This is a genomic window from Deinococcus sp. YIM 77859, assembly GCF_000745175.1.
Classification (GTDB): Bacteria; Deinococcota; Deinococci; order Deinococcales; family Deinococcaceae; genus Deinococcus.
In genome coordinates this window covers 1254839-1309259 of the sequence record NZ_JQNI01000002.1, presented here as the reverse complement: position 1 = coordinate 1309259, position 54421 = coordinate 1254839, and the positions used below count along the sequence as shown (strand labels likewise).

The window sequence follows — 54421 nt, the reverse complement described above, 5'->3', positions numbered from 1 at the left end:
AGCTCGTGATTGAGGGCAATGATGTCCTCGCGGTCAAAGGGCACGATAAACGATTCGGCGAGCATGTTGGTGATCTCGCGGCTGATGCGGTCCCCCTCGTGTTCCAGGTCGCGGATCCGCTGCACCTTGCGTTCCACGTCGGTGTAGTTTTCGAGCAGCTCCACCAAGGCCTGGGCGGTGGCGTGGGCATTCCGAGCAGCCTGAGCGAACTTCGCGCTGAACTGCGGGTTTTTGGGCATGAATCTTGACAACACCATGATAATCCCCTCCGATTCTCTGCCCTTTTGTCAGCCCGGTGTCAGGCCTCTGCCCCGTGAGCGGGCAGGGCAGCGAAAGCGAGATGCCCTCAGCCTCCCGCGTCCTGTTGAGTGTAAGCGGTTCCTTGCTGTTGGGGGGCGCTGCTCAGGACTCAGGCGGCTGGAGCGGTGTGGGCAGGAGACTCGGGGTTCGGGGTGAGGTGCACGCGGTTCCCCCCGTCCTGCTGCGCGCAGACGAGGGCATCCCGCGCGTGCTGCAGCAGCGCGTCGCCCGTCGGTTCGCCCGACCACACCGCCACCCCGACACTCACGGTGGGGAGGACGCCCCCCAGCGGCCGTGACGCCACCCGCACCCGCAGCCGCTCGCAGTTGGTCCGTGCAAACCGGGCATCGGGGACTCGCATCAGCACGGCAAACGCTCCCTGACCCAAGCATCCCAGCACGTCTTCGTCACGCAGGGCATTGTTCAGGGTACGGGCCACATGGGCGCGCAGGGCCTCGGCAAACGCCACCCCCCGTTCCTCCTGCACCTCCTGAAGGCCGTCCATCGTCAGGACCGCCACCGCCAGGCCTGCCCCCCGGTGCGGCAGCTGCGCGGCCAGCACCCGCTCCAGCGCGCGGCGCCCCGGCAGTCCGGTCAGGGGGTCACGGGCATGGTCTGGGAGGCCCCGCCCCGCACCCTGCCGCGCGACCACACGGGCCCGGCGCGCTGCCGCGTGCTGCCCCAGCAGCGCGGTTCCGCCCGCCAGCAGAAGCTGCACAAGCAGCTGTAGCAGCGCGCTTCCCATGTCCCCCCAGGCGGGCAGTGGCCCGATGACAAAGGTGATCCCCAGCAGCAGCGTCGTTCCCAGCGCCGCAGCGCTGACGATCTGGCCCCGCCGCTCGCCCAGCACCCAGGTCGGCACGAGCAGCAGCACCAGGAACCACGGAACCACCTGCGTCAGCGCCGTGACTCGCCCAGGTACGTTCGGCAAGAGCAGCAGCGCCGCCACCTGGCCCAGCATGGCGCTCCACCCTCCGGCCAGCAGCAGCAGGTCCAGAACCCATAGCGGGCAGCGGGGCACCAGTGCCAGCAGCAGCGTCAGGGCCAGCGGCACCGCCAGCCACGGAACGTGAGCAGCAAGGAACGTTCCCGGTACGGGCAGCGCCAGTGGGAGAAGCATGCCCAGCAGCGCCAGAGGGAGAAGGAGTTGGTACAGTTCCCGCCGGTCCACGTTCCGACGGAACACCCGACCGCCACGCCAAGCAGCTGACAGGGGCAGGGCCTCGGGGAACGGCTGGCAGGGCTCGCGCATATGCTGCCAGGGAACCACGCTCGGCCTCACCAGAACCTGACATCTCCCCACCGTGCTGGGGGAAAAGACCCTACCCCCAGCGGGGGACCTGCCCCAGGCTTTTTGAGAGCCGGACAACATTCAGTTGAGCCGAGGAAAGCCGTCGGGGTTGATACTCCTGGGCTGCATATTCATTTTCCCCGTATCCGGCTACATATGCCTCACCGCCGCAGCCCTTGAGGGCTTGTTCGCCCCTGACGCAAGTGGCGCCTGAGCTGTTCAGCCTCCGGCCCGAACAGGCACCGAAAAAGGCCAGCCTGGCCGTGAATACTCAGACTTTTGTCCGGCTCTTACGCCTTGGGACGTTGACACCCTGCCCCCTTCCTGGTACAGTGTCACCCGCTTGTCCGCAAGGGGGCAGGCAAAAAGAGTGCGCGGGAGTAGCTCAGCTGGTTAGAGCGCACGCCTGATAAGCGTGAGGTCGGCAGTTCAAGTCTGCCCTTCCGCACCAAGTGTCCCAGACGGTCGGCAGACTGCTGGGATTTTTTGTCCTTGGCTGGAGCTGCCAGGAGGCCGTGTCCTGCGGCCTCCTGATCACTCCTTAGTAGGCTTTTCGCGCACTGTGCTGCCGATGCGTCTCAAACCCCTCTGGAACCTGCGCGCTCTCTCGACCGGGCGCGTTCACCCCAGCCAAGAGAGTTCGTACTGGGGCACATCGCTGCGCTCCGGGTGGTGACTGCTGCCCGGCAGGTGCAGGGTGTGGCTGACCGAGACATCAGCCTCAATACGCCCAACGTGACCCCGCCAACTGTAGGTCAGGGTCACCCGTTCGCCATTGACCTCTGCCTGCCGGTGGGCGGTGAGCCAGTCCCAGCCGTAGCGGACGAGCACCTCACGGTCAAGCACCTGCGCGCGGGGCGGCAAACCAGCGTAGCCGCGCAGGTGTCCCCGGACCTCGGCGGGCGAGACTTCGCGCCGGGCCACCCGCACCGCCAGTTCGGGGCTCAGGTGGGCCCACCACAGACCGCTGGGCAGCTCGACGGCTGTGGCGGCAAAGCGGTGACCTCCAAAGTGACCGGTGCGCCAGCTGCGAAGGCCCGCCTGTTGCAGGGCGTGATGAACCGGCACGCCGTATTTACCGCAGGCGGCGTCCACACTTCCGTGGGTACAGACGTGCAGGTCAGGGCCGTCTGGCGGAGAGAGTGGCTGCCAGTGCCGCAGGTTGGCCGGTTCAAGGAGGGTATCGCGCAGGCCCCGCGCCCAGGCCTGTTGCGGCCACGTCGAAGCGTAGTCGCGCCGAACATACCCGTTTCCCGCCAAGGTGTAGTGCCGCACCCGCAGGGGCTGTTCTCGCTGCGCCGGAGCGCTCATGAGCAGACCGAAGCCCGCTCCACTGGCTTCAACCTTGTCGCGCAGCTGCGCGAACAGCGCCTGCTGTTCCGGGGTCCAGTGTTCGAAGTCGCGCAGTTGTGCCCAGGTGCGAACGTCAAGTTCCAATACCGTTACCTCGGCCCAGTGCGGAGCCGTGCCGATGGGATCCTCGGCAAGAGCCCGCGAGACGTCGGCGCAGAGGGGCAATTTGGATGATGAGGCCGTCATCGTTGGAGGGCGCCACAGGACGGGTTCACTGCACCTTCTCCAGGATGAGTCGTGTCAGCTCGTTGCTGTTGCGAATACTCACCAGGGGCCCGCTGTAGGGACTGAAGTCTTCGGGCACGTACACCACGCTCTGGGCCCGGAGGCGCTGACCGACGGGCGATTTCAGAAAGGCGTCCACGCCGTTGTACTTGCCGCCGGGAGGAAACAGCACCACCAGCGTTTGCCGGTCAAGGCCCAGCAGGGCCTCGTCACTGATGGGCGAGCCAACGCCCAAGGCGCCTTCCTTGGGCTTAAGGCCGTCCTTGAAGCCCAGGGCGCGCAGGTCGGGAATCAGGCGCACACTGGTGTAGATCCAGTTGCTGCCTCCGGCAAAGGGCGCGATCACCACGACCTTGGGGTACGTTTTGAACACACCCGCCGCGAGCAGTTTGCGCGCATTGGCGCGGTGGGTATCCGCGACCTGCTTGATGACCCGTTCTGCTTCTGCCTGCTTGCCAAAGAGCTTGGCGAGGTCGCGCAGCCCCTTTTGCCAGAAGCCCGGGCTCGCCTCCTTATACCCGATGGTGGGAGCGATTCGGCTGAGTTTGTCGTAGTTCTGGTTGCCGTCCCAGGTGAGGCGCACGATCAGGTCAGGCTTGAGCGCCGTGATGGTTTCCAGGTTGGGCGCTTGCCAACTTCCGATGTAGGCGGGCTGGAGCAGGTTGATGTGGCCATAGAAGCCCCGCTTGAGCACCTCGCTCTTGATGCGGCCCCCGCTCAGATCCGAGGGCGTGAAGTACGTGCTGCCTAGCCCCACCACTCGGTCGCTCACCCCCAGCGCTGCCAGCCAGCCCAGCGCCTCCTCATCGAGCGCCACCACACGCTGCGGATTTTTCTTCACCGTGGCGGTGCCCTCATCGTGGCGAATGGTCAGGGTCTGAGCCTGCGCCGGCAGGAGGGCCGTGCCGAGCGCCAGCGTGAGAAAGAGCAGAGGCTTGGTCATGAGCGGTAGCATGAACTAAACCTACTGAATTAGTCAAGTTTTGTTCGCTGACCCGGAGGCCCACAGGGCAGCTTGCCCTGGGATCAGCTAGATCAGGCTGAGCTGCTCGCTGCCCTCGAGGTGCGCGAGGTGTTCGGGCAGGTTGCCGGGTTTGTCCATCACGATCTGTTCGGCCTTGTAGGAGGAACGGACAAGGGGCCCGGCGACCACTTCGAGGAAGCCCATACGAAGCCCTTCTTCCCGGATCTCGTCGAACTCGGCGGGGGAGACGTAGCGCTCTACCGGGAGGTGGTGCATGGTGGGGCGCAGGTACTGGCCAAAGGTAATCACGTCGACGCCGTGGGCGCGGCAGTCCGCCATCGCCTCGCGCAGCTCCTCGCGCGTCTCGCCCAGACCCAGCATGAGAGAGGTCTTGGTGATCACGTCCGGGCGGCTCTTCTTGGCGTGCTGCAGCACGCCCAGCGTGCGCTCGTAGCCCGCGCGGATATCGCGCACCGGGTGGGTCAGGCGCCGGACCGTTTCCAGGTTCTGCGCGTACACGTCCACACCGCTTTCCAGCACCAGGTCCACGCAGTGGGGGTTGCCGCCGAAGTCAGGCGTGAGGGCTTCGACGCGCGTTTCGGGGTTCACACGCTTGATCGCCTGCACCGTCTTGGCGAAGTGGTACGCGCCCCCATCGGGGAGGTCGTCTCTGTCCACCGAGGTCAGCACGACGTACTTCAGGCCCATCAGGCGCACAGATTCAGCCACGTGGGCGGGTTCTTCGAGGTCCAACCGGCCCATGGGGTTTCCAGTATCCACCGCGCAGAAGCGGCAGGCGCGGGTGCAGATGTGACCCATCAGCATGAAGGTCGCCGTGCCCCGGCTCCAGCACTCGCCGATGTTGGGGCACATCGCCTCCTCACAGACGGTGTGCAGGCGGTGTTCCTTGACGATCTTGCGAACCTCGCCGTACACCTGCCCGGTAGGGATGGTCACCTTGAGCCACTCGGGCTTCTTGTCGCGCACGGGAACGCTGTCTTTGCGGTAGATGCCGTTCTTGACGAACTTGGGTTCCTTGGCGGGTTGGGTCATGTCTTTAGCTCCCCGCTGCGGCAGGTTGCGGCAGCGTCCAGTCGTAGTTCGCAAAGGTGGTGTGAAAGGCGCGGACCAGGGCCGCCCGGGCCTCGGCCATGCTGGCCGAACGGGCCAGGCCGCGCAGCTCGTACTCGCGCTCCAGGCTGGTCATCTGCGTGTCCGCAAGGCCGCAGGGCACAATGAGCTCGAAGTGCCCAAGGTTGGTCGTGACGTTGAGGGCCAGCCCGTGCAGGGCCACGTGTTGCTGCACCGCTACGCCAAAGGACGCGATTTTCTGCTTGTACTCGCGGCCATTGATCTCGCGCGGGTCCACGTACACGCCCGCGTAGCCGGGGTTGGGCCGTGCGTCGGGGAGGCCGAGTTCGTTGAGCGCCGCGATGGTGGCCCCTTCCAGCAGCCGCAGGAAGTCCTGCACGCGCCGACCCACCGGGAAAATCGCGTAGGCGACGAGCTGACCGGGGCCGTGGTACGTCACGTCGCCGCCGCGCTCGACCTCGAGCACCTCGATGCCCTGGCTGGCGAGGTACTCGCGCGTGACGATGATGTTGCGGCCCTCCTTCGCCTTGCGGCCCAGGGTGAGCACGGGTGGATGTTCGACCAGCAGCAGCGTGGGCCGCCCACCTGCGGCGACGCGCGCATGATGCTCGTGCTGCACGTCCCACGCCTCGCGGTAGGGCATCACGCCCAGGTCCAGCACGTCGAATGGTGCGTCCTTCACGGCCCGATTGTACGCCCCGGCTCCCCCGACCAACGTGCCGGAGGGCCAGATTCGGGGGGAATTGACCAGCTGTACTGGTTGCCGGAGCGCCGCGCAGTGGTGAGGACGGGAAAAGGGTGAGGCCGCGAGTGTCCGCCCCAGGGGGACAGCTAGGCGGAGCTCCGCCTTCTGGCCGAGGTGCCCCCGCGCCCTCGGCCCTTAGGCTGGGTCATGCCGATTCTCGTTCCCCCATCCGAGCGGTACAAGACGAGCTTCCTGGACGCCGTGCGCGAGGCACAGGCCAGCGGGAGCGGGCGGGGTGACCCTCTGAGCCGGAACATCGAGGAGGCGGGGGCCGACTTCGGGGCGTTCGTCGCCGCGTTGCGCCGCTTTGAGTCGCTCGCTGCCTGAAGTGACGTCCACGCCGAGACGCGCTGGCTGGTCGAGGGGGACACCTACCTGAGCCGGGTCAGCATCCGCCACACGCTGAATGCCCGCCTGCGCGAGTTCGGCGGTCACATCGGCTATGAAATCCGGCCGTCCGTCCAGCGGCAGGGATACGGAAAGCTGCTCCTCGCCCTCGCGCTGGACCGTGCCCGTGCACTCGGCCTGACGCGGCGTGATCGAGGCGAACGGCGGCGAGCTGGAGGGCGAGTTCAGGCTTGCTTGCTACGAGAGGCCGATTCGGCGCGACTGAATTGAACTCTGACGCCCACGGGCTCCAAAAGGTGAACCTGTAGACCTGGCCGAAGCGGTATGGGCCTGCCACGTAGTCGAGCGACCGGCGGCCCTTTCCGGATTGTGGTGGCTGGGAACGGATCCGTATCAGCCTTCGCGCAGCTCTTCGGCTTTCTGGTGTACCCGCTGCGCCAGGCTGTCGAGGGCTTCCACCTGCTCGGGGAGGGAAACGGCCGTTTCGGTGACTTTGTCGACCACCGCCTCCCCGATCTGGGTCAGGGCCTCGAGTTGCCCGCTTCCGGCCTCGTCGAGTTCGGCAATGCGCTCCACAATGTCCGTGCCCACGCCCGCCAGCGCCTGCACCTCCTCTCCGGCGCTGAGTTGCCGCAGGGCTTCCACCCGCTGCTGATGTTCGGCGCTCAGACGCTCGAGCCGTGCGATCTCTTCGAGTGTGTCCGCCTGTGCCTGCGCCGCCGCAATGATGGTGTTGAGGGCGTCCACCTGCCCCTGCACGCGGCCCTGAATCTGCCGCAGCGTCCGTTCATTGACCTCCCCGACGGGGGTGCGCATCACGTCCTCGAGGGCCTGCTGAATCAACTCGTCCAGCGCCTCGGCCGCCCTGATCTGTGCCTCGCCGCTCTGCACAACCTCTTGCAGGATCCGTGCCTGGCTCTCACGGTCCTCCGGGCGGGCTGCGAGGGGCAGGGCCCGCACCTGCTCGGTCGCGAGCCGCACCACCTGCCGCAGCGTGTCCGTTACGGCCAGACCTTCGCGGCCCGCTCGGATGATGTCTTCGAGGGCGCGGGTCTGGGCCCAGCCCGCTGCCCCCACGTGCTCCCTGGCCCGGACCTCAGCGATACGCCGACGTTGCGCATTCGTTGCCTGCCGCGCCTCGACGAGCAGAATGTCTTTTTTCTCTGCGGAGTCGTTCACCACGACATGTTGCCGTTCCCACTGTATGAGACAAAGTGAGCCACATTCCTGAAGACTGCATGAAGGCCTGAGGCTTCCCCTTGAGCTGAGCGAGCGGCCCGCGTATACTCCTTCGGTCAGCCCCGCCGCAACGCGGGTGCGTCCATCAGGCCAAGAACGTCCCTGCCTGCCCCAGGCAGGAGGTGGGGCGGTCCGCTGGCAAAGGAGAACGAGATGCAAAACGTGAAAGTGAACCGCGGCGCGATCCTGCGTTCGGTCGAGCAGCCCCACATCAAGACGGACCACCCCGAGTTTCAGCCCGGCGACACCGTGCGGGTCGAAACGAAGGTCGTCGAAGGCAACCGTACCCGCAACCAAGCGTTTGAGGGCGTGGTGATTGCCATCAACGGCACGGGCAGCCGCAAGAGCTTTACGGTTCGCAAAATCAGCTTTGGTGAGGGTGTGGAGCGCGTCTTTCCCTTCAGCAGCCCGCTCGTTGCCAAGATCACGGTGCTCGAGCGCGGCAAGGTGCGCCGTGCCAAGCTGTACTACCTGCGCGAACTGCGTGGCAAGGCTGCTCGCATCAAGAGTGACCGCAGCCGCGTGATGAAGGACGCTGCCCGCGTTCAGCAGGCCAAGGGTGCCGACCAGGGCAGCAGTCCCAGCGAGGCCCAAAGCGGCGTGGAGCCCGTTCAGACGCTGGGCGAGTAAAGCCCCGTCCCTCGGCCGCCCGCCCCGTGGTGGGCGGTTTTTCTTTTGCCGCTGGCGCTGCTAGGCTGCCGCCCGTGAGTGCTCGTCCCCCCACCGACCTGCCGCTACTGCTCGCCTTTGATCTCGACGGAACCCTGATCCCCGACCAGGGCCGCGAGGTGCCCGGTCCTACGGCGCAGGCGCTCGCCCGGCTGCGGACCCTGGGCGTGCGGCTTGCGATCATTACCGGGCGCGACACGCCGCCCCGTCCCGTGCGTGAGGCGGTGCAGCCCGACGCCGTCGCTACCAACAACGGCGGTCGCATCGAGGTGGGCGGCGAGCTGCACGCCGAAGCGCACTTCACCCCGGCTGAGCTGGAGGCGATTCTCGCCCATGAGCTCGCAGACGCCCGGGTGGTGGTCTTTACGGCAGGTGGCCTGTACGTCGACCTCCCGCCGGGCCGCGAGCCAGAACCCTGGATGCAGGCCCGGAGCTTTCGGCCTCTTGCCGAAGCGCCGCGCGAGGGCATTGTCAAGGTCGGCTTCTACCATCCCAACGTTGCGGCGTTCGCGGCCCGCCTGCGGGCGAGTCACCCGCACCTCGTTCTTACCGGCGCGCAGCCCCCCTACACCGAGTTCCTGACGGTCACACCGGTCGGGGCCCACAAGGGCGCGGCCCTCACGCTGATTGCCCAGGCGCTGGACATTCCACTGGAGCGCACCGTGGCCTTTGGCGACAGTGACAACGATCAGGCGATGCTGGAACTCGCCGGGCACGCGGTGCAGCTCGGTACCCTTCCCCTGCTCGCCCCCCACGCCCATGAACAGGTGGCCTCCCCCGAGGCGCTCGGCGCGTACCTGCATGGGCTGGCCGACCGAATCGCGGCGAGAAGCGCTGCCGCTGCGGAGACCTAGAGCGGGCCCTCCTCTGCTCTGCGCCCGCCTTCCAGCCGCAGATGGTGCGTGAGTCCCGGTGGCGCGTCCTCAGGCCGGTGTGCGATCACCAGCACGTGGGTGCCTTGCCGTACCAGTTCCGGCAGCAGGGCCAGGAAGCACAGACGGGTCTCGGCGTCCAGAAAATCTAGGCCCTCGTCCAGCAGCAGGAGGCGGGGGGTGTGGATCACCGCGCGCGCGAGCAGCAGGCGGCGAAGCTGCCCCTGCGAGAGCGTCTCGGCTGGCCGCTCCAGCAGGTCCGCCGCGTTTAGCCGCGCGGCCAGCGCCTCTACCTGCGCGGCCTGCTCCAGCGTGAGGTCAGGCGTGAAGCCCTCAGTGCCTGTCCACCCGCTCCCAATCACCTCGCGGCCCGTCCAAGCGCGGCGCTGGCGCCAGCTGATCTCCGCACCGACCAGCCCGACCGCGCGCCGCCGTTCGCTCAGCAGGTCGCGGCGCAGAAAGGGGCGTTCGATCCGGCCGCCCAGCGCGGGGTGGAGTTCCCCGGCGAGCAGCCGGGCGAGGGTACTCTTGCCGCTCCCGTTCTCGCCCGTCACCAGCCAGTGCTGCCCGGCCCGCCACGTCCAGGAGAGTGGCCCCAGCGCTCGCTGACCGTTGCGGTAGACTTCCACCTGCCGCAGCCGTACGAGATCGCCGGCACCGGGGGGCGGGGGCAGGAGGGGGCCCCGACGTGGGGCCGTAGCCAGGCGGTCTGCCGTCCTGATCCGTCCCCCCTCCACCCGCAGTGTTCGCCAGGGGAGTGCCGGGGCTTCGGCGGGGCGGTGTGTGGCGAGGACGAGGGCGACCCCCGAGGCATGAAGTTCCCGCAGGATCTCCCCCAGCGTGGCGCGTGCCGCGACGCTGAGGCCGTCGGTGAACTCGTCGAGCAGCAGCAGTTCTGGGCGGGGCATCAGCGCCCGGGCCAGCATCACCCGTCGCCGTTGCCCGTGGCTAAGGGTGCGGAAGTCGCGCTCCAGCAGGTCCGTGACCCCTGTTCGCGCCGCGACCTCGCCGAGCCGGGCGAGTGCCCTCGGTGTCGGCTCCCACAGCCGCAGCGTGTCGCCCTCGAACCCGGCAAGCAGCACGTCCCGCACGCTCTGTGCCCAGTCGCGCGTCAGATAAAAGGCCTCGGCGTCCGGTCCAGTGACCGACAGGGTACGCCGCGCCCGCACCGCCGACCGCTGCACCTCCCCGCCCAGCCCGTACACCCGCTCGCCCCGCACCGGAGCCACTTCGCCGGCCAGCAGGCGCAACAGCGTGGTTTTTCCGCCGCCGTTGGGGCCCAGCAGCAGCACAGCCTCGCCGGGTGCAACGTTCAGGGTGACCTGTTTTAGCAGGGTGGACCCACCGGCACGTACCGTCACGTCCCGCAGGTCTACCAGCGGCGTTTTGCTTGGCTTGCCCGTCATCCCCAGGAGTCTAGGCACTTTTCCGTTTCCACAACGAAGCCCCCTCCAGTCTGGAAGGGGCTTGGTGTGTTCGCGTCCGCCTAGCGCTTGCTGAACTGGGGCGCGCGGCGGGCCTTTTTCAGGCCGTACTTCTTGCGCTCGACCTCGCGGGGGTCACGGGTCAGCAGGCCTCGCGGCTTGAGCTGGGCGCGGAAGTCGGGGTTGACCTTCAGCAGGGCGCGGGCAATGCCGAGCTTGATCGCGTCGGCCTGACCGCTGGGACCGCCACCCGTCACGGTGATGACGGCGTCATAGCGGCCCGCGGTGCCGGTCTCGCGAAACGCCTGAAGGGCGTGGACAGCGCGCAGCAGACCGCGGAAGTAGGTCTGAAACTCCTTGCCGTTCACGAGAATTCTGCCTTCGCCGGGGCGCAGGAACACCCGCGCGACGGCGGCCTTGCGGCGGCCAGTGCCGTAGAACTGTTCAGGGGTCGCCATAGTTACCGAACCTCGAGTTTCTGGGGCTTCTGGGCGGCGTGGGGGTGCGTCTCGCCCGCGTAGACCTTCAGGCGGCTGTGCATCGCGCGGCCCTGGCGGCCCTTGGGCAGCATCCCGAAGACCGCGTGCTCGATCACGCGCTCGGGGTGCTTGGCCAGGGCCTGGCGCGCCGTTTCCTTTTTCAGGCCGCCCTGGTAGCCGGTGTAGCGGGTGTACACCTTGCCGTCCAGCTTGTTGCCGGTCAACGCCACCTTTTCGGCATTCACGACCACCACGAAGTCCCCCTGAATGATGTTCGGGGTGAAGTCGGGGCGGTGCTTGCCACGAATGCGGCTGGCGACCAGCGTCGCGAGGCGGCCCAGCGGCACGCCCGCCGCGTCCACCACGACCCAGTTCTGCTCACCTTGTTTGGGAAAAAAGGTTTTCACCGTGAAACTCCAAAAGGGGAATTTGGCTGCGACACGCCCCGCGGCCTCGGGGAAAGCCTCTGCGTGCGTGTCCGGGGGCCTCCCGGTCGCCTCGGCCCTACCAAGCACGAGACACTAAAGAAAAAGGTATCAGAGGAAGGGGGGAAGGGGCAAGGGTAGGGAAGAGCGTTAGGCGCTCCCCTCCGTCAGCGCCTCCATCGCCAGGCGGTAGCCCAGAAAGCCCAGCCCGCTGATCTTGCCCCGGCAGACCGCCGCCGTCACCGACTGATGGCGAAACGCCTCGCGGGCGTCTACGTTGGAGATATGGACCTCGACGACGGGAAGGGGTTGCCCGGCGATCGCGTCCCGCAGCGCGTAGGAATAATGCGTCAGCGCGCCCGGATTGAGGACGATGCCGGTGAAGCCGTGCTCCTGCGCGTCCTGAATCCACTCCAGCAGTTGCCCCTCGTAGTTGCTTTGGCGGCAGGTCACCGGCACGCCGAGTTCGGCGCCCCACGTCTCGCACAGACGTTCCAGGTCTTCGAGCGTCTGCGAGCCGTACACGTCCGGTTCGCGCAGGCCGAGACGGTTGAGGTTGGGGCCGTTGAGAACGAGGATCATGCTTCAGCCTACCGGGTTAGCTCAGGCTGGTGACATCTGTTTGCCACGTCTCAAAAGCCCGCCGCAACACCGTTTCGGGAACGCGTGCCAGATAGGGCTGAGCCAGGTCATGCAGGAGCACGAAGCGGACGCCCTGCGTATCCGCCTTTTTGTCGCGGGCCATATAGGGCCACACGTCGTCAAAGGTGAGGGGGGGGAGGGGCTGGGGCCGCTGCCAGCGCAGGAAGGCAAGCGTGTGCCCGCTGAGGTCCGCGCCGCCCAAAGCCCGGCTGAGGAGGGCCGCGTAATGCATCCCGTACCCGACCGCCTCGCCGTGCGTGACCGCGTGGTTCGTGGCTGCCTCCAGCCCGTGTGCCAGCGTGTGGCCGAAATTCAGAAAAGCGCGTTCACCCTGTTCCGTCAGGTCGCGGCTCACCACCCCGGCCTTGACGGCGACGGCGTCCGCAAGGGTGTCTTGCAGCCCTGGTCCCCCGGGGCAGAAGCCAGGCGAGAGCACGCGGGAAAGGAGGGTCGGGTCGGCAATCAGGCCGTGCTTGTACGCCTCTGCGGCGCCCTCTGCGAACACGGGACGGGGCAGGGTGGCCAGGGTGTCCGTGTCACACCACACGGCCCTGGGCGGCCAGAACGCGCCGACAAGGTTCTTGCCCTCGGGCAGGTTCACGCCGGTCTTGCCACCCACTGCCGCGTCCACCATCCCCAGCAGCGTCGTGGGCAGGGTGTAAAAGGCCACGCCGCGCAGGTAGGTCGCGGCGACGAAGCCCGCGAGGTCGGTGGCGGCTCCACCGCCCAGCCCCACGACGGCGCCGTCACGAGGCAGGTTGACCTGGGCGAGGCGCGAGAGCACGTCCGCGTACACCGCGAGCGTCTTGCAGTCGTCGCGAGCGGGGACCGGCACGGTCACGCAGGGAGAGAGGGCGGCCTGGACCACCTGGACATAGGCGGGGGGCAGGTCTACGGGGTGAAGCAGGGCGACCTGCCGCTGCGGCACCCGCACCCGCGCGAGCAGGCCGGGGCCGACCTCCACCGCGTAGGGCTGCGGCCCACCGACCTCAATCCGCCGCACGTTCCTCCAGGGGGTGCGCGGGGAGCTCGTTTCCTCGGGTGGCCTGGCTGTCTGCCCAGTCCCACAGGCGCTCGATGACCTCTTCTACGATCTCTTCGGCGGGGCGACCGTCACTGTGGATATGGATGGTGCCCTGCCGGTAGTGCTCCTCGCGCTCGGTCATCAGGGTACGGATGCGCGTGAGGGGGTCGGGGGTTTGCAGCAGCGGCCGGTCGCTGTGACGGGTACGCTGGTACACCGTCTCGGGCGAGGCCCACAGCACCACCACCGGGCCACGTTCGAGCAGCATGCGGCGGTTTGCCTCGTGGATAAAGGTGCCGCCGCCCAGGCTGACCACGGCGTAGTCCAATCGGGTGACGCGGCGCACCACCTCCGCCTCACAGGCGCGGAAGTAGCCTTCACCCTCCTGCGCAAACACCTCGGGAATGCTCTTGCCGATCACGCGTGTAATCAGCTTGTCGGTGTCCACGAAATGCAGCGCCAGCGCGCGCGACAGTTCCCAGCCGACGCGGCTTTTTCCGGTGCCCATAAAGCCCGCCAGTGCCACCCAGGTGACGGGACGCACGATCAGGCTGGACCCGTTCATGGGGGACAGTCTAGAGGAAAGCCGGTTTGTCAGCGTGCACAGGTCACCCTCTGGCTCGTCAAGCTCGAGCAGCGACGCGGCAAGGGCCGTCTCGACCCGCCATCCCAGCTCAGTATCAGTACGCCCGAGCATAGGCCCTCGCCGCCTGAACCCGCTCCTGAAGCTCGGGCAGCGTGTCTCCACCGAACTTTTCGAGCACCGCGTCGGCGAGCACCCAGCCGATCACACACTGCAGGATGACTCCGGCGGCGGGCACGGCCGTCGTGTCGCTGCGCTCACGGGCGGCGTCCGAGGGCTCGTGCGTGACCACGTTGACGGTCGGCAGCGGCTTCATCAGGGTGGCGATGGGCTTCATGGCGACGCGGACGATGAGTTCCTCGCCGTTCGTCATGCCCGCCTCCAGGCCGCCCGCGCTGTTGGTCTCGCGGGCATAGGTGCCCTCCCGGTAGTACACCGGGTCATGCACCTGGCTGCCGGGCTTGACCGCGTTCTCGAACGCCCGTCCGATCTCCACGCCCTTCATCGCCTGCACGCTGAGACAGGCCTGAGCGATCTTTCCGTCCAGCTTGCGGTCCCAGTGCACGTAGCTCCCCAGGCCGACCGGCAAGCCCCGGAAGCGCACCTCCAGAATGCCGCCCAGGGTATCGCCGTCCCTTTTCGCCTCGTCGATCCGCTCGCGCATCCGCGCGGCCGCGTCCGCATCGGGGGTTCGCAGGTCCGATGCCTCGATCGCGCCGAGCTGGTCCCAGGAGAAGGGCACGCGCGTCTCGATTCCGCCCAGGCTCGCCACGTAATTTGCCCCCTCTACACCGAGCTCCGCGAGCAGCTTGAGGGCCACGGCCCCCACCGCAACCCGCGCCGCCGTCTCCCGCGCCGAGGCCCGTTCCAGCACGTCGCGCAGGTCCTTGTGGCGGTACTTGATGCCGCCGGTGAGGTCGGCGTGGCCGGGGCGGGCATCGGTCAGCGCCTTTTTGCGCGGCTCGCCCCCCGGCTCGGGCGACATGATCTCCACCCAGTTGCGGTGGTCGCGGTTGGGAAGGACCAGCGTGACCGGCGCCCCGGTGGTGCGGCCCGCGCGGACCCCGCTGAGAAGCTGTGCCTCGTCCGTCTCGATCACCATGCGCCGACCGCGTCCGTAGCCGCCCTGCCGCTTGCGGAGCCAGGGATTGATGTCACCGGTCCCCAGCGGCAACTGCGACGGCAACCCCTCGATGATGGCCGTCAGTTGCGGCCCGTGCGACTCCCCGGCGGTGAGATACCTCATGGAGGGAATGTAGCGCCGCGCACGACGAAAACGGGGTGGGCTGCCCAAACAGGGCGAGCGGCCCCGTGCTCGAAGCCGCCCGCCGGTGCGCCGCGCCTCCTTCTACTTCACCACGGAGCCGGTGATGATCACAAGCAGCTGGCTCTGCTCTCGGCGCGTCGTCTGCTGGCCAAAGGCCGCGCCGATCACCGGGAGGCTACTCAGGAAGGGCACGCCGTCGTTCGTGCGCGATTCCGCCACGCCCAGCAGGCCGCTCATAAGGACCGTCTGTCCGCTCTTGAACGTCACGGTGCTTTGGGCTTCGGAGTTGGTGAAGTTCAGCAGGTTGGGCAGGCCAGTGGTCGGCAATTGCCCGGCGATATTGCTCACCTGCCCGCGCACCCGCAGCGTGATGGTGCCGTCCGGTGCCACCTGCGGATCGAAGAAGTCCAGGTTGAGGCCGTAGTCGATCTGCTTCTCGATGTTGCCGCTGCTGGACGGAATGTTGATCTCCAGCCGCCCGCCGCTTTTGATGCTCGCCGCGGCGTTGGCCGAGGCATTTTGTGAGTTCGTGCCGGTGCCCAGCGACCGCTGCCCGCTCTGCATGGAGATGTTGCCGTCGTACACGCGCTTGGTGAAGCCCTGATTCTCCAGCGCCTGAAGGGTGGGGAAGATGTTGAAGCCCACCAGCGAGCGTGTGGGGTCAAAGGTGGCGCCCAACCCGCTGCCCCCCACGCTCACGTTGAAGCCGCCGAAGTTCACCTTCCAGTCCAGCCCCAGGCTGCGCGCGGCCGTCTCGGTGATCTCCTGAATGCGGACCTGCACGTTGATCTGCGGCACCACCTGGTCGAGTTGGGGGACCAGTTCGGCGATCTGCGTGACCTGCTCGGGGGTACCGCGCACAATCAGCGTGTTCGTGCGCTTGTCCGCGATGATCGTCGCGCCGCTGGCGTCGGTCGCCGCTTGGGCGGACTGTTGTGCGCTCTGCCCTTCCGGCTGTGCGGCACTTGTTCCTGCCGTCGGCACGGTGACCGTGACTGCGTTTCCGTTCGCGTCGGTCGCGTTCACCGGCACGTTGACCAGTTTCTGCGGGTCGCTGTCCCCCGTCAGGTCACGCGCCAGCGTCCCCTCAAGCGTTGCCTTGACCTCCTCAGCACTCGCATTCACCAGTTGGAAGACGCGCTGCACGGTCTTGGGCACGGCTGCTACCGGACGGTCCACCTGGGCGAGGAGAGCCAGGGCCGCGTCGAGCTGCGTCTGCGGGCCGGTGATGACCAGCTGCCCGGTCTGTCCGACGGGCGTGACCTTGAGGCTAGGGTACTGGGCGGCGAGCAGGGCCGCCACATCCGCCTGTACCCCCTTGACCGTGTAGAGGCGTTGTGTGGTCGCGGGTTCCGGCGGTGCGGGACGGTCCACCTGGGCGAGGAGAGCCAGGGCCGCATCCACTTCACTCTTGACGCCGCTGAGGATGATCTGCGGCGACGAACCGTACTGTGTCAGGTTGAGGTTCGGATAACGTGCCTTGAGCAGGTTGATGGCCTCGACCGGACTTCCCTTGACGGTATAGATCACCTGGCTTTGTGGAATGGCCGGTACCGCTGCCTTGGGAACGTCAATGGTAGAAATAAAGCTGCGAACCTTTGCCGTCTCTTCGGTGGTACCGCCAACAATCAGACGATTGTTCTCGGTGTCCGGGACAATCTTCAGCGTTCCTGTAAGGGCGTAGCCGTCGAACTGCCGAACCTTGTCAACGATCGTCCCGTTAGAATCCCGGATGGGCAATTCTGTGTAGATGCGTTCTCCGAAAAACTCCAGCGCCCTCTGGTGAGCGTACTGGGCGTTGATGTGGCTGAGGGGTACCGCGAGTTGCGCGGGCCGCTGGCCGATGCGCAGAACCTGGCTGTTGCCGACGCGGACCACGCTGTACTGCAGCTCGTAGATATCCATCAGGAGCGGCCAGACCTCGTTGAAGGGCTTCCTGACGAAGTTGTACGCGATGGGCTTGGCGCTGAGTTCCTGGGGGCGGCCCGTGGGCGAGGCGTAGCTGCCGCCGCCTGTCGCCGTGACGGTTGACGTGCGGGTGTCCGTCTCCGTGCTCGTGGTGGTGGAAGACGTGGTGGAGAGGCGGCCTTCGATCAGCGCGAGGGCGTCGACATTGAAGTTAAACACCACCTCGTACCCTGCGCTCTTGGCCACGGCCGCGAGCAATACGGACAGGGGACCCCGGTAGCTTCCGGTGTTGACGGAGACCGGGACGGGGCTCAGCTGCGGGTCCACGAAGCGGCTCGGGGCAGGTGTGGCGGCCTCCGGCGTCTGCGGCGTGGCGGGAACGGGGGTGGTCTGCGCAGCGGCCATACCGAGCGCGGCGGTCAGCAGGAGGACGTATCTCTTCACGGCTCACCTTTTCTCTTCAAGGTTCAGGGTGGTGGTGTCGTTGCCCCGCGCGAGGGTGACGCTCTCCGCGGTCACCTCACGGACAGTCACGTCCGAGTCGGGGAGGGTCTGCCCGGTGGAGACGACAAAAAAGCCGTCTGGTGAGTGCAGGATGGCGGTGTTGACCGGGCCGAGCACGGCGGAGGCCAGCGAGAGGCCGCGGCTCTGGACCCAGCGGTCAAGGTCGCTCGTGGACGCCGCGGGGTCCGCTGCCCCCAGTTGGGTGATGGGCTTCGGCGTCCCCGGTGTGGGCAGGACCGTGGCGGGGGGCAGCGCCGTCTTGCCCGAACCGTCCGCTGCTGCGGCATCCGAGTCGGTTTTGCCGGCTCCCAGATCAAGGGGCTCGCGCGGCACGCTCAACGCCACGGCGGGTGGCCGGACGGGAGCTGGAAGGGGCGTGGACGGCGCAGGCAGGTTCTGTGGGGGCGTGACCGGCTCGGTCTTCGCCTCGCTCGCCGGGCTCGGCGTGGTGGAGGGCGGGAAGGGAGCGCCATTCACCGCAGGGCGCTCGACGGTCACGCGCTCGGGTGTCTGGGGGAGGGGAGAAAGGGTAAGGGATTCGCGCGGGGCAGTGGCGACCGGAGAAGCCGTTGTGGGACGGGGCAGGTTCAGCGGGGCGCTGGGAAGAGCTCCGGGTGTCTGCGGCTCGGGGGTGATGCTCGCCGCCTGCTGGGCCGGTGGCTCATCTTTTTTCTCCAGAGCCAGGGGCCGGAAGGGATTGACGCTGGGGATCGCGGCCAGCGGGGTGTCAGGGTTGATGCCGCTCGGGGTAGGAGGAGTGTCGCCACTGCCCGCCTGCCCGAACGCGGGGATGGACGGTACCTCCACCGCGCCGCTCGGTTGCGTCACCGTACCGCCGCTGCTGCTGGCCGGGGGGGCCGGTGCGCCTCCTGTTCCAGCCACCTCATCGCTCGCTGGGGGCGTCTGGACGAGGTCAGCTGCGTGGCGCTTGGCGTTCCACACGGCGATGCCGCCACTCAGGGTCAGGATCAGCAGCAGAACGAGCAGCAGCTTCATCTCGCGCGAGAGCTTGAGCTGCCCGGGGAGACGTTTGCCGAATGTCACTGGGCACCTCCCGTGGGCGCGGCGGGCGGTGCCGCCGGTGCTGCGGGGGCGGTGCCCGCGCTCGCCTGCTGCTCGTCAAAGGTGTAGACGGTGAGGTTCAGGGTGCCCTCCAGCGTGGGGTTAAAGGTGCTTGCCTGCGGCAGCTGCAGGTTCAGGCCGCTGACGGTCGTGAAGCGGTTCATGGTTTCCAGGGACCGCAGGGCGCGGAACACTTCGGCGAACTGACCGCTCACGCCCAGGTTGAGGTTGATGGGCCGCACGCCGCCGGGCAGGCCGCTGGCCGTGCCGTTTTGCACGGTGAAGGTGGTGAGTTCGGCTCCTGCCGCGCTGATGTTGCGCCGCACCTCGTCGAGGACCACGCCGAACTGTGCGGTGGCCGGCAGCGCCCGCAGGAACTGGTCCCGTTCCACCTGAAGCCGGGCTACGGCCACGCGCAATTCCGGCAGCTCGCGCTGAGCGGCGCGGTGACGTTCGGCGTTCAGCCGGGTGGTTTCGAGTTCGCCCTTCAGCAGTGAGATTTCCTGCTGGCGCGGTTGAAAGCGCAGGAAGTACCACAGCAGCAGAAGCAGCAAGCAGGCGGCAACGACAAGCAGAAACAGCGGCCGTGGGGCGACTTTACTGGACATCGGCACCTCCTGCCGCCGCCCCTACACCGGGCTGAGCACCGGCCGTGTCCGTCGTGGCTGCTGAACCCACCAGACCCACAGACGCGGCAAAGGTATAGCGGCCTGTCTCGCCCTCGCGCTCCAGGCTGCGGAAATTGACGGCGAAGTTGGGGCTGTTTTCGAAGGTGTTCAGGAAGTTGACGACCGACTGCTGGCTGCGAGCAGTGCCCGAGAGGTCGATCTCACGCACCACGTTTTTCCCGGTGTAGATGCCGCTTTGTTGCAGGCTGGCGAGCGCGCTGGGATCGAGTGGTTTCACGCTCATGGACGTGATCGCCACGCTGCCTGCGCCCGGAAGCTGCGCGGCGAAGGCAGCCACGTCGTTCGTCCAGTACGTCTTGCGGTCCCGCAGCTCTCCGGCCACCTTCGTGACCTCCTCCAGCGTGCGCTGGGTGGCCAGCAGACGGTCGTATTCCTGCTTGGCGGGGGTCAGGGCAACGATCTCGCCCTGCAACCGGTCCTGCTCGGTGCGCAGCCGCCGCAGTTCGCCGCCAACCGACAGTTCAGGCACCAGGATGGCTGCGGCGGTGAGGCCCAAGACGGCGGCGGTCGCGTATCGCCAGGCGTTCGGGCGCGTGCTGCGGCGCTCGGTGTGCGGCAGCAGGTTGATCTCAACCATGCGGTACCCCCCGTAGCGCCAGACCCAGCGGCACCGTGAATTCCGGTGCATTGGCCTGGAGGTAGCCGGTATCCACGTTGGCCGCGTCGGTCTGCACGGTCAGCCAGGGATTGCCGACCTCGACCCGGAAGCCCAGGGCGCTGCTGATCGCGCTCGCCAGGCCCCGCAGCTTCGCGCCGCCTCCCGCGATAAAGGTCCGGTCGATCACCACGTCCCCGGACTGTACCCGGTAGAACTCCAGCGAGCGGCGAATCTCGGTGATCAGGTCGGCGAGCACCGGGCGAATCACCTCGAAGACGCGCGCCGGGCTGTACTGCTCGTGCGCGCCCAGGCGCAGCGGCGTGTCCTCGTTCTGTCCGGGCGTAACGGCGCTTCCGCAGGCGAGTTTAACCTCCTCAGCGGCGCTGAAGTCCAGATCAAAGGCTTTTTGCAGCGCGGTGGTGAAGTCGTCGGCCGCCACCCCAATGTTGCGGGCCATCAGCAGCCGGTCGCCACGCACCAGGCTGATCACGCTGCTGCTTGCGCCGATCTCCAGCACAAGCGCCACCTCACCTGCCTCCGTGTAGTTCAGGCCCGCCAGGGTGGTCTTGTTGAGGTGTTCACCGAGCAGGTTCCCGCGCAGGGCGCGCAGCGCTGCAAAACTCTTGAGATCCACCACGACGGGTTCTAGGTCGGCCAGGCGCAGCACCTCGACCTGCCGAGCCACCGCCTCGCTGGGTGCGGCGGCAAGCACCGCCTCCAGCTGCCCGTCTTCTGGGACGGCGGCGGGGTCGTCGAGCAGGTCAAAATCCAGGTTCACCTCTTCGATGGGGTAGGGGATGTAGCGCTCCGCCTCCCACTTGATGGCTTCTTGGAGATCCTGGCGGTCTAGCCGCGGCACCATGATGTTGCGCGTAACGGCGGCCTGGTTGGGCACGGCGGTGACGGCATAGCGGGCCGAGATGCGGTGCTCGGCCAGCAGGCTTTTGAGCTCGTGGGCGACCGCCTGCGGCTCGATCACCAGCCCGTCGCGCATGCTGCCGATGGGCGTGGGCACCATCACGGCATGCTGAAGCACCGCCGGCGTGCCCGGGCGCAGCGCCACCACCTTGATGGCGCTCGTGCCGATTTCCACGCCGATGGCACTCGGGCGCGGCTTGCTTAGGCGTTGAAACAGGGTCGACATGCGTCCTCCGAGGGGCGGGTTCTAGCAGGGGCTCATCTGGGGGAAAACCGCTCCAGGAGGCAGGGAAGAAGCGGAGAGAGAAAAGACGAAAGGCGGCTGCATGAGCGTCTCATGCAACCACCCCCACACTTACGTAACTCTGACAGCCCAAAAGACCCGTCTGGGACGGGGTGGAGTGCCCTGAATCCAGGGCGACGCCCAGGGCGCAACCCCCCCGAAGGATAAAGACCGGATGCCCGGGCAGAAGGCGTCAGCGGCTCAGCGGCGTCAGGTCCACACCGAAGACCCGCACGAGGCCACTCGGCGCGACGGTCACGATGTCCGCTCCCACCACCCCCACCCGGCCGGGACCGTGCGGCACGCTGGCCAGGACCCGGCCTGACGCGTCCAGCCGCTGAAGGGCTGTTCCCGTCAGGCGGTACGTGCCCGCCGCTGTGGTCACGCTGGGCAGGTTCGCCGAACGAACGCCCGTGGGGGTGACTTCGAGGAGCGGCCCGGGGGCCGTCTCGACGATCAGGCCGTCAGCCACGCGCCGCAGCGTCCCGGCCAGCAACACGTAATCCTCGCCGTCGCCGCCGGTGAGGGCCGCCGTGGGTGCGCCGGAGACGCCGCCTGCGGGCTGCCCGGCATAGGTCACCGCGCTGCCGTCCTCGCGGTACGCCCGAGTGGAGGAGAGGGTCACCACCCGCCCCACCGGCACCGACCGTGCGGCGCGGTCCAGCGTGACCAGCAGCCCTGCTCCCGGCAGAGCGGCCCAGGCGTCTCCGCCTTGCCAGGCGACCGCCACCGCCCTCCCCGGCAACTGGGGGCAGACCGGCCGGTAGGAGGGCGCGCGGGCCACACAGGCCTGTCCGTTGTCCAGCCAAGTGGCGCCCTCCGGTGAGAAGGCCGCGTCAAAGGCCACGGCAGGCCCGCGCGGGGCCGCCGCCGGAGCGCAGGCGCTGAGAAGGGACAGGGCGGTGAACGCGGCGAGCAAAGAGCGGCGCATGGGTGCATTGTTCAGGAAGGGACGCTGTGGGGCATGAGGCTTCCCAGGCCCGGGGTTCTCTTTGCGGGCCCTGAAGGGCAGAGCGGTCTACCGGGGGGCCTTTTCGCCGTCCCGCACCCGCAGCAGCGCCTCTACCACCACGTCTAGCCCCACGCCCTCCTGCGCGCGCCTCTCGGGCGTCCACGAGATGCCCCGGCTGGCCTTGACGAGCACCACGTCACCGTTCCGAATCTCCGTGAGCAGGTCTGCGAGCAGTTCGGGCACCGTGCGGTAGGCCCGCTCGCCGAGCTCGGCGGCAAAGGCCCCCACCCCGTAGGTGAGGTCGGCCTTCTGACGGGCATGGGCTCCCACCTGGGCGTGCAGCTCGCGTTCGGTCGTGCCCAGTTCCAGCATCCGCCCCAGCACGCTGATGCGGCGGCCCGGAAAGGTGGCGAGGGCGTCCAGCGCCGCCGTCACCGCGAGCGGAGAGGCGTTGTAGGCGTCGTCGATCACGGTGAAGCGGCCCGGATGAACCTGGTAGCGGCCCCCCGGTACCTGTACGCCCGCAAGCCGCCTCGCCGCCTCCGGCAGGGGCATCCCCGCCTCCAGGGCGAGCGCGAGGCCCAGCACCGCGGCTTCGGCCTGGACCCGCGAGGCCAGCGGCAGTGTGACGGGCACGCCCCGAAAGGTAAACTGCGCGCCCGCCGGGGTGACGTCTAGGCCCTCGCCCGCGTAGGTCACGCCCTCGCCAAACCCGTAGGTGTCCACACCGGGATAGAAGGGAGCCGCCTGGGTGCCCACCAGCCCGCGCCGTCCGGCCAGAATGATGCCCTTTTCACGCGCCACGCCCTCCACGCTGCCAAGCTGTTCCAGGTGCGCGGCGCCCACGCTGGTGACAACCCCCACGTCGGGCTGCACAAGGTCCACAAGTTCGGCCATCTCGCCGGGGCGGTCAATCCCCATCTCGACCACCAGGGGAGCGCCGCTTCTCCCGAACTCGATCAGAAAGCAGGCGATGGCGGGGATGGTGTTGTAGACGGGCATAAAGGCCGCGTTCAGCGCCGCTGCCGCGTAGCTCTTGGCGGTCGTCTTGCCCACGCTGCCGGTGATGCCCACCACCAGGGGGTTCCGCGCGCGTTCGGCGCGGGCCCAGGCCAGGAGGGCTTCTCGCGCGTCGGGCACTCGTACTGCCCCCGGAACGTCGAGGTCGGTCAGCACGAAGGGGGCTCCCGCCGCCAGCGCCGCCTCCACGAAGCGGTTGCCGTGCGTCTTCTCGCCGGGCAGGGCCACGAACGCGACCTGGGGCGAAGCCTGCCGGGAATCCCAGGTCAGGCGGGCCGCGGGCCGGGCCTGCGGGTGAACGGTGGCGGGAAAGGGGAGGGACGCGTGGGGGTCAAGCATGGGGGGAAGGTAGCAAAGGGCAGGCGGCTGCCTGCCCACGAACGCCTACTCGAGCGTGACCAGATAGTCGTACAGGTCCGGTCCCCCCAGGTGGGCCTCGACCTCCACCATCGGGAACTCTTTGGCGATGCGCGCAGCGAGGGCGTCCAGATCCTCCTGCGTCTTTTGGGGTCCGCCGAACACCGTGACGATCTCCTGGCCCGCGTAGCTGCGGTTCAGCATCTCCAGCACGCTGCCCTCGGGCGTGCCGCCCGCCTGCACGAGTTCGTCGTCCTTGAGGCCGATCACGTCGCCCTCGGCAATCTCCAGGGTGGTCCCCTCCTTGGTGGTGACCGTCGTCGTGCGGCTGGCGCGGGTGACTTCAAAGGTGGTCACGCGGGCGGCGGCCGCCTCCATCTCGGCCTTCAGGCTCTCCGCGTCGGCGTCAGGCTGAAAGGCGAGGGCCGCGCCAATGCCCTGCCCCAGCGTGCGGGTGGGCACGACCACCGCGCGGCCCTCGAGCAGCTCGGTCGCCTTTTCGGCGGCCATCAGCACGTTTTTGTTGTTGGGCAGAATCAGGACCTTTTCAGCGCTGACTGAGCGCACCGCGTCCACGATGTCCTGAACGCTGGGATTGGCCGTTTGCCCGCCCGACACAATGCGGGCCCCCAGCGAACGAAAGAGCTTGACCAGCCCGTAGCCGCTGGCCACCGCGACCAGGCCCGCGGGCGGCACCTCCTCCTCGGCCCGTGCCGCCGCGCCCGCCATGCCCAGAATCTCGGTGTGCTGCTCGGACATGTCTTCGACCTTGGTCTTGAGCATTCGCCCGTAGCGGCCCACCGTTGCCAGCAGCGCGTCAGGTTCGTTGGTGTGGATGTGGCCCTTCACGTAGCCCTCGGCGCCAACCACGAGCAGGCTGTCCCCAAAGGGGCTGACCAGCGCGCGGATCTCCTCGATGGGCTTGGTGGCGTCCGACATCAAAAACTCGGTGCAGTAGCCGAATTCCTCGGTTTCAAACTGCTCCTGCGCGTAGCTCGTGACGGACGGTGCCTCGGGCAGCGCCTCCCCGCGCAGCGCCGCGAGCATCCCCTGCACCACGTACAGGTAGCCCTGCCCGCCCGAGTCGATCACCCCCGCCTGCTTGAGGGCCGGGAGCATCTCGGGGGTCTGGTCCAGAAGCCGCTGCCCCTCGAAGAGGGCCTGTTCCAGTACGGCGTCCACCGTGTCGCGCTCGCGCGGGCCATTCGCGCCGTCCGCTACGCCCCGCGCGACCGTGAGGATGGTGCCCTCTACCGGCTTCATGACGGCGCCGTAGCCGGCCTTTTGGGCCGCGCGAAAGGCCGCGGCCAGCGCCTCGGGGCCGATCTCCGCCTTGTCGCGAATGGCTTCGGCAAAGCCCTTGAGCAGCTGCGAGAGGATCACGCCGCTGTTGCCGCGTGCGCCCAGCAGCGCCCCGTAGCTGATCGCGCGCGCAACCGACGGCATGCTCTGTTCGTCGCAGGTGTCCAGCTCGCGCCGCACCGACTGCATGGTGAGGTGCATATTCGTGCCGGTGTCGCCGTCGGGCACCGGGTAGACGTTCAGCGCGTTGACCTGTTCGCGGTACACCCCCAGCCAGTCGGTCGCCACCCGCAGCATGTGGGCGAGGTCGGCGGGTTGGAGGGCCGTGACAGGTCCATGCCGAGCAGCCTCAGACACGCTGCACCCCCACCGCGTGGACACGGGTGGCCTTGAGCTCGATCCCGGCCTGCGTCTTCACGACGTGTTCGACCCGATCTTTGATGTTGCGGGCGACGGTCGGGATGCTCACGCCGTAGGCCACGACGACGTACAGGTCAGCCGCATACTCGCCGCCCTCGCGTGAGACGACCACCCCTTCACGGGCGTTGGCGCGGCCCAGCACGCGCGAGAGCCCTTCTTTCAGGGTGGCCGGGGCCATCCCGACCACGCCGGGGATCTCGTGCGCGGTCAGGCCGATCAGAGAGGCGAGCGCCGCCTCGGAAATCACGATGGAGCCAGTCACAGTAGACAGGAGTATACGCGAGGGACTCCCGCCCCACAGACTGGCCTCCCGCTAGTCGCCCAGCTGGGCCTCGGTCGCCGGACCGCTGCGCACGGGGACAGCCTGGCTCCGCAGGGGCAGAACCGGGACGAACAGCGTGACCAGGAAGCCAGCGAGGACGATCCAGATGCTGGTGCCGAACATCTTGGTCATGGCGGCGGTAAAGCCTTCTTTCAGGCCGGTGGAGAGCTGCGCGGCCAGCGTCTTTGCCTGCTCGTTCAGGCGGGTCTTGAGCTGGCTCAAGGTGCTTTGCGTGGCCTGCTTCACCAGCGCGGGCTCCTGGGCCAAGAGAGCCTGCTGCACGCGCTGGGCGGTGGCCTGTGCAGCTTGCGGCGTAGCCAAGGCCTGCGCGGGCAGGGCCCGGAGTTGTGCCTTGAGGGCTTCGGGCGTCTGGCTGCTGTGCAGGAGCGCCTGGCGGCCCGCCTCGCCGTTTTTCAGCACATTGGCGATCTGGGTGGCCTGCGCCGTCAGCTTCTGATGCACCTGGGCCTGGAGGCCGCCCCCCGTGACAAGCGCCTTGAGCTCGGCAGGCAGGGCAGGGTTGGCGGCCAGGGCCTGCGCGGCGGCCCGGTCACCGTTGAGCGCCCGGGCAATCTGCGCGTACTGAGCGGCAAAGGCTTCCTGGATCTTCTGCTCGGCGGGGTTGCCGCCCCCGCTGCTGCTCGCCCGCAGGGTGCCGATGTCGAAGTTGCTGGCGTTCAGCGTCATACCGGGCACCTGCGGCAGGTGCCGGGGAAGTTCTGCGTGCAGGTTATTCAGAAGCAGGGTGCCGAAAACCGCTGCGCCGATCGTCGAGCCGATCTGCCGGAAAAACTGTGAGCTCGAGGTGGCAATGCCCATCTGGCTCAGCGGCACGGCGTTCTGAATGGCGAGCGTAAAGAGGCTCTGGGCAGGCCCTAGGCCCAGGCCCACGACGAACATGCGCCAGCCGAGGTCCGCCAGGGTGGTATGGGCGGTGATCTGCGTGAGGAGGTAGATCCCCAGCATCAGCAGGAGGCCGCCGCCGATCATCCAGGGCTTGTACCGGCCGGTTCGGGCGACGATCTGCCCGACGCCGATGCTGGACAGGATCAGGCCGCCCATCAGCGGCAGCATGGAAAAGCCGCTCTTGGTGGGCGAGACGCCCAGCACCATCTGCATAAAGAGGGGCAGGAACAGGATCGCGCCCATAAAGGCCATCCCCATGATGAAGGAGGCCAGGTTGCCCAGCGAGAACATGGGCACGCGAAAGAGGGTGAGGGGAATGATGGCGTCCTTGGTGCGAGCCTCGACAAGCAGAAAGGCGATCAGGCTGACCGCGCTCACGGCGAACAGGGTCAGAATGCGTGCGCTGTCCCAGGGATAGGTCACGCCGCCCCAGGTGAGGGCCAGCAGCAGCGGAACGGTCATGGCCAAGATCAGCGCCGCCCCGGGAAAGTCGATCTTTCCGCCCGAGCGGTGGGTGAGCCGGGGCATCTTCGCCAGGATGAGAAAGAGGGCCAAGAGCCCCAGCGGCAGGTTCACGTAGAAGGTCCAGCGCCAGGAGAGCTGGTCGGTCAGAAAGCCGCCCACCGCGGGGCCAATCACGCTGGCGAGGCCGAAGACCGCGCCGAAGAGGCCGCCGAACCGGGCCCGCTCGGCGGGAGGAAACATGTCGGCCAGAATGGTAAAGGCGATGGTAAAGAGCGCTGCGCCGCCGAAGCCCGCGACCGCCCGGAAGGCGATGAGCTGGTTCATGCCGCCGCCCAGAAAGTCACCTAGAAACGCCTCGCCCGCGAGGCCGCTGAGGGCCGAGCCCAACAGAAACACCACGATGCCGAACACCAGGACGGGCTTGCGGCCATACAGGTCCGAGAGCTTGCCGTAGATGGGCACCATCACCGTGCTGGAAAGCAGGTAGGCGGTGGTGACCCAGGAGTACAGGTTGAAGCCGTGCAGGTCCTCGATGATGCGAGGCATGGCCGTGCCCACGACGGTCTGGCTGAGCGCGGCGAGCAGAAAGACGACCAACAGGCCGATCAGGGTGATGCGTTTTTCCTGGTCACTCCAGCTGGTTTGGGGAAGGGACGGTGTGGAGACAGTCATGCGCAGTCCTCTTGGGCAAGAAGTTCAAGGGCGCTCAGAAGCGCCGAGAGGGTGGCGGGGTCCAGCCGAGCGAGGCGTGCCCCCGTCAGGGCCTGAGCGGTGTCGAGCGTGTCGCGAATCACGTGTTCGCCTGCCGTGGTCAGGGTCAGGTGCGTGCGGCGCGAGTCCTGCGCGTCGATGTGCCGCTCGATCAGGCCCTGCTTGACGAGTTGATCGAGATAACGGCTGAGCAGCGTGGCGGGCATCTGCAGCTGCTCAGCAAGCACCTTGGGGTACTGATGGCCGTCTTGGATTCCCCGCAGGACAAAGAACTTGCGCAAGTCGAGGCCGTGCCGAGCCGCCAGAAGGGGATCGAGCTCCTGCTTGAGGCGGCGCTGAAACCGCCACATGCTGCTTAAAAACCGCGCGACCTGTTCCCGTGGGGGTGGGGGAAGGGCTGGAGAAATCATCCAACCAAAATACGGCAATAATTCACTTAGGTCAATCATTTCGGAGTGTTAAGTCTTTCGGCCTAGGCTGCCGGAACCGTGGTTTACTGCCCTTCATGCACCTTGTCAGCACGCTGGACCGAGTGGACCTCACGTTGACGTTTTCTGCTGAAGAGGGGGCGGACCTGCCCGCACAGGTGGCGCGGGCGCTGAAGCCGGGGACCGTGCAGGTGCTCGCGCGCGCTGCGGCGGGCGACGTCGCGGTCGCCTTGTCGCCTAGGAACGCCGCGGAGGCTCGGGAGGTCGGCACGGCGCTGATGCGGCTGGCCAGTGACCTCGGGGCGCACCGCGTGCGGGTCGAGGCTGCGGAGTACGGGGAGGCTCTGGCCCTGGCCGCCCTTGCGGCGGGCGACCGCGACGCGCGCTACCGTTCCCAGGCGCAGCCCGGGCCTGCTCAGCTCGCGGTGGAGGGCCTATCGGACCGAGCATACGTGGCTGCTCTCGCCGCGGGCGTTCGTTTTGCTCGCGACCTGGTGAATGCCCCGGCAAACGTCCTGGGCCCCGTCACCCTGGCCCGTGAAGCGCGTGCCCTGGAGGCGCTGGGAGCAGACGTGGACGTCTGGGACGAGAGCGAGATCGAGGCGCGGGGCATGGGCCTGCTGCGGGCGGTCGCGGCGGGCAGCGCCTCGGGCCCCCGCCTGATTCGCGTGACCCTGCCGCCGCGCGGCGCGGCGCAGCGCGTGATCGCTTTGGTGGGCAAGGGCATCACCTTCGATACGGGCGGCTACTCCATCAAGAACGCGCAGGGGATGGCGACCATGAAGGGCGACATGGGCGGCGCGGCGGCCGTTCTGGGCGCGATGCGCGCGCTGGCCGAGGCGCGTGACCGCCTGCCCGAGGGCCTAGAGGTCCGCGCCTACGTGCCCGCCGCCGAGAACATGGTTGGTCCCCAGGCGATGCGGCCCGGCGACATCTACCGCGCCGCCAACGGCAAGACGGTGGAGGTGCTGAACACCGACGCAGAGGGCCGCCTGATTCTCGCGGACGCCCTGGCCGTCGCCTGTGACGAGGGCGCGACCGAGCTGGTGGATCTGGCAACCCTGACCGGGGCCAAGGTCACCGCCCTAGGAGACGAGATCGCGGCCCTCTACAGCACCGATGCGGGCCTGACCGCCCGCCTCAAGGCCAGCGCCGAGGCCGCCGGTGAATTCGTGTGGGAGATGCCGCTGCACGCCCCCTACCTCCAGGCCTTCCAGAAAGAGACGCTCGCCGACCTGCGCAACTCTGACCTGGTCCCTGCGGGGGGCAGCATCAAGGCCGCCCTCTTCCTGCGCGAATTCGTGACCCGGCCCTGGGCGCACCTCGACATGGCCGGGAACGCGATGAAGGCAGGTCGGGCGACCGGCTGGGGCGTAGGGACGCTCGTGGGGTACGTGCTGGGGCGGTGACGGTTACGCCGCCGGGTGGAGCCGTCCCCGCCACATCAGCCGCATTCGCTGCCCAACCCGCCGGTACAGGGGCGGGGCATGGTGGGCGCGGAAGTCGCGGGTCGCGGCTTCGCTGCCTACGTCGTGGCCGTACTTCTCGGTCAGGAAGTAGCGGTGATCCATGATCCAGAGGTACAGGTCCGCTTCGGTACGGCCCGGAAACCGCGCCATCACGTCGTGCTTTTCGATGTTCTCGAGCACTCGGCTGTAGAGGCGGCGGTACCAGCTTTCCACAGCCTCCGCCCAGCTCACGGGCGGCAACCCCGCGCGCTCCGGCTTGCGGTCGAGGAAGTACTGCCGGGTGCGGATGTGCTCCAGCAGGCGGTCGTAGCGGCCCGGCGTGGTAAAGAGAATCTCACGGTGGCCCGGCACCACCCGGCCGAGTTCCGTGGCCTTGAGAAAGCGGGCATACTCCCCCTTGATAATCAGGTCGCGGAGGGTGTCGTGCTCGTCCGGCGGCACGGTGACATGGAGTTCAATCACGTGCGCGTCGATGTAGTGCTGGCCCTGACGGCGGGCGACCGAGACCCGGTGGTTTCCGTCTTTGACGAAGTACAGCTCGCCCACCTTGTAGACCTGAATCGGCGGCAGCTCCTTGCCCTGAAGCTGCGCAGCGCGCACGCCGATCCAGCGCTCGTCGAGGTGCGGCTCTTTGGGCAGGTAGTGCCGGTCGAACTCACGGTAGCGGTCCACAGAGCCGATGATCTGGTCGACCGGGATAGCCTGGACCCCCAGCGGGTGTTCACCTTCTGGGGCGAGGTGCCAAACCCAGTCAAAGGGCAGCAGCTCGTTGGGCTCACGGCGCAAAATCGCCAGCAGGTCGTACACGTCCGCCAGAAAGCGGGCGCGTTCAACCTCGTGGCGGGCCTGAAGGCGGGGATGGGTCTCACTCATGGTCGGGCTCCTGGCGCGGGAACGCCGGGGCCGGGGTCTGCACGGCCGGGGAAGGCAGAAATGCCCCGGCTTTGTGTACACTGTACACCTTTTGGGGCTGCTCGGGGCGGACGGTTGTCCCCCAGCGGGACCTACCGAAATCCTTTACCGATCGCCGCAAAGGTGTTGCTCGCTCTACCGCCCGCCTCTTGAGGAACAGTCAAATACCTCCATGCTCGGCAAGTTCTTCAAGAAGCCGGAGGATGACCTGGGGGGGCGGATTCCTCCGGGGCAGACCCTCACCACCCGCTTTCCGGTCCTCACCTACGGTCCCTCACAGCACTACGCGCCCCAGGACGTGCGGGTACGCATCTTTGGGCTGGCCGAGGAGAAGACCTTCACCTGGGACGACCTCTTGGCCCTGCCGCAGACGACGTTGACCTATGACATCCACTGCGTCACCCACTGGAGCAAGCTCGACACGACCTGGACCGGTGTGCGCGTCGTGGACCTGATGGCACACGTGCGGCTCGACCCGGCGGCCCGCTACGTGATGCAGCACAGCGTGGGGGGCTACACCACCAACCTCCCACTCGAGGACTTCCTGCGGCCCGAGAATCTGCTGGCCCACACCTTTGACGGCGAACCGCTGGCCCCCGAGCACGGCGGCCCGCTGCGGCTGGTCGTGCCGCACCTCTACTTCTGGAAGAGCGCCAAGTGGCTCAGCGGGCTGGAATTCATGGCCGAGGACCGGCCTGGCTTCTGGGAGCGCAACGGGTACCACATGCGGGGCGACCCCTTCAAGGAGGAGCGCTACGACGATGACTGAGGGGGAGGGGTACCTCGTCCCGGACGTGCTGCAACCCGGTCTGACGCTGGTGCTTGTCGGCACGGCGCCCAGCCGCATCAGTGCGCGGGCACGGGCGTACTACGCCAACCCCGAAAACAAATTCTGGCGGGTGCTGTTTGAAACGGGCCTCACTCCCCGCCTGCTCGCCCCGCACGAGTACGCGACCCTGCCGAGGTACGGGATCGGCCTCACCGACGTCGCCAAACGGCACAGCGGCGTAGACGCCGCCCTGCCCCAGGAGGCTTGGGCTCCCCACGAGCTGCGCGCCAAACTTCGGCACTACCGTCCGGCCATCGTCGCCTTTACCAGCAAGCGCGGCGCGGCGGAGACGCTGGGCCTTCCCACCGGGAAGCTGCCCTACGGCCCGCAACTGCTGCCACTGGAGGGCTGCGAGCTCTGGGTGTTGCCCTCCACCAGCCCGCTCGGTCACAACCACTTTCAGCTTGGGCCATGGCAGGCGCTCGCGGAACGGGTGGCGCGGCTTCGGAACGCGGCCTCGGGTGGGAACGCCTTTCATCCTGAACGCGTACCCTGAGCTATGGCTCCTCATGTCACGACCGTTTTCACCGCTGCGCGTCTGGGCTCGCGTGTGGTGCGGTCCCTGACCCGGCCGGTCCGGCACCGTCTGGCACCCTGGCCACGTGATCCCTGGGCGACCCCTCCGCGTCCCGCGCTGCTGCCCGACCTCGGCCGCCGCACGCGCGCTTTGACCTGGCTGGTGGTGCAGGGGGTGGTGGGCTTGTTCGTGGTGCTGCCCCTGCTGTTTTTCTTTGGCCTACTGCTGGCCCTGGGCTGGGACCCGGCGGGCTGGCTGCTGGGGTTGACCCTGTTCCTGGCGTTGTTGGGCCTGCTGCGCGCGGTGATCCGCGGCGCTCGGCTGCTCTCGCCCCAGCCGCTGCCGGACCCCGCGGCGCGGTCCGGCGTTTCCAGCCTCGCCACCGTGGCCGACGACGAAACGCGCCTGCTCACGCTGTTGCGCTCGGGTGAACGCGCCCTGCCTGCTGCGGGCCGCGCCGCGCTCCACGCCACCGTGATCGCCACCCGTGACGCGCTGCGTGCCACCGCCGAGGATGCTGCGCTGGGGCGCGACGCCTTCGATGCCCAGCAGGCTGCCCGCGAGGACCTGCCCGAGCTGCTGCGCACCTACCGCGCCGCCCCCCACACGCCCGAGACCGAGCGCCTGTTGCTCGGGCAGTTGACCCTGATTGAGCGCCGCATGAAGGAGATCACCCGGGAGCGCCAAGAACGGCAGCTCCGCGCCCTGGAGGCCCAGCACCGGTATCTGGAAAGCAAGTACGGCGAGCGTGGGGAAACGCCGCCCCGCCGTTGAGGAGCCCTGTCTACCGGCACAAGAACCCCCGCACCACGCGGGGGCTTGTGCTGATTGGGCGAGCGCCTAGCGCAGGCGCGCCTGGAGCCACCCACTCAACTCGCTGATCTTCACCCGCTCCTGCCCTAGGGTGTCGCGGTCGCGGACGGTCACGGTGTCCGTGAGGCTCGGGTCCTCGCCCTTGCCCACAGTGTCGAAGTCCACGGTCACGCAGTAGGGGGTGCCCACCTCGTCGTGGCGGCGGTAGGCTTTGCCGATGTTGCCGCTGTCCTCGTACAGCACGCGGCCCAGCCCGAGTTTCTGAAGGTCGGCCTTGATCGCTCTCGCCACGCTCGTGAGCTCCTCGCGGTTGCGGGCGAGTGGAATCACCGCCACCTTGATGGGCGCCAGATGCGGCTTGAGCTTGAGCACAATGCGCTCGGAGCCGTTCTCCAGCGTCTCCTTGGTGTAGGCTTCCGCCAATACCGCGAGCATCGCGCGGTCCACACCGGCAGACGGCTCGATCACAAAGGGCACGACCGGCTTGTTCGTCTCGGGGTGGGGAATCGTCAGCTTGGCCACCGAGTCGAGGTTTTCCTCTACGCGCGCCTGGATGCCCAGTTCTGCTTGCGCCTTCGTGTGGCTTCCTAGGTCAAAGTCGGTGCGGTTGGCGATGCCCTCAATCTCTTCGTAACCCAGCGTGGGGTAGTTGTACATCAGGTCATACGTGCGCTTGGAGTAGTGCGCGAGATCCTCTTTGGGCACGTCGAGCACCTGAATCTTCTCGCGCGGAATGCCCTGCGCCTCCCACCAGGTGAGGCGGGCTTCCAACCAGTGCTGGTGCCAGGCCTCGTCGGTGCCGGGCGCGCAGAAGAATTCGATCTCCATCTGTTCAAGCTCGCGCACGCGGAAGATGAAGTTGCGCGGCGTGATCTCGTTGCGAAACGCCTTGCCGATCTGCGCGATGCCAAAAGGGAGGCGGCGCGAGGTCGAGTCCACCACGTTCTTGAAGTTGGTGAAGATGCCCTGCGCGGTCTCGGGCCGCAGGTAGCCGTAGGCGTCCTCGTCGGCAACCGGGCCGATGCTCGTCTTGAACATCATGTTAAAGGGACGCGGCTCGGTCCAGTCGCCCACCTCGCCGCTGAAGGGGTCACGCACGCCCGCCGCCACCAACACCTCGCTGGCCCTGGTGGGGTTGGCCACCAGCGCCGCGACAACCGCCGCGAAGTTTTCGACGCTCTCGCCCATGCCGTCCGCCACCTTCGCCACCACGTCCGGCTTCTGGTCCTTGATCAGATGGTCGAGGCGATACCGCTTCTTCGTCTTGCGGTTGTCCACCATGGGATCACTGAAGGTGGCCTCGTGGCCGGAGTGGCGCAGCACCAGACGGTGCATGATGATGGCGGCGTCGAGGCCCTCCATGTCGTCGCGCTCGTACACGTTTGTGCGCCACCAGGCCGCCTTGATGTTGTTTTTCAGCTCTACGCCGAGGGGCCCGTAGTCCCAGAAGCCCTGCAGGCCGCCGTAGATCTCTGATCCCTGAAAAATAAAGCCGCGACGCTTGCACAAAGAAACGAGTTCTTCCATGGTTTGTGCGGGCATGTCTTCTCCTTTCCCGCCGCCGGAAAAGAAAAACGCCCCGGCGACGGCTCGCCTGGGGACGCAGAAGCTGACATCTACGCGGTTCCACCCCAGTTCCCAGGGGGCGTTGCGCCCACCTCGGCACTTTTCAGGTTATGTCGCTCCCCGCCGCCCTTCACGGCCCGCCACCCGCCTGACTCGCACCATCACAGGCTCGCTCGGGGCCCGAGACGAGTCGGGCCGTTGGGCACGTGTGCCGCTACTCCTGCGGATCAACGCTGCCAGAAGTGTGGCGCAGAAGGGGAGCGGGGGTCAAGCGGCCTCAGTTCAATTCGCCCCGCCCCTGGCCCCGGCTCTTCTCGTCGGCGCGGCGGCGCAGCTCGGCAGCGAGATCACTGAAGTCCTGGGCGCTGGGCAGCACTCGCCGGGCTTGGCCCTTGGCCTCCTGAATCACCCGTACCTGCTGGCGCTGTTCGAAGGGAAGGCCCGCGCGTTTGCGCTCGAAGTGGTTCTGCGCGAGGCGGCCGAGCGCAAAGGTCCAGCCGTACACCGCCGGTGCCGTGATCAGGCCGCCGATCAGGGGCAGAGCCAGCTTGGCCACGCCGCGCATCACCTGCCGGGCCAGCAGGCCGTAGGCGACCGTTGCGCCGAGTTCCTGCGCGATCTCTCGGGCGCGCTCGGCCGTGAGCTCAAACCCGTAGATCTTGCCGATGTGCAAGACCATCTTGGCCTGTACGGGGGTAATCAGCAGGATATCCGCAAAGGGAATGGGTTCTACCGCGATCGCGCCCGAGAGCAGCGCCGCGCTTTTGATCACCTCCTCGGCGTTCTCCTCGGGGGAGAGGTTGGGGTCTACATCCAGGTTGAAGTTGTCCAGCACCTGCCTGACGAGAGGGGGCAACATAGCGCGAGTGTACCGCTCTCTGGTGAGGCAGGTGGCCCGCCAGCACAAAGGACGCGCCTGGGGGGCTGGCGCGTCCGGGGGGGAAGGATGAGGGTTAAAGTCACCGCTCGAAAGACAGGATAAGCCGCCGCTATCACAGCTTTCTGACACGCGCCTCAGCGCCGCCAGCGCGGCCCTTCCCGGGTATCCTCGACGGTCACGCCGACCTGGGCCAGGGTATCGCGCAGGGCGTCGGCCTGGGCGTACTGCTTGTTGAGGCGGTAGTGCTGCCGCGCCTGAAGCACAAGGTCCATCAGGGCGCTCACCAGTGGCGTGTCATCCTGCCGTTCTGCCGCGCTTTTTGCAAAAAGCCCCAGGACGTCTCCCCCCAGCGTACGGTAGGCGTCGCGGGCCGCTGTCAGGGCCTCACGGCCCACCTCCCCCGCGTTGAGGGCCGCGTTGACGTCCGTGGTGAGGCCAAAGAGGGCCGCGACCGCGCGGGGCGTGTTAAAGTCGTCGCGCAGGGCGTTTTCGAACTCCGCCACGTGGGTGGCGATCTTGGCACGTAGGGCCGGGTCGTCGCGCTCGGGGGCGGCAGGCAGACGGCGCTCGACCTCGTGCAGCGCCTCGGTAAGGCGGCGGTACCCGCTGCGGGCGCTCTCAAAAGCCGCGTCACTGAACTCGGTGACCGAGCGGTAATGGCTGCTGACAAGCAGGAAGCGGACCACCATGGGGTCATGCTGAGCGAAGAGCTCTTTCAGGGTCGTGAAGTTGCCCTTGCTTTTGCTCATCTTCTCGCCGTTGACGGTCACCATGTTGTTATGGAGCCAGTAGCGGGCGAAGGGGTGCCCCGCTGCCTCTGCCTGCGCGATCTCCGCCTCGTGGTGTGGAAACTGAAGGTCCAGGCCGCCGCCGTGGATGTCAAAGCCTTCTCCCAGGTACTTCAGGCTCATCGCGCTGCACTCGATGTGCCACCCGGGAAAGCCCACGCTCCAGGGAGAGTCCCAGCGCATCAGGTGGCCGGGCTCGGCCTTTTTCCACAGGGCGAAGTCGCGGGGGTCGCGTTTTTCCTCGCGCACCGCCTCGCGGGTGCCTTCCTCCTGGTCGTCCAGCCGGCGGCCCGAGAGCTTGCCGTATTCCGGCCAGGACCGCACGTCGAAGTACACGCTGCCATTGGACTCGTAGGCGTGGCCCCGCGCGATCAGCTCTTCAATCAGGGCGATCTGCTCGGGGATGTGCCCGGTCGCGCGGGGGTTGATCGAGGGCTTCAGCACATTCAGGGCGTCCATGTCGCTCACAAAGGACCAGAAGTACTTGTCGGCCACCTCCATCGGTTCGAGCTGCTCCAGTCGGGCCCGGGCCTGAAGCTTGTCTTCGCCCTCGTCCGCGTCGTTCTGGAGGTGGCCCACATCGGTCACGTTGGTCACGTACCGCACCTGGTAGCCGAAATGCAGCAGTGTGCGGCGGATAACGTCAAAGGCGACTTCTTTTTTCGCGTGGCCCAGGTGCGCGTCGCTGTACACCGTCGGCCCGCAGAGGTACATGCCCACACGGCCGGGCACGCTGGGCACAAAGCGGACCTTTTGGCGCTGCATCGTGTCGTACAGGTAGATCTCGGGATCAGGTTGGCGAGTGGATGAAGGGGGTAGGGTCATGGAGCCTCCTGGGGAAACAAAAAGAGCCGCCGCGCCACAACAAGGAGGGCGCGGCGGCAGGGCGTGGGCGCTGCTTACCGCGAGGGAAGGCAACACCGGGTCATGCCGCCACTCTAGCAAAGCTGGGGAGAGAACATAAGGCGCCTTCAACGCGTTCCCGCTCGGCGCTCCGTATGATGACCGGGTGATCTCGCCCCCGAAAGCTCCCAATGCCTTTCAGTACGTGTGGCGCAGCCCCTGGGTGCGCGTGGCTGTGTTCCTGCTGCTGTTCTACACGCTGTACCGGCTGCTGGGCCACCTCAGGACCGTGGTGGTGGTGTTTGCGGTAGCGTACCTGATCGCCTACCTCGCCAACCCGATGCTGAGCTGGCTGGAACGTGGACGGGTCAAGCGCGGTCTGGGTGTCTTTTTCGTGCTGCTGCTGTTCCTGGGGATCTTCGGGCTGGCGGCCGCGTTGGTCGTGACGGTCTCGACCCAGCTCATCGCCTTGATCACGGGCCTGCCTGCCCAGATCGGCCGACTGAACGATCTGCTCGACAGCGTCTTTGGCTGGCTCGGCACGCACGGGGTTCCCGGCACCGAGAACGTGCGGGTGCGGCTGACCGAAGCCCTTCAGAACTCCTTACAGGACCTGGGACAAAACCTCGTCCCCCTGTTGCAAAACCTGCTGAGCTCGACCGGCACGATCCTGAGTAGCCTGGTCTCCCTCGGTGGAATCCTCGGTCAGGTGGTGCTGATCCTGCTGCTGAGTATCTACCTGATGCTCGACTACAGCCGGGTGAATGCGGCGCTGCTTCACGCCTTTCCCCGGCCCTGGCAGCCGCGCGTGCTCGAACTGACCGGGCTGGTTGAAACGTCGGTCGGCGGCTACGTGCGGGGTCAACTCTTGATCGCCGCGTTCATCGGGGTGTTTGTGTGGTTGGGGCTGACCCTGATCGGCGTGCCCAGCGCGGCAGCCATCGGTTTTCTGGCGGGCGCCTTTAATATCGTCCCGTATCTGGGCCCCATCATCGGCGCGACGCCCGCCCTGCTGCTGGCCCTGCCCTTCGGCTGGGTCAAGATGCTGCTTGTTGTCGTGGTTTTTGTGGCCGCCAACCAGATCGAGGGCAACTTCTTAAGCCCCTACATCCTCAGCAAGACGACCGATCTGCACCCGGTCACGGTGCTGCTCGCCATTCTGGTCGGCGCGTCCCTGCTGGGTTTTGTGGGCGCGCTGCTCGCCGTGCCCGCGGTGGCGCTGGGCAAGCTGCTGCTGGAAAAGTATTACTACCCCAGTCGGGTGTACACCGACGGCCCTTGACCCCGGCCCAGCCTCTAGAGTGGCTCGCCCAGCAGCTCCACCTGCCGTCCGTCGGGGTCGAGGACAAAGGCCATCTCCCGGCCGCCGGGGCTGGCCTGAAGATCACGGGTGATCACGGTGCCCGAGGCACGCAACTGGGGCAGGAGGGCGCGAAGGTCGGAGACGTGCAGGGCGACGTGCTCTGCCCAGTGGGCGTGTGCTGCGGGCGTCTCGCCGGGAAGTTCAAAGAACTGAAGGCGGCCTTCGCCCAGCCGGACCACGCCCCTGTACAATCCCTCCGGGGTCCTCTGTTCCTTTTCCACCACGCCGCCCAGCCGGGTGTAGAAGGCGAGGACAGCTCGCAGGTCGCTCGTCAGAAAGGACACATGTTTCAGCATGAGGGAGAGGGTAGCGTCAAGGCTCTTCCTCGAGCGTCTTGACTTCTGCCTGACCGTCCGGTCGGGGTGCATTGTCCCTCGGGAGGGGTGGAATAGTAGGCAGTATGGAATACCGCAAACTCCTCGGTACGGACCTGACCCTCAGCGCGGTCGGCTTCGGTGTCTGGACGGTGGGCACGACCTGGTGGGGCGTGAAGGATGAGGCCATGGCCCTGCGCCTGCTGCGCCGCGCCTTTGACCTGGGCATCACCTTCTTCGACAATGCGGATACCTACGCCTCGGGCCGGGCGGAGGAACTCCAGCGCCGCGCTCTGGGAGACGTGCGTGACCGGATCGTGATCGGCTCCAAGTTCGGCTACGACATCTACAACCACCCCGAACGGCCGGGCCAGCAGGAGCGCCCGCACGACTGGACGCCCGAGTACCTCCGCAAGGCGCTGGAAGGGTCTCTGAGGCGCCTGGGGACCGATTACATCGACTACTACCAGCTGCATAACCCCCGTCTCGACGCCATTCGCAAGGACGATCTGTGGGCTGAGCTGGAAAACCTCAGGCAGGAAGGGCTGATCCGCGCCTACGGCACCGCCCTTGGCCCGGCCCTCAACGAGCGGCAGATCGAGGAGGGCCTCGAGAGCCTGCGCCTGCGCCGCGCGCCCACCCAGATCATCTACAACCTGCTGGAGCAGGTGCTGGGCGAGCAGATCCTTCCTGTCGCGGAGGCGGAGGGCGTAGGCGTCATGGCGCGTGTGCCGCACGCGTCTGGGCTGCTGGAGGGCTACATGACCCTCGACACCCAGTTCGAACCGGGCGACCACCGCAACTGGCGCATGACCACCAATGCTCGCCGCAAAGCCTGGATGGAGGACGGCCTCAAGAAGGTCGAGCAGCTGCAGCGCGAGGTTGTGACGGGCCGCGGCCGCACGATCGGCCAGCTCGCCATTCAGTTCGCGCTGCGTTCCCCCGCGATGGCGAGTGTGCTCCCCAACATCTACGACGAGAAGGGGCTGGAGGAATACGTGCGGACCTTTGACGCCGCGCCTCTGACGGACGCGGAATACGGCGCCATTCAGGACCTCTACCGCGCCAACTTCGGCCTGGAGACCGACCTGCGCGGTCAGGCGGTGGCAGGATGAGCGGCCAGCCGCCAGCGGAGACGCCGCCCAGCTCCCGAGGGCGTCCCAAGATGATGGTGGACCTCGATCCCAGCGGTCAGGTCACACAAAAGGAGCCCGACCGCGCCCAGCGGCAGTTTTTGAACTATGCCTTCTACAAGCTCGACCCCGCCTTTCGGCGGCTTCCGCAGGGCGAACGGGAGGAGGTCAAGGCCGAGTTTCTCGCAGCGGCAGAAGGTTGGGTCGCGGACGCTCCCGCCGAAAAGGGCATCATCCAGCGCAGCTACTCGCTGGTGGGCGTGCGGGGGGACGTGGACTTCATGCTGTGGCGCATCGCCTTTGACGTGCGCGACTTTCAGGAGGCGCAGGCCCGGCTCAACCGCACCCGCTTGATGGGGTACCTCACCCAGCCCTACAACTTCATCTCCATGCAGAAGCGCAGCCAGTACGTCAACCGCATCGAGGGGAGCGGGCACGGGCTGGAAATCCTGCCGGGGCAGGGCAAGTTTCTCTTCATCTACCCCTTCGTGAAAACGCGGGCGTGGTATGACCTCACCCCGCACTCGCGCCAGGGCATGATGGACGAGCATATCTACGCGTCCGGTCCCTTCAAGGGCGTTCGGATCAACACCTCGTACTCCTACGGCATCGACGATCAGGAGTTCGTGGTGTCTTTCGACTCCGACTACCCGCAGGAGTTCGTGGACCTCGTTCACCGCCTGCGCTACACCGAGGCGAGCAACTACACGCTGCGGGACACGCCGATGTTCACCTGCGTGAAAAAGGAACTCACCGGCGTGCTGGACGACTTGGGTTGAGGTCGTATGGCGACGGAACTCAAAGGAACGGTCCCCTACGAGGAGACGCTGGCCCGTCTGGACATTCGCCTTGGCCGGGTGGTGGAGGTCGTGCCGGAGCCCAGTGCGCCGCGCCCGGCCTACCGCCTGACGGTGGATTTCGGGCGGTACGGCCGGCGGGTGAGCGTGGGGCGCTTTACCCAGCATCCGCCCGAAGAGTTGCTGGGGCGGCAGGTGGTGGGCGTCTTGAATTTCGAGCCGCGGCGGGTGGGGGACGTGCTGAGCGAGGTGCTGATTCTCGGTGTGCAACTGCCGGGCGCGGCCAGCGGCGAGGCGACGTTCCTGACGCCCGCGCGGGAGGCGAAGCTCGGCAGCAAGGTGTTCTAAGATCGTCAGCCCTACTCCTCCAGGGTCGCCAGTCCGTGGCGCAGCGCGTACAGCGCCGCCTGGGTGCGGCTTTCTAGCCCCAGCTTGCTCAGGAGGCGGCTCACGTGCGTCTTCACGGTCGCCTCGGTGACGTTCTGGTCGGCGGCGATGTCGCGGTTGGAGTAGCCCCGCGCGATCAGTTGCAGGACGATCACCTCCTTGGGCGTCAGGCTCTCGCGCATGTCTGGTGTGCGGAAGTCGCGCACCAGGCGGCGGGCGGCTTCCGGGTGCAGCCGCACTTCTCCCCGCGCGGCGGCGTGGATGGCCTCGGCAAGGGTGTCGGACGAAGCGTCCTTGAGCATGTAGCCCATCGCCCCGGCGTCGATCGCGCCGTTCACCTTGTGTTCCTCCAGGGTGCTCGTCAGGGCGATGACCTCGGTGTCGGGCAAGGTGCGGCGAATGGCGCGGGTGGCCTGGATGCCGTCCATCACGGGCATCATCAGGTCCATCACGACCACGTCGGGGCGCAGGCGCCCGGCCTGGGCGAGGGCTTCCTCGCCGTTGGCGGCCTCACCGACAACCTCGATCAGGGGATCCAGGCTCAAGAAAAGGCGCAGGCCCTGCCGAACGACGGCATGGTCGTCCACCAGCAGGACGCGGACAGGGTGCAGGGGAAGGGGGTCCGTCATGGTGCTCCTTCGGGCGTGGGCGGCTCGCGCCGCGTCAAGGTGAGGGCGGGCGCGTCCACGAAGAGGTCAAGGTCAGGGTCATTCAGCGCTTCGCGGCTGGTGGCGGCCGCATTGCCCTGCTGCACGAGACCGGAGGGCAGGCGGAGGGCGGTGCGGTCCGTAAAGCGCACCCGCGCCCGCACACCGGGGGGCAGGCGGAGGGCGACCTTGCCCCCCTCCGAACGCAGGTCGAGGGTACCGGCGGCGCCTGCGGGCAGGGCCAGCGTGAGGTCACCGCTGCCGCTCGTCACACTCTGATGGTCGGCGCGGGGCAGGGTGCCGGTCACGTCGCCACTGCGGGTGCCGATGTTGAGCGCTTCGGCGCGGGCGCGCCCCAGGTCGAGGGTCACGTCGCCGCTCTCGGTATTGACGCGCAGGGACGGAGCACGCCAGCTGCCAGAAGCGCGCAGCTTCACGTCGCCGCTCAGCGTGACAAAGGTGAGGGGGCCGCTTTGCCGCTCGGGCAGGGTTGCGACGACGTCCCCAAACCCGCTTCGGACGTTTAAGGCACGGATCCGCAGCGCGTGCAGGTCGAGCCGCGTGTCGCCGCTCTGCGTGTCGGTCGTGAGGGTGACCGGCACTCCCCGCGTGAGCTCAAGGTTGAGCCGGTGCTGAAGGGACGGCGGTCCCAGGCGCACCTTTCCTTCCTCCAGAGGCCGGACGTTGAGGCGCAGCTCCACGTTCAGGCTGTCACCCTCGCGGGCCGTTCGAACTTCTAAGGGATTGCGTTTCCGGTGCAGCGCCGCGCCCTTCAGCGCCTCGCGCCCCGGCCAGGGAAGCCCCGCGACGGCGAGGTCCGTGCGGTCACCCTCCAGCCGTACGCTCAGGGCTGCCGCGCCCTCTCGCGAAAGGGCGAGGGGAGTCTGTACCGCGTCGAGGCCGGGCGTAGGGCTCACGCGCAGTCCTGACCAGGCCAGCCCGGTCCCCACGGCCACCACCCCCAGCCCCAGGGCGATGCGGGCCAGGACCGGCGCGAGCGCCTGGGGCGGCGTGCGTTCGGCCGTGATCATGCCCGCACCTCTGCGGCTGCGGCGGGCAGGGTCAGCGTGACGGTGGTTCCCCCGCCTGGCCTGCTCTGCACGGTGAGGGTGCCCCCCGCATCCTGGGCCCGCTCGCGCATGGACCGCTGCCCCAGCGTGCCGCTCGGCCGGGCACGCGGGTCGAAGCCTTGACCGTCGTCACGAATCGTCACGGTCACCCGGCCATCCTCCTCCGTCACACTCAGCCATACCTGGGAGGCGCGGGCGTGCTTGACCACGTTGTGAAGGGCCTCCTGTGCCACCCGGTAGGCAGCGGCCTGCCCCGACGGGGAGAGGGCGGGCTCGCGGTGGAGGTCGGCGTGAACCGTGAGGCCGTGCCGGGCTTCCAGGGCATGTGCATTCTGCGCCAGGGCCGCGACCAAGCCGCCTTCCTCGAGCGCGTCGGGCCGCAGGCTAAAGAGCAGGGCCTTCATCTCGCTGACGCCGCCCTCGGCCAGCCGAATGGTGTAGTCCAGGCTGGCGCGCGTTTTTTCAGGGTCGCGGCCCAGAGCGGCGCGGGCGGTTTTGGCGCCCAGGGTGATGCCGTAGAGCGCCTGCGCGACACTGTCATGCAGTTCGCGGGCCAGCCGCGCCCGCTCCTGCTCGCCGGCGCGCTCGCCCGCCCGGCGAATGAGCTCGGCGGCGTGGAGGGCCGTGCCCGCATGGTCGGCGATGGAGAGCAGAAAGGCGAGCTCCTCAGCGGGCGGGTGACGGCCCGGCGCGTACAGGGCCCGCAGTGTTCCGCCGTCTGCCCCGCCTGCCACCACGGGGAGTGTCACCAACGTGCCGCCCCCCGCCACGTACCGCACGTCCGCGCCGCCCGCCGGGGGGGACCCCGTGGGTCCGCAGAGGGCGGGGTGTTCCGGGCCGCTGCGGGCCCGCAGGGTCCCGTCGGGGGTGGTCAGGGCCACGGCGAGCGCCGTGCTCGCGGTTTGTGCCTGTCCGGCCAGGTCCGCGAGGGTCGCCCCTAGGTCGTCTCCCAGCGCGACTCGCCCCGCCGCGCGGCGCAGCGCCACGACCTCGCGCCGCGCGCTGCCCTCGTCCGCTCCGCCCGCCAGCAGCGCGTAGGCCAGCCAGGCCCACACCCGCCCCAGCAGATTCAAGACGCCCGCCGTGACCAGCAAGCCCCCCAGTCCTGCCAGCATCAGCCCCAGCTGGCCAAGGGTGGTCAGCGCCACCCGCCCGCCCTGCCAGGTCACGGGAAGTGTGTTCGCCCACCACGGGGCGGCGAGAGCCGCGAGGCACGCGGCCAGCAGCCCGCCCAGGACCAGCCAGCACACCACGGCGAGCGGAAACTGCACCAGGTGGAACATCAGCGCGCGGTACGTTGCCCCGTCCGCCAGGGTCGCCCGCAGCCACGGCAGCACGCCCGCGTAGGCGGGAGGGGGGAAGCGGGGCGCAAAGCGTACGCCCAGCAGGCCCGCCACGTACCGCTGGACTTCCGCCAGCGCGGGCACCAGCCACAGGGTTCCCAGCAGCAGCAGTGCCCCCACGAGCAGCGGCAGCGTCAGCACGCCCGCGAGCGCTCCGCCCACCAGCAGGCCGAACACGAGCGCGCCCAGCGGCAGCGCCAGCCCCACGTACAGCGCCGTGCGGTACGTGCGCGCCGCCAGCAGGTCGGCCAGCGGCCCTTCCCGGCGTCCCTGTTCCGGCGGCGAGGTGCTCATCACGTTCATCATGCCCGCAGGGTAGGGCCTGCGGGAAAGCGGGGCGTCCGCCCAAAGGGGGAAGGTGGAAAGGCCCTAGATGGGGTAGTAGGTGCGGGCCTCACCGTGCAGAAAGTCGCGCGTGGGCACCCAGATCAGCGGATTCCTTTCCTCGCACTCGGGGGGCGGGCCGTAGCGGATCAGGGCCTCCACCTGGGCAAAGGGCACCCACTTCACGCCGACGACCTCGGGATCGGTCGGGTCGAGGTCACCGTGAAAGTGGGCGGTAAAGCGCGCGAAGTTGGCGTAGCACTCGTTGCGGGTGCCCGTCAGCATCTCGCCCTCCAGCAGGCTCACGAATTGCAGGTCGGTCACGGTGAGGCCCGTCTCGACCTTGACCTGACGCACGGCCGCGTCAGCCAGGCTCTCACCGGCGTTGGCCTTGCCGCCCGGCAGGCCGTAAAAGATGCTGCCGTCATCCATGCGCTCCTCGACAAGCAACAGTTCCTCGCCCCGGACGAGGTAGACATGCGCGGCGCGCTTGATGGGCAGGGTGCGCGACAGATGACTCATGTGAGGGGCAGTCTAGCGGCCAGGCGACAGGAATGGGTGTGGACCGCACCGCAGGTCAGCCCTGGCCTGCGCCCTGAAGCGCCCTGAGCACGTCCTCCGGCAGGCGCGCCGGGCGATAACTCCGGTCGGTGGCGATGTGGCGCGTCTCACCGGTGGCGAGCAGGTCTCCCCCTTCTGGGAGGCCGCGCCAGACCTCGTAGCGGAAGGTCAGGGTGCGTGAGCGAACGCTCGCCACACGCGTGACCAGGGTGAGGAGGTCGTCATAGCGGGCGGCGCGGCGGTACTCCACGTTCAGGCCGGAGAGCATCAGGTAGTAGCCCCGCGCCTCGACCTCCGCGTAGGGGAGACCCAGGTCACGCATCAGGTCGCTGCGGCCCACCTCGAACCACACCGGGTAGGTGGCGTGGTGAACCACGCCCATCGCGTCCGTCTCGGCGTAGCGCACCCGCAGCGTGCTGCGGCTTTCGAGGCCCGCCGTCACAGCATGCCCCGCTCATTCGCCGCGCGAAATTCTAGGGTCGGTGTGCGCCGGAGCCGCATGTGCGCGGCGACCTCCCGTTGCAGGTGCCCCCGCGCGTGCGTCAGGGCGTCAAGGAGGGCGGGCATGTCCGCGTCCATCGCGCTCACGTACACGCGCGCGAGCCCGTAGTCAGGCGTGACGGTCACGCGCTCCACCGTCACAATCAGGGGGACCCGCGGGTCCCGCAGGTCCGCGATGGCCCCCGCGAGCACGCGCGAGAGCTGCGCTTCCACCTGGGCGGGCTTCATGCGGCGCTCCGGGCCTGGGAAAAAAAAGCTGCCATGGAGGCATGGTAAGGCAGATGCGTGGGTGACCCGGCTGCCCTAGCGCGCGTACCGCCGCCCCTTGTACCCCGTGAACACCCCGATGCCGTACGCGACGCTACGAACACTGTCGAGCACGGCCCGGCCCTTCCAGGCGATCCCGGCGCTGCTGCCGCCGTCCAGCAGCAGGGCCTCTTGCAGGCCCAGCCTGGCCATCACCTTGCCCATTTCTGTGGTCGTGAGTTTGGCATGGGTGGTCACAAAGACCAGGTCACGGTTGCTTTTCAGGCCGACGGCGCTGCGTGCGGCCCGGCCAAAGACGGCGGGGTCACGAAAGGCGCTCGCGTACTGCCGCACCACCGCTCCCCCCCGCAGGATACGCGGCCCGGTGGCGATGACGGTTTCCATGCCGCGCCAGGTGGCGTTCAGCGGACGGCCCAGCAGCGGCGTGGTGCTCACCGTGATGGTCGCGCGGTTATCCGGCGTGATCGCCAAGGCTGCGGGGATGCGGCCCCAGGCGAGCAGGCGGCCCTGTACCACCAGGTCGCCCGCAGGCGCGTAGGAGCGTGGATGAAAGTAGCTGCCGTTGATCACGGCTTGGGCACCGCTCTGCTGCGCGAGGCGGCTGACGCGCGCGCCTACGCCCAGCCCGGCGCGGGGCAGCACCGGGGTCACCAACACGTCGCGGTGGCGCAGGTCTACCCGCACGACCTGAACGGGGATATTCAGCGGCTTGAGGCGCTGGACGGTGAGGGGAGCAGCGACGGGTGGCGGCGGAATGGGCACCGGAACCCGCCGGGGCACCAGCAGGCGCTGACCGACGTACAGGCGCCGTTCCCGGCGACCGAGGCCATTGAGCCGAGCGAGCTGGTCGGGCGTCGTGCGGTACCGGCGGGCCAGGGTGTCCAGCGTCTCGCGCGGCCCTACGCGCACGTACCCGTGGATGATCCGCACCTCGGTGGTGGGCCGGGCTGCCGCCTTCGCCGTTCCCGTTCCGCGGGGCGGAACCCGCAGGCGCTGGCCAGGCCGAATCAGGCTGCCCGTGATCCCGTTCGCGGCACGCAGCGCGGCCAGGCTCACCCCGGCGCGCGCCGCGATCTTGCCCAGCGTGTCGCCGGACCGCACGGTGTACACGCTCCCCTTGGGCGGGGTGGGCGCGCCGCCCCTCACGCGCAGCGTCTGGCCGGGCCGGATCAGGTGGCCCTTTAGGCCGTTAAGCGCCCTGAGCTCTTCGACGCTGGTGCCGCTGCGCCGCGCGATGCTATAGAGCGTATCTCCCTTCTTCACAGTGACCGTGCCGCTTGCCGCGAGCGCGGAGGAGCTGGCCAGCAGGGGAAAAAGGAGCAGCGTGAGCAGGGCGGCGCGGCGAACCATCGCTGCCCAGGGGAGCATAGGAGCCCGTCACACAGATGAAGCGAAGCTGACGCGCGGATTTATGTGGGGACCGAGCTGGGAAACGAGGAGCGCCCCGCGCGTGTGGCACGAAGAGGACCAAGCGGCAGGTACCCGGCGCGGCACAGGTCGGCGGCAAGGTCCTCGGCACCCAGGTGCGGGCGGCGGGGCCGAGCTTCCAGGGTGGCGTCCCCGAGGCGGGCGACCGGCCAGGCGCGCAGCTCCCAGTCGGGAAGCAGCGGAGCGGTCACCCGGCCGTCCGGCGTCACGACCTCTACCAGAAGGTGACCGAAGACGGCGGTGCCCTGCGGGGTGGACAGGGAGAAGGCGGGCATCTGGGGGAAGGGGACGCAGGTCATGGTGAAACCTCCTCGGCTTTAGGGTGCGCCGGGGAGGGCCGCGCAGGACATCGGCCCCACGGTGTGTGTCTTGGTCCGGGCATCGGGCCAGCCGATGGCGTCTTTTCGCTGCGGAACTACAATCAGAACCGTGGCTGACCGCTCCTTGCCCTCCCCGGCCCCGGTTCCCTCCCTGGCGCAGCTCCGGGCGCTGGTCGCCGTGGTGGAGGCCGGAGGGTTTGGGGAGGCGGCGGCGGAGCTGGGTGTGTCTCAGTCCTCGCTGAGTGAGGCAGTCGCGCGGCTGGAGGCGCTGGCCGGCCGTCCGCTGCTGCGGCGAACGCCTGCCGGAACGGTGCCCACAGAAGCGGGGGCGCGGGTGCTGGCCCACGCCCGAAGGGCGGTCCAGGCGGCGGCCGACGTGCTGCTGGCGGCCCAGGAGGAGGCCTCCCTGTGCGGCACGCTCCGGGTGACGTCCCTGCGTTCGACGGCCACCCACCTGTTGCCGCCCGCTCTGGCCAGCTTCCGTGCTCGCCATCCAGGGGTGACGGTCACGGTGCTGGATTCGGAGGCGTCAGGGGGCGGAATTCAGGCTGTTCGTGCAGGTCGCGTAGATGTGGGTCTGATCGTCAGTGAGGCCGCGGCGGATCTGCGCCTGCTGCCCCTTCCGCCCGACGAATACCTGTTTGTTGCCCCCGCTGCTCGTGGCGAGTCCCCTGTCACCTGGGGCGAGCTGGCCGCGCAGCCGCTGATCTTGCCTCCGCAGCGTGATCCCTGTTACCAGCGGGTGCGGGCCTACCTCGCCGCGCGCGGCGTGCCGCTCACCCAGGTGATGGAGGTCGAGCAAGACAGCGTGACGCTTTCCATGGTGGGGCACGGCCTCGGGATCACGGTGATGCCGCGGCTGGCCCTGCTGCCCCTTCCACCCGGCTTGGTCGCGCTGCCGCTTCCCGAACCCCTCACCCGGCCGCTTGCGCTGGCCGTGCTGCCGCACCGGGCCGCTCTGCCGCTGCTGCGGGCCTTTAACAGCACCGTGCTGGAAACCGTCGGGAAGTTGGGGATGCCAAGCGGGACCGCAGAGGCCCGGGCAATTGCGTCCCGCCTGCCTCTGCCGACAGCGCCCAACTGATCTTGCGGCAAAAAAAGCAGGCCAGCTCGGCGCTGACCTGCTCACAGCCAGGCGCTTTAGCCCTCGAAGGGCTTACCGAGCGCGCGGGGCGCGGCGCTGCGGCCGGTGAAGATCAGGGCGATGATGGTGATGAGGTACGGCAGTGCGGTAACGAGCGTGGGAGGCAGCAGGTCGGTGCCGCCCAGCGTGATGCTGACCGCCTGCAGAAAGCCGAAGAGCACGGTGGCCCCCAGTACCCCCAGCGGCTTCCACTGCCCGAAGATCAGCGCGGCAAGCGCGATAAAGCCCAGCCCCGCGCTGATGTTGCGCACGTAGGAGTCGAGGTTACCGATCGAGAGAAAGACACCCGCGGTACCGGCGAGCAGGCCCGAAAGGATGACGCCGCTGTAGCGCATGCGGGGCACGTTCACACCCATGCTGGCCGCCGCACCGGGGTGCTCGCCGGTCGCGCGCAGGCGCAGGCCGTAGGGCGTGCGGTACAGCACATACCACGCGACGAGCACCATCACAAACGCAAAGAACACCGGCGGGCTGAAGCGCAGCTCGCCCACTCCCCAAAGCGGGAGGGGATGAGCCACCTTGGGGCTTTCCGTGCTCGTGCCGTACAGCGCCGTCAGGATAACCGGGGGCACCCCCGTGGCGAGCAGGTTGATGGCCGTACCGCTGATGACCTGGTCGGCTCGGTACTTGATGCTTACGACTGCGTGAATCCAGGCGATCAGCCCGCCGACCAGCGCGCCGACCAGCCAGCCCACCCAAGGGGCCAGCGCCCCCAGCGTGGGGTCAAGGGTATAGGTCACGACCGCTCCCGCAAGCGCGCCAAAGATGATCAGGCCGTCGAGCGCGATATTCACCACGCCGCTGCGTTCGGAAAAGAGGCCGCCCAGTCCGGTGAGCAGCAGCGGGACCACGCTGCGGACAAAGGTCGCTAGGAAGGCGGTCGTCAGGAGTTGGGTGAAGAGCCCGTCCATTTACTTGCTGCCTTTCCGGGCCTCTTCGACCCTGGCACTGACTTCGCTGCTGCGGCTGACATTGGGGTTGGGGGTGGCGCGCTCGGCCTCGGCGGCTGCGGGGCTAAGGCGCCCCGTTTCGGCTGTGCCGGTCGCGTCTGCGGCCCGCACGAGTTGCGGGGGCGGGGGATCGGTCACCCGGCGGCTGAGGAAGCCCCCCGCCGCGATAAACAGCACGATCAGCGCCTTGAGAACCGTCACGATGTTGCGGTCCACGTTGTTGAGTTTCTGCTGAACTTCAACGCCACCCGTATCGATGGTGCCAAAGAGCACGCTCGCGGCCACCACGCCCGCCGGTGTGTTCTGGCCCATCAGCGCCACCGCAATCCCGTCAAAGCCCACGCTGACGGGCATGTTGCCCTTCAGGCGGTACTCGTCCAGCGCGCCGCCGTTGACGTAGTGGGTGCCCGCCAGGCCCGCGAACATGCCCGCCAGGGTCATCGCCAGAACCGTGTTTTTGGCCACGCTAATCCCGCCGTACTCGGCGGCGCGGGGCGAGAGGCCCACCGCTCGGAGGGCGTACCCGGTGGCCGTGCGCCACATCAGCACCCCAAACAGAACCACACAGGCGAGCGCGATCAAGAACGAGGCGTTGAGCTGGCTGCCCACCACATCGACCGGCACGCCGATCCGCCAGGTCAGCAGCCCCAGCGCCAAGGCTCCCCCAAGCGCGATCACGGTGCCCAGCCGCACCCGGCGCAGTGCGAGGCGCAGGACGAAGAAGGCGGCAAGCGCGAGCAGCGGCGCGAGCGTCAGGGCCACCGTGCCGTTTTGGCCGACATTGAAGAGGTCAAGCAGCGTGGGAAGCCGCGCCGGGGCCTGCAACTCCTCGCTCGCGGGTTCAAAGCCTTCTGCCTTGAAGGGGAGGCTATACTCGCGGCCCAGAAACGGGAACGTCTCGCTGCCGATCATGAAGATAAAGATCGCCGAGGCGATGTAGTTCAGCATGATCGTGTTGATGACCTCGCTGGAGCCGAAGCGGGCCTTGAGGAGGCCCGGAATCGCGCCCCACAGGGCACCGCCCAGCCCCGCCGCAAGCACCGAGAGGGGCAGCAGCAGCCAGCCCAGCGAGGCCGGGCCGTACACGCCGACCAGCATCGCGCCGATCGCGCCCAGCGTGAGCTGTCCCGGCGCGCCGATATTAAAGAGCCCAGCGCGAAAGGCAAAGGCCACCGCAAGCCCCGTAAAGATGAGCGGCGTCGCGAGCTTGAGGCTGTCCAGGAAGGGGTTGAGTGCCGTGAGGGGCGCAAACAGCGTCGAATAGACGAAGTACACCAGGTCACTCTTGGCGAGCCAGGTGCTCCAGGGGGAGAGCGGGGTGCCGCTGCCATTGACGGCGGGCTGCACGATGAGCACCACGGCTGCTCCCACCAGCACCGCCAGACCAATGGCGACGGTGGGCACCAGCAGACCGCGCAGGCGGTTGAGGCGTTCCCACCACGTGGGCCGCGCACTCAACCCCGCGCCCGCCGTGATCAGCCCGGCGAGAATGGGCAGGAAAAGGCCCAGGTTCATGCCGCCTCCCCCGTAGAAGTTGCGCAGTTGTCGCCGGAATCCCGGCCGCAGGGACGTGTCGGTCGCCACGCGCGCGGCCTCGGCGCCCAGGTCCGCGCTCAGGAAGAGCACGGCCGCGATCCCCGCTGCACTGGCCAGGAGGCCGGTGAGCCAGAACCAGCGGGTCCGGCGCAAAGCCCCCCAGACGCTGGCCAGCGTGAGCACCAGCGTGGCCCAGCCCAGGGCGAGCACGGTCCCGGTGGGGGGCAGCGGCACCTCACGGGTGGCACTGAGGTTAAGAACCGAGCCGCTGAGGTGCAGGAGCACCCCACCCGCGTTGAAGTCACGTCCCAGCGTGGCCAGCGGGAACAGCAGCAGGCCCGCCGCCGCGACGGCGCTGGCGATCAGCGCAATCCTGGCCGCCGTCGGCGAGGGGCGAGAGTCGGAAAGAGTTGTCACAGGGGCATTGTACGGGGCGGCAAGCGCCTCACCTGCATGTCCTCGCCCCCAGCCCTGCTATCCTCGCGGGCGGTATGGAACGCACCTTTGCCATGATCAAGCCCGACGGCGTGCGCCGCGGCCTGACGCCCGAGATTCTCGCCCGTATCCAGAAAAAAGGCTACCGCATCGTCGGCCTCAAGCAGATGCTGATCTCCCGCGAGCTGGCCGAGCGGCACTACGCCGAACACCGCGAGCGCCCCTTCTTCGGCGAGCTGGTGGACTTCATCACGGGTGGTCCCGTCGTCGCCATCGCCCTGGAGGGTCCCAATGCCATCGCGGGCTGGCGCGCCATGATGGGGGCCACCAACCCCGCGAACGCCGCTCCCGGCACCATCCGCGCCGACTTTGCCACCACCACCGGTGAGAATGTCACCCACGGCAGTGACAGCCCCGAGAGCGCGGCGCGCGAGTTGGGCCTGTTTTTTGGAGAAGGCGAACTGTTGCCCTAAGGGGAAAGGAGGAAGCAGGCTGCGGCTCCGGCCGGGGCCTGCTTGTTGTTCCCTACCGAAACGCCTCCAGCAATTCCGGTTCCTGTTGGGCCGCGTACCCCCGGGTGAGGAGGCGCAGGCCGTCTGCGGTCGAGAAAAGAAGCACGTCACCGAGGGCGTTTCCAGCGGGGCGCAGGGCCTTGCCCTGGGAGGTGCTGACGGTGCGGGCGTTGTCTCCGGCGAGGTCCGCTGCGGTGAAGCGGGGGGCGACCACCTCCAGCTGCCAGGCGAGCGTCCGGTTGTTGCCGTCATACTGCACCGTGACGCTGCGAGCGGGGAGGGGTGGGCGCGAGGTCCAGATCACGCGGCGCAGGCCGCCGCCCACGCGCCCGCGGGTGTCTGCCTGCGCGTCGTAGCTGCCGCTGGCGGTAAAGAGGACGCGGCGGGTCAGGGACGGTTCGGCTTTCGGCGCACAGGCGCTGATACCCAGCAGGGCAGCCAGCGTGAGGGTCAGGGACAGGCGCTGCATGCCCGCACCATACGCCGCCCCGCCCTGTGGCAGCATGGTGGCCGTGTCTCCCCATCACCTTGCCCTGCTGGTCACGGCGGCGCTGCTGTTCGGTCTGCTGCTGCTGGGCCTGAGCCTGCAACTGGGCGGGGGGCGCAGTGTGGCGCGCGAACTTCACCACGCGCTGTTTTTTGCCGTTTGCGTGGGTGCGGCGCTCTCGGCGGGGTTGAGCTGGCGAGCGGGTACGCGGGGCTGGGCGCTCTTGCCCGCGCTGGGTTTGCTGCTGCTGATGCCCCGAACGCGTCCCGGGCGTGGAGACCACTGGCGTCTGGCGCTGGCCTGCGCCGGGGCCTACGGTCTGGGGCTGTGGGGGGCCTGGTAGGAAAACGGTACGGGCACAGACAGGTGCCCCCGTACGGCCGCGCTAGCCTAGGGGCAATGGCTTCTTCGTCTACCTCCGTGACCGGTGCGGCCCGTACCCCGGCGGCTTGGCCTGCGGTCAACCTGTTCGAAGGGATGCTTGCCCGGCGCACCACCAATGGGCCTTTTCGCCCGGACCCCGTGAGCCGCGAGCACCAGCACCTCTTGATGCGGGTGGCGCAGGCGGCCCCCAGCCACTTCAACAGCCAGCCCTGGCGTTTTGTGCTCATCGAGAACCGAGCGACCATCGAGCGGGTGGCGGACATCTCCGGCGAGAGCATGACCGAGCTGATCGCGGCGGGTGCCTTTTTCGAGCGCTACCGCCGCTACTTCCGTTTCAGCGAGGCGGAGATGGATAAGCGGCGTGACGGCATCCACATCGACCACCTGCCCGGTCCGCTGCGGCCGTTTACCCGTCAGGTGTTCTCCGACGCGGGCTTGCGGCTGATGCGGCAACTCGGCGTGCCCAAAAAGCTGGGAGAAGACAACCGCAAGCTGGTGGCCGGAAGCCCGCTGCTGCTCGCGGCCCTGCTCGACAAGGAGGAGTACCGGCCGGGCGAACTCAGCGCCTTTTACAGCGTCTTCGGGCTGGGTGCGGCGATGGAAAACATCTGGAACGCCGTCGGGGCGCTGGGGATGGGCATTCAGTTCATCAGCACGCCCATGGAGCTGCCCCACCGGTGGCAGGCCATTCGCGAACTGCTGCGCGTGCCGGATCACCTGGAACTGATGGCCGTCTACCGCCTGGGCTACCTGCCCCGCGAGGAGAAACGCCCCTCCATCGACTGGAGTAGCCGCCACCGCAAGCGGCTTTCGCAGTTCGTGAGCCGCGAGACGTGCGAGGTACCTGAAGAGGAGAGCGAGAGGAAAGCGCCCTGAGGGGCACGCTTAAGGCTGCGTGGGCAAGACCGTCCCCTTCCCTCACACCTGGGGCGGCAGAATGCGAACGGAAGGAGAAGACATGACCGAGATGAGTCTAGACGCTGCCCAGAGCGGCACCTTTCGCATCGGTGGAGAACTCACGGTGAGCCGTTTGGGCTACGGCGCGATGCGCGTGACCGGCGAGGGCGTGTGGGGCGAGCCCGCAGACCGCGAGGAGGCCCTGGCCACCCTGCGCCGCCTGCCCGAACTGGGCGTCAACCTGATCGACACCGCCGATTCCTACGGTCCTGCCGTCAGCGAGGAGCTGATTCGCGAGGCGCTGTACCCCTACGACACGGTGGTGATCGCCACCAAGGCGGGCCTGACCCGCACCGGCCCCAACGTCTGGCTGCCCTGCGGGCGCCCCGAGTACCTGATTCAGCAGGCGTACCTGTCTTGCCGTCGCCTGGGGGTCGAGCGCATCGATCTGTGGCAACTGCACCGCATCGACCCCCAGGTGCCCCGCGACGAGCAGTTCGGGGCGGTGCGCGAGCTGCTCGACCGGGGCGTGATTCGCTTTGCAGGACTGAGCGAGGTGACCGTCGAGGAGATCGAGGCGGCCCGGCAGGTGTTTCCCGTCGCCACTGTTCAGAACCTCTACAACCTGGTGCACCGCAAGTCTGAAGACGTGCTCGACTACTGCGCTCGCGAGGGCATCGGCTTTCTGCCCTGGTACCCCCTCGCGGCGGGTCGCCTGGCGGGAGAAGGGAGCGTGTTGGCGGAGCTCGCCCAGCGGCGGGGCGTGACGCCTTCGCAGGTGGCGCTCGCCTGGGTCCTGCAGCGCAGCCCGGTGATGCTGCCCATTCCAGGGACCGGAAAGGTGCGGCACCTGGAGGAGAATGTGGCGGCGGCGGGCCTGCGGCTCAGCGACGAGGAGTTTCGCCGCCTCGACGAGCTTGGCCGCGAGGAGTGGCAGCAGCAGGTGGCGCGCAGCCGCGCTTCCCAAGGCTAAAGGAACAGTCAGCCGTACCGTGCCTTCCCGCACGGTGCGTGGGCAACGAGGCGAGAGAATGCCCGCATGCTCGCTGCCCCTGTTCTGCGTTCCCTGGTGACCGGGAACCCGCCCTACCGCGTGCCGCAACAGGAGGTGCGCGAGGTGGCCCGCCGGGTCTTTCCGCGTCTGGCCGCCCGCGCCCGCATGCTGGACGTGTTCGACAATGCCCATATCGAGACGCGCGCCTTGGCCCGCCCCCTGC

59 protein-coding genes and 1 tRNA gene (2 of these 60 cut by a window edge) are annotated in these 54421 nt (G+C 68.0%); 19 read left to right on the top strand and 41 right to left on the bottom strand.

What is annotated here, in order from left to right:
* Positions 1–257, bottom strand: partial view of a DUF47 domain-containing protein gene (locus EI73_RS06515; protein WP_034385287.1) — the 5' portion only. The gene continues 382 nt to the left of window position 1, outside the view; the window shows 257 of its 639 coding nt (coding positions 1–257); its start codon is at positions 255–257; the stop codon falls past the left edge of the window.
* Between the two features lie 152 nt (positions 258–409).
* Positions 410–1486: a GGDEF domain-containing protein gene (locus EI73_RS06510; protein WP_197050746.1), complete on the bottom strand. Its 1077-nt coding sequence runs from the start codon at positions 1484–1486 to the stop codon at positions 410–412.
* A gap of 479 nt (positions 1487–1965) precedes the next feature.
* Here EI73_RS06510 and EI73_RS06505 point away from each other — a divergent pair.
* Positions 1966–2042: transfer RNA gene (locus EI73_RS06505), tRNA-Ile, on the top strand.
* Positions 2043–2212: 170 nt separating this feature from the next.
* On the opposite strand, the gene EI73_RS06500 is transcribed toward EI73_RS06505, so the two are convergent.
* From EI73_RS06500 to lipB, 4 genes are all read right to left on the bottom strand, one after another.
* Positions 2213–3130 carry a sucrase ferredoxin gene (locus tag EI73_RS06500; RefSeq protein WP_034385284.1) on the bottom strand — a complete coding sequence of 306 codons (918 nt, stop codon included), beginning with the start codon at positions 3128–3130 and terminating at the stop codon, positions 2213–2215.
* A 25-nt stretch (positions 3131–3155) separates the two neighbouring features.
* Positions 3156–4112, bottom strand: coding sequence for an iron-siderophore ABC transporter substrate-binding protein (locus tag EI73_RS06495; RefSeq protein ID WP_034387864.1), 957 nt, complete (start codon positions 4110–4112; stop codon positions 3156–3158).
* A gap of 87 nt (positions 4113–4199) precedes the next feature.
* Positions 4200–5186, bottom strand: coding sequence for a lipoyl synthase (gene lipA, locus EI73_RS06490; RefSeq protein WP_034385282.1), 987 nt, complete (start codon positions 5184–5186; stop codon positions 4200–4202).
* Positions 5187–5190: 4 nt separating this feature from the next.
* Entirely contained in the window at positions 5191–5907 is a 717-nt protein-coding gene (gene lipB / locus EI73_RS06485) for a lipoyl(octanoyl) transferase LipB (RefSeq protein ID WP_034385281.1), read from the bottom strand.
* A 210-nt stretch (positions 5908–6117) separates the two neighbouring features.
* Here lipB and EI73_RS16685 point away from each other — a divergent pair, with 210 nt between their 5' ends.
* Together EI73_RS16685 and EI73_RS16935 are read left to right on the top strand one after the other, a co-directional pair.
* Positions 6118–6297 carry a hypothetical protein gene (locus EI73_RS16685; RefSeq protein ID WP_231557299.1) on the top strand — a complete coding sequence of 60 codons (180 nt, stop codon included), beginning with the start codon at positions 6118–6120 and terminating at the stop codon, positions 6295–6297.
* 27 nt (positions 6298–6324) lie between these two features.
* Positions 6325–6588 (top strand): GNAT family N-acetyltransferase, encoded by a 264-nt coding sequence (locus tag EI73_RS16935; protein ID WP_369699470.1) that lies wholly within the window; start codon positions 6325–6327, stop codon positions 6586–6588.
* Between the two features lie 123 nt (positions 6589–6711).
* Here the strand turns inward: EI73_RS16935 and EI73_RS06475 are convergent, their stop codons facing one another.
* Positions 6712–7497 carry a hypothetical protein gene (locus EI73_RS06475; protein ID WP_081909052.1) on the bottom strand — a complete coding sequence of 262 codons (786 nt, stop codon included), beginning with the start codon at positions 7495–7497 and terminating at the stop codon, positions 6712–6714.
* A gap of 213 nt (positions 7498–7710) precedes the next feature.
* Here EI73_RS06475 and rplS point away from each other — a divergent pair, with 213 nt between their 5' ends.
* Both rplS and EI73_RS06465 read left to right on the top strand, forming a co-directional pair.
* On the top strand, positions 7711–8187 hold the full coding sequence (gene rplS, locus EI73_RS06470; RefSeq protein WP_034385277.1) for a 50S ribosomal protein L19: 477 nt from the start codon (positions 7711–7713) through the stop codon (positions 8185–8187).
* Between the two features lie 74 nt (positions 8188–8261).
* Positions 8262–9080, top strand: coding sequence for an HAD-IIB family hydrolase (locus EI73_RS06465; RefSeq protein ID WP_034385276.1), 819 nt, complete (start codon positions 8262–8264; stop codon positions 9078–9080).
* Here EI73_RS06465 and EI73_RS06460 read toward each other — a convergent pair.
* The 18 genes from EI73_RS06460 to EI73_RS06375 form a co-directional block, all read right to left on the bottom strand.
* Positions 9077–10504: an ATP-binding cassette domain-containing protein gene (locus tag EI73_RS06460; protein WP_034385275.1), complete on the bottom strand. Its 1428-nt coding sequence runs from the start codon at positions 10502–10504 to the stop codon at positions 9077–9079. The genes EI73_RS06465 and EI73_RS06460 overlap by 4 nt on opposite strands.
* Positions 10505–10584: 80 nt before the next feature.
* Positions 10585–10980 (bottom strand): 30S ribosomal protein S9, encoded by a 396-nt coding sequence (gene rpsI, locus EI73_RS06455; protein ID WP_034385273.1) that lies wholly within the window; start codon positions 10978–10980, stop codon positions 10585–10587.
* A 2-nt stretch (positions 10981–10982) separates the two neighbouring features.
* Positions 10983–11408, bottom strand: a complete 426-nt coding sequence (rplM, locus tag EI73_RS06450) for a 50S ribosomal protein L13 (RefSeq protein ID WP_034385271.1) — start codon at positions 11406–11408, stop codon at positions 10983–10985.
* A 168-nt stretch (positions 11409–11576) separates the two neighbouring features.
* On the bottom strand, positions 11577–12008 hold the full coding sequence (gene aroQ, locus EI73_RS06445) for a type II 3-dehydroquinate dehydratase (protein WP_034385269.1): 432 nt from the start codon (positions 12006–12008) through the stop codon (positions 11577–11579).
* Between the two features lie 16 nt (positions 12009–12024).
* Positions 12025–13071: a 3-dehydroquinate synthase gene (aroB, locus tag EI73_RS06440; protein WP_034385267.1), complete on the bottom strand. Its 1047-nt coding sequence runs from the start codon at positions 13069–13071 to the stop codon at positions 12025–12027.
* A complete protein-coding gene (locus EI73_RS06435; RefSeq protein ID WP_034385264.1) occupies positions 13058–13657 on the bottom strand; it encodes a shikimate kinase in 600 nt (199 codons plus the stop codon). Before EI73_RS06435 ends, aroB begins: the two co-directional genes overlap by 14 nt.
* Positions 13658–13772: 115 nt before the next feature.
* A complete protein-coding gene (aroC, locus tag EI73_RS06430; RefSeq protein ID WP_034385263.1) occupies positions 13773–14921 on the bottom strand; it encodes a chorismate synthase in 1149 nt (382 codons plus the stop codon).
* A gap of 102 nt (positions 14922–15023) precedes the next feature.
* Positions 15024–17294, bottom strand: a complete 2271-nt coding sequence (locus EI73_RS16675) for a secretin N-terminal domain-containing protein (protein ID WP_034385260.1) — start codon at positions 17292–17294, stop codon at positions 15024–15026.
* A gap of 3 nt (positions 17295–17297) precedes the next feature.
* Positions 17298–18398: a hypothetical protein gene (locus EI73_RS06420; RefSeq protein ID WP_034385257.1), complete on the bottom strand. Its 1101-nt coding sequence runs from the start codon at positions 18396–18398 to the stop codon at positions 17298–17300.
* The gene (gene pilO, locus EI73_RS06415) at positions 18395–19024 is read right to left on the bottom strand and encodes a type 4a pilus biogenesis protein PilO (protein ID WP_034385254.1); all 630 of its coding nucleotides are present in this window, start codon (positions 19022–19024) and stop codon (positions 18395–18397) included. The genes EI73_RS06420 and pilO overlap by 4 nt, the downstream gene beginning before the upstream one ends.
* On the bottom strand, positions 19014–19682 hold the full coding sequence (locus EI73_RS06410) for a fimbrial assembly protein (protein ID WP_034385252.1): 669 nt from the start codon (positions 19680–19682) through the stop codon (positions 19014–19016). The genes pilO and EI73_RS06410 overlap by 11 nt, the downstream gene beginning before the upstream one ends.
* Entirely contained in the window at positions 19675–20847 is a 1173-nt protein-coding gene (pilM, locus tag EI73_RS06405) for a type IV pilus assembly protein PilM (protein WP_034385251.1), read from the bottom strand. The genes EI73_RS06410 and pilM overlap by 8 nt, the downstream gene beginning before the upstream one ends.
* Before the next feature lie 250 nt (positions 20848–21097).
* Positions 21098–21835, bottom strand: a complete 738-nt coding sequence (locus EI73_RS06400; protein WP_034385248.1) for a hypothetical protein — start codon at positions 21833–21835, stop codon at positions 21098–21100.
* 87 nt (positions 21836–21922) lie between these two features.
* Positions 21923–23215, bottom strand: a complete 1293-nt coding sequence (murF, locus tag EI73_RS06395) for a UDP-N-acetylmuramoyl-tripeptide--D-alanyl-D-alanine ligase (protein WP_034385245.1) — start codon at positions 23213–23215, stop codon at positions 21923–21925.
* Between the two features lie 45 nt (positions 23216–23260).
* On the bottom strand, positions 23261–24832 hold the full coding sequence (locus tag EI73_RS06390; protein WP_034387863.1) for a DAK2 domain-containing protein: 1572 nt from the start codon (positions 24830–24832) through the stop codon (positions 23261–23263).
* Between the two features lie 52 nt (positions 24833–24884).
* Complete coding sequence (locus EI73_RS06385; RefSeq protein WP_034385242.1) at positions 24885–25217, bottom strand: Asp23/Gls24 family envelope stress response protein; 333 nt, start codon at positions 25215–25217, stop codon at positions 24885–24887.
* Positions 25218–25268: 51 nt separating this feature from the next.
* Complete coding sequence (locus tag EI73_RS06380) at positions 25269–27320, bottom strand: MDR family MFS transporter (RefSeq protein WP_034385241.1); 2052 nt, start codon at positions 27318–27320, stop codon at positions 25269–25271.
* Positions 27317–27769, bottom strand: coding sequence for a MarR family winged helix-turn-helix transcriptional regulator (locus EI73_RS06375; RefSeq protein ID WP_034385238.1), 453 nt, complete (start codon positions 27767–27769; stop codon positions 27317–27319). The genes EI73_RS06380 and EI73_RS06375 overlap by 4 nt, the downstream gene beginning before the upstream one ends.
* Before the next feature lie 95 nt (positions 27770–27864).
* On the opposite strand from EI73_RS06375, the gene EI73_RS06370 reads away from it, so the two are divergent.
* On the top strand, positions 27865–29196 hold the full coding sequence (locus EI73_RS06370) for a leucyl aminopeptidase family protein (protein ID WP_034385235.1): 1332 nt from the start codon (positions 27865–27867) through the stop codon (positions 29194–29196).
* A gap of 3 nt (positions 29197–29199) precedes the next feature.
* Here the strand turns inward: EI73_RS06370 and EI73_RS06365 are convergent, their stop codons facing one another.
* Positions 29200–30129: a DUF4032 domain-containing protein gene (locus EI73_RS06365; RefSeq protein WP_034385231.1), complete on the bottom strand. Its 930-nt coding sequence runs from the start codon at positions 30127–30129 to the stop codon at positions 29200–29202.
* Positions 30130–30340: 211 nt separating this feature from the next.
* On the opposite strand from EI73_RS06365, the gene EI73_RS06360 reads away from it, so the two are divergent.
* From EI73_RS06360 to EI73_RS16230, 3 genes are read left to right on the top strand one after another with little or no spacing between them, the layout of a single operon-like run.
* Positions 30341–30937 carry a sulfite oxidase-like oxidoreductase gene (locus tag EI73_RS06360; protein ID WP_034385228.1) on the top strand — a complete coding sequence of 199 codons (597 nt, stop codon included), beginning with the start codon at positions 30341–30343 and terminating at the stop codon, positions 30935–30937.
* A complete protein-coding gene (locus tag EI73_RS06355) occupies positions 30930–31493 on the top strand; it encodes a mismatch-specific DNA-glycosylase (RefSeq protein ID WP_034385226.1) in 564 nt (187 codons plus the stop codon). Before EI73_RS06360 ends, EI73_RS06355 begins: the two co-directional genes overlap by 8 nt.
* 3 nt (positions 31494–31496) lie before the next feature.
* Positions 31497–32288, top strand: coding sequence for a hypothetical protein (locus tag EI73_RS16230; protein ID WP_034385225.1), 792 nt, complete (start codon positions 31497–31499; stop codon positions 32286–32288).
* A gap of 66 nt (positions 32289–32354) precedes the next feature.
* Here the strand turns inward: EI73_RS16230 and EI73_RS06345 are convergent, their stop codons facing one another.
* The 3 genes from EI73_RS06345 to cysS form a co-directional block, all read right to left on the bottom strand.
* Positions 32355–33869, bottom strand: a complete 1515-nt coding sequence (locus tag EI73_RS06345) for a glycine--tRNA ligase (RefSeq protein WP_034385223.1) — start codon at positions 33867–33869, stop codon at positions 32355–32357.
* 301 nt (positions 33870–34170) lie between these two features.
* Positions 34171–34752, bottom strand: a complete 582-nt coding sequence (locus EI73_RS06340; protein WP_034385221.1) for a YcjF family protein — start codon at positions 34750–34752, stop codon at positions 34171–34173.
* 155 nt (positions 34753–34907) lie between these two features.
* Positions 34908–36386 (bottom strand): cysteine--tRNA ligase, encoded by a 1479-nt coding sequence (cysS, locus tag EI73_RS06335; RefSeq protein ID WP_034385219.1) that lies wholly within the window; start codon positions 36384–36386, stop codon positions 34908–34910.
* A 184-nt stretch (positions 36387–36570) separates the two neighbouring features.
* On the opposite strand from cysS, the gene EI73_RS06330 reads away from it, so the two are divergent.
* Positions 36571–37686 (top strand): AI-2E family transporter, encoded by a 1116-nt coding sequence (locus EI73_RS06330; protein WP_034385217.1) that lies wholly within the window; start codon positions 36571–36573, stop codon positions 37684–37686.
* A gap of 14 nt (positions 37687–37700) precedes the next feature.
* On the opposite strand, the gene EI73_RS06325 is transcribed toward EI73_RS06330, so the two are convergent.
* The gene (locus EI73_RS06325; protein WP_034385215.1) at positions 37701–38063 is read right to left on the bottom strand and encodes a VOC family protein; all 363 of its coding nucleotides are present in this window, start codon (positions 38061–38063) and stop codon (positions 37701–37703) included.
* Between the two features lie 104 nt (positions 38064–38167).
* Between EI73_RS06325 and EI73_RS06320 the strand changes: the two genes are divergently transcribed.
* From EI73_RS06320 to EI73_RS06310, 3 genes are read left to right on the top strand one after another with little or no spacing between them, the layout of a single operon-like run.
* A complete protein-coding gene (locus EI73_RS06320; RefSeq protein ID WP_034385213.1) occupies positions 38168–39196 on the top strand; it encodes an aldo/keto reductase in 1029 nt (342 codons plus the stop codon).
* Between the two features lie 50 nt (positions 39197–39246).
* Entirely contained in the window at positions 39247–39993 is a 747-nt protein-coding gene (locus EI73_RS06315) for a chlorite dismutase family protein (RefSeq protein ID WP_034385211.1), read from the top strand.
* A gap of 6 nt (positions 39994–39999) precedes the next feature.
* Entirely contained in the window at positions 40000–40359 is a 360-nt protein-coding gene (locus tag EI73_RS06310) for a tRNA-binding protein (protein ID WP_034385209.1), read from the top strand.
* A gap of 11 nt (positions 40360–40370) precedes the next feature.
* Here the strand turns inward: EI73_RS06310 and EI73_RS06305 are convergent, their stop codons facing one another.
* The 8 genes from EI73_RS06305 to EI73_RS06270 form a co-directional block, all read right to left on the bottom strand.
* Positions 40371–41027, bottom strand: a complete 657-nt coding sequence (locus EI73_RS06305; RefSeq protein ID WP_034385207.1) for a response regulator transcription factor — start codon at positions 41025–41027, stop codon at positions 40371–40373.
* The gene (locus EI73_RS06300) at positions 41024–42076 is read right to left on the bottom strand and encodes a DUF4097 family beta strand repeat-containing protein (RefSeq protein WP_034385205.1); all 1053 of its coding nucleotides are present in this window, start codon (positions 42074–42076) and stop codon (positions 41024–41026) included. Before EI73_RS06300 ends, EI73_RS06305 begins: the two co-directional genes overlap by 4 nt.
* On the bottom strand, positions 42073–43764 hold the full coding sequence (locus EI73_RS06295) for a sensor histidine kinase (RefSeq protein ID WP_034385203.1): 1692 nt from the start codon (positions 43762–43764) through the stop codon (positions 42073–42075). The genes EI73_RS06300 and EI73_RS06295 overlap by 4 nt, the downstream gene beginning before the upstream one ends.
* 63 nt (positions 43765–43827) lie before the next feature.
* Positions 43828–44304: an NUDIX hydrolase gene (locus EI73_RS06290; RefSeq protein WP_034385200.1), complete on the bottom strand. Its 477-nt coding sequence runs from the start codon at positions 44302–44304 to the stop codon at positions 43828–43830.
* Between the two features lie 55 nt (positions 44305–44359).
* The gene (locus EI73_RS06285) at positions 44360–44785 is read right to left on the bottom strand and encodes a thioesterase family protein (protein ID WP_034385198.1); all 426 of its coding nucleotides are present in this window, start codon (positions 44783–44785) and stop codon (positions 44360–44362) included.
* Positions 44782–45072 (bottom strand): ribosome-binding factor A, encoded by a 291-nt coding sequence (locus tag EI73_RS06280; protein ID WP_034385196.1) that lies wholly within the window; start codon positions 45070–45072, stop codon positions 44782–44784. The genes EI73_RS06285 and EI73_RS06280 overlap by 4 nt, the downstream gene beginning before the upstream one ends.
* Before the next feature lie 75 nt (positions 45073–45147).
* Positions 45148–46479 carry a LysM peptidoglycan-binding domain-containing protein gene (locus EI73_RS06275; RefSeq protein WP_231557298.1) on the bottom strand — a complete coding sequence of 444 codons (1332 nt, stop codon included), beginning with the start codon at positions 46477–46479 and terminating at the stop codon, positions 45148–45150.
* A gap of 41 nt (positions 46480–46520) precedes the next feature.
* Positions 46521–46838: a hypothetical protein gene (locus EI73_RS06270; protein ID WP_034385194.1), complete on the bottom strand. Its 318-nt coding sequence runs from the start codon at positions 46836–46838 to the stop codon at positions 46521–46523.
* 130 nt (positions 46839–46968) lie between these two features.
* Here EI73_RS06270 and EI73_RS06265 point away from each other — a divergent pair, with 130 nt between their 5' ends.
* Entirely contained in the window at positions 46969–47943 is a 975-nt protein-coding gene (locus EI73_RS06265; protein ID WP_051935433.1) for a LysR family transcriptional regulator, read from the top strand.
* Positions 47944–47999: 56 nt separating this feature from the next.
* Here the strand turns inward: EI73_RS06265 and EI73_RS06260 are convergent, their stop codons facing one another.
* On the bottom strand, positions 48000–48914 hold the full coding sequence (locus EI73_RS06260) for an ABC transporter permease (protein WP_034385192.1): 915 nt from the start codon (positions 48912–48914) through the stop codon (positions 48000–48002).
* Entirely contained in the window at positions 48915–50906 is a 1992-nt protein-coding gene (locus EI73_RS06255) for an ABC transporter permease (RefSeq protein ID WP_034385189.1), read from the bottom strand.
* 74 nt (positions 50907–50980) lie between these two features.
* Between EI73_RS06255 and ndk the strand changes: the two genes are divergently transcribed.
* Positions 50981–51397, top strand: coding sequence for a nucleoside-diphosphate kinase (ndk, locus tag EI73_RS06250; protein WP_034385187.1), 417 nt, complete (start codon positions 50981–50983; stop codon positions 51395–51397).
* 52 nt (positions 51398–51449) lie between these two features.
* On the opposite strand, the gene EI73_RS06245 is transcribed toward ndk, so the two are convergent.
* Entirely contained in the window at positions 51450–51905 is a 456-nt protein-coding gene (locus EI73_RS06245) for a hypothetical protein (protein ID WP_034387857.1), read from the bottom strand.
* Here EI73_RS06245 and EI73_RS06240 point away from each other — a divergent pair.
* From EI73_RS06240 to EI73_RS06225, 4 genes are all read left to right on the top strand, one after another.
* Entirely contained in the window at positions 51904–52266 is a 363-nt protein-coding gene (locus tag EI73_RS06240; RefSeq protein WP_231557297.1) for a hypothetical protein, read from the top strand. The two genes, EI73_RS06245 and EI73_RS06240, sit on opposite strands and share 2 nt — an antisense overlap.
* A gap of 134 nt (positions 52267–52400) precedes the next feature.
* Positions 52401–53183 carry a nitroreductase family protein gene (locus EI73_RS06235; RefSeq protein ID WP_034387855.1) on the top strand — a complete coding sequence of 261 codons (783 nt, stop codon included), beginning with the start codon at positions 52401–52403 and terminating at the stop codon, positions 53181–53183.
* Positions 53184–53265: 82 nt separating this feature from the next.
* A complete protein-coding gene (locus EI73_RS06230; RefSeq protein WP_034387853.1) occupies positions 53266–54177 on the top strand; it encodes an aldo/keto reductase in 912 nt (303 codons plus the stop codon).
* A gap of 66 nt (positions 54178–54243) precedes the next feature.
* A protein-coding gene (locus EI73_RS06225; RefSeq protein ID WP_034385182.1) for a type III polyketide synthase crosses the window boundary here: on the top strand, positions 54244–54421 show its 5' portion. It continues 884 nt past the right edge of the window; the window shows 178 of its 1062 coding nt (coding positions 1–178); the start codon lies at positions 54244–54246; its stop codon lies off the right edge, out of view.

Bases quoted from the DNA above. Each gene is read 5' to 3' on its own strand.
- EI73_RS06315 (WP_034385211.1), top strand. From the start codon at position 39,247: ATGATGGTGGACCTCGATCCCAGCGGTCAGGTCACACAAAAGGAGCCC.
- EI73_RS06375 (WP_034385238.1), bottom strand. From the start codon at position 27,769: ATGATTTCTCCAGCCCTTCCCCCACCCCCACGGGAACAGGTCGCGCGG.
- EI73_RS06295 (WP_034385203.1), bottom strand. From the start codon at position 43,764: ATGATGAACGTGATGAGCACCTCGCCGCCGGAACAGGGACGCCGGGAA.
- EI73_RS06380 (WP_034385241.1), bottom strand. From the start codon at position 27,320: ATGACTGTCTCCACACCGTCCCTTCCCCAAACCAGCTGGAGTGACCAG.
- EI73_RS06500 (WP_034385284.1), bottom strand. From the start codon at position 3,130: ATGACGGCCTCATCATCCAAATTGCCCCTCTGCGCCGACGTCTCGCGG.
- ndk (WP_034385187.1), top strand. From the start codon at position 50,981: ATGGAACGCACCTTTGCCATGATCAAGCCCGACGGCGTGCGCCGCGGC.
- EI73_RS06345 (WP_034385223.1), bottom strand. From the start codon at position 33,869: ATGCCCGCACAAACCATGGAAGAACTCGTTTCTTTGTGCAAGCGTCGC.
- EI73_RS06320 (WP_034385213.1), top strand. From the start codon at position 38,168: ATGGAATACCGCAAACTCCTCGGTACGGACCTGACCCTCAGCGCGGTC.
- EI73_RS06310 (WP_034385209.1), top strand. From the start codon at position 40,000: ATGGCGACGGAACTCAAAGGAACGGTCCCCTACGAGGAGACGCTGGCC.
- EI73_RS06460 (WP_034385275.1), bottom strand. From the start codon at position 10,504: ATGACGGGCAAGCCAAGCAAAACGCCGCTGGTAGACCTGCGGGACGTG.
- EI73_RS06235 (WP_034387855.1), top strand. From the start codon at position 52,401: ATGCTTGCCCGGCGCACCACCAATGGGCCTTTTCGCCCGGACCCCGTG.
- cysS (WP_034385219.1), bottom strand. From the start codon at position 36,386: ATGACCCTACCCCCTTCATCCACTCGCCAACCTGATCCCGAGATCTAC.
- aroQ (WP_034385269.1), bottom strand. From the start codon at position 12,008: ATGATCCTCGTTCTCAACGGCCCCAACCTCAACCGTCTCGGCCTGCGC.
- EI73_RS06495 (WP_034387864.1), bottom strand. From the start codon at position 4,112: ATGACCAAGCCTCTGCTCTTTCTCACGCTGGCGCTCGGCACGGCCCTC.
- EI73_RS06300 (WP_034385205.1), bottom strand. From the start codon at position 42,076: ATGATCACGGCCGAACGCACGCCGCCCCAGGCGCTCGCGCCGGTCCTG.
- EI73_RS06410 (WP_034385252.1), bottom strand. From the start codon at position 19,682: ATGGTTGAGATCAACCTGCTGCCGCACACCGAGCGCCGCAGCACGCGC.
- aroC (WP_034385263.1), bottom strand. From the start codon at position 14,921: ATGAGGTATCTCACCGCCGGGGAGTCGCACGGGCCGCAACTGACGGCC.
- EI73_RS06260 (WP_034385192.1), bottom strand. From the start codon at position 48,914: ATGGACGGGCTCTTCACCCAACTCCTGACGACCGCCTTCCTAGCGACC.
- EI73_RS16685 (WP_231557299.1), top strand. From the start codon at position 6,118: ATGCCGATTCTCGTTCCCCCATCCGAGCGGTACAAGACGAGCTTCCTG.
- EI73_RS16230 (WP_034385225.1), top strand. From the start codon at position 31,497: ATGGCTCCTCATGTCACGACCGTTTTCACCGCTGCGCGTCTGGGCTCG.
- EI73_RS06360 (WP_034385228.1), top strand. From the start codon at position 30,341: ATGCTCGGCAAGTTCTTCAAGAAGCCGGAGGATGACCTGGGGGGGCGG.
- EI73_RS06230 (WP_034387853.1), top strand. From the start codon at position 53,266: ATGACCGAGATGAGTCTAGACGCTGCCCAGAGCGGCACCTTTCGCATC.
- EI73_RS06365 (WP_034385231.1), bottom strand. From the start codon at position 30,129: ATGAGTGAGACCCATCCCCGCCTTCAGGCCCGCCACGAGGTTGAACGC.
- EI73_RS06325 (WP_034385215.1), bottom strand. From the start codon at position 38,063: ATGCTGAAACATGTGTCCTTTCTGACGAGCGACCTGCGAGCTGTCCTC.
- pilM (WP_034385251.1), bottom strand. From the start codon at position 20,847: ATGTCGACCCTGTTTCAACGCCTAAGCAAGCCGCGCCCGAGTGCCATC.
- lipA (WP_034385282.1), bottom strand. From the start codon at position 5,186: ATGACCCAACCCGCCAAGGAACCCAAGTTCGTCAAGAACGGCATCTAC.
- EI73_RS06290 (WP_034385200.1), bottom strand. From the start codon at position 44,304: ATGAGTCATCTGTCGCGCACCCTGCCCATCAAGCGCGCCGCGCATGTC.
- EI73_RS06270 (WP_034385194.1), bottom strand. From the start codon at position 46,838: ATGACCTGCGTCCCCTTCCCCCAGATGCCCGCCTTCTCCCTGTCCACC.
- EI73_RS06435 (WP_034385264.1), bottom strand. From the start codon at position 13,657: ATGAACGGGTCCAGCCTGATCGTGCGTCCCGTCACCTGGGTGGCACTG.
- murF (WP_034385245.1), bottom strand. From the start codon at position 23,215: ATGCTTGACCCCCACGCGTCCCTCCCCTTTCCCGCCACCGTTCACCCG.
- EI73_RS06400 (WP_034385248.1), bottom strand. From the start codon at position 21,835: ATGCGCCGCTCTTTGCTCGCCGCGTTCACCGCCCTGTCCCTTCTCAGC.
- EI73_RS06355 (WP_034385226.1), top strand. From the start codon at position 30,930: ATGACTGAGGGGGAGGGGTACCTCGTCCCGGACGTGCTGCAACCCGGT.
- EI73_RS06305 (WP_034385207.1), bottom strand. From the start codon at position 41,027: ATGACGGACCCCCTTCCCCTGCACCCTGTCCGCGTCCTGCTGGTGGAC.
- pilO (WP_034385254.1), bottom strand. From the start codon at position 19,024: ATGTCCAGTAAAGTCGCCCCACGGCCGCTGTTTCTGCTTGTCGTTGCC.
- EI73_RS06240 (WP_231557297.1), top strand. From the start codon at position 51,904: ATGCCCGCACCATACGCCGCCCCGCCCTGTGGCAGCATGGTGGCCGTG.
- EI73_RS06370 (WP_034385235.1), top strand. From the start codon at position 27,865: ATGCACCTTGTCAGCACGCTGGACCGAGTGGACCTCACGTTGACGTTT.
- EI73_RS06275 (WP_231557298.1), bottom strand. From the start codon at position 46,479: ATGCTCCCCTGGGCAGCGATGGTTCGCCGCGCCGCCCTGCTCACGCTG.
- EI73_RS06390 (WP_034387863.1), bottom strand. From the start codon at position 24,832: ATGCTGCGGGTGGCGACCGACTGGCTGGGGGTGTACCGCGAACAGGTC.
- EI73_RS06245 (WP_034387857.1), bottom strand. From the start codon at position 51,905: ATGCAGCGCCTGTCCCTGACCCTCACGCTGGCTGCCCTGCTGGGTATC.
- EI73_RS06280 (WP_034385196.1), bottom strand. From the start codon at position 45,072: ATGAAGCCCGCCCAGGTGGAAGCGCAGCTCTCGCGCGTGCTCGCGGGG.
- EI73_RS06340 (WP_034385221.1), bottom strand. From the start codon at position 34,752: ATGTTGCCCCCTCTCGTCAGGCAGGTGCTGGACAACTTCAACCTGGAT.
- rplS (WP_034385277.1), top strand. From the start codon at position 7,711: ATGCAAAACGTGAAAGTGAACCGCGGCGCGATCCTGCGTTCGGTCGAG.
- rpsI (WP_034385273.1), bottom strand. From the start codon at position 10,980: ATGGCGACCCCTGAACAGTTCTACGGCACTGGCCGCCGCAAGGCCGCC.